Origin of the sequence: Acinetobacter sp. COS3, from assembly GCF_000475335.1 — a bacterium.
Lineage (GTDB): Bacteria > Pseudomonadota > Gammaproteobacteria > Pseudomonadales > Moraxellaceae > Acinetobacter > Acinetobacter venetianus.
Genome location: NZ_AXCD01000011.1, coordinates 57,672 through 115,342, shown reverse-complemented (window position 1 = coordinate 115,342; position 57,671 = coordinate 57,672). Strand labels below are relative to the sequence as shown.

Below are 57,671 nucleotides of genomic sequence, written 5' to 3'. Positions count from 1 at the left end.
GTTAGGTGGAAACTTTCCTAAATTTGCCGCTGTATTTGATGTGCCATGGATCAAAACTTTAGGGATTCATATCACATTAGCTATTGATGGTTTATCGCTTCTTATGGTCTTGTTGACTGCGCTATTAGGTATTTTGGCGGTTGGCTGTTCATGGGGTGAGATTCAAAAGAATGTTGGATTCTTCCACTTAAACCTCCTTTGGAGTTTAGGTGGGGTAATCGGTGTATTCTTGGCGATTGACTTATTCTTGTTCTTCTTCTTCTGGGAGATGATGCTTGTACCAATCTACTTCTTGATTGCGTTATGGGGTCATAAGGGTTCGAATGGTCGTTCACGTGTTTATGCTGCAACCAAATTCTTCTTATATACTCAAATTGCTGGTTTGATCATGTTGATTGGTATCCTAGGTCTTGTGATTTATGGATACTCTCAATTAGGTGAAATCAGTTTTAACTATTATTACTTGATTAGTGTTGCAAACCATTTGGAGCAAAATACTCCAGCATTGGCTTATGCATTCATGCTGTGTTTCTTCATTGGTTTTGCGGTGAAATTACCAGTATTCCCATTACACGGTTGGTTGCCTGATGCGCACGCGCAAGCACCAACAGCGGGTTCTGTGGATTTAGCAGGTATTTTGATTAAAACGGCTGCGTATGGTTTGCTTCGTTTCGTTATTCCATTCTTCCCAGCAACATCAGCACAATTTGCTGATATCGCAATTATTCTGGGCTTGATTGGTATTTTCTACGGTGCATTCTTAGCGTACCAACAAACAGATATGAAACGCTTACTTGCGTACACGTCTATTTCGCACATGGGTTTCATTTTACTTGCAATCTATGCAGGTAATATCCTGACTTTCCAAGGTTTAATGATCATGATGTTGGCACATGGCTTGTCATCTGCGGCACTGTTCATTATGTCGGGTCAAGTTTATGAGCGTTTACATACACGTGATTTACGCTTGATGGGCGGTTTACGTGGTCAGCTTCAATACTTACCATTCTTCTTGATGTTCTTTGTTGCAGCACTTGTTGGTGTACCAGGTCTAGGTAACTTTATCGGTGAATTCCTGATTCTTATGGGTTCATTCAAAGCTTACCCAGCTTTCACTATCATTGCAGCAGTGAGCTTGGTATTTGCGGGTCTTTATGGTCTGATTCTGATTCACAAAGCATTGTTTGGTGAGCCGAATCCAGAACAAAAGCAGCACTATACAAGTCCATTGAAAGATCTATCAGCGCGTGAAGTTGGTATTTTGATGATCTGTGTGATCGGTCTAGTTTGGTTAGGTATTTACCCACAAACATTCTTGGATATGTCTCATTCAAGCATGCAATGGTTAGTAAATAGTTATATGCCAGTACAAGAAGTTGTTGAAACTGTTCAACAGGCTGCAACTCAACTTGAACATGTGGAGATGCAATAAATCATGAACTTCACAATTTCTTTTTCTGAGCTAATGCCTCTTGCTCCAGTAATGATTGTGGCATTGACTGCAATTGTTGTGATGTTGTTGACTGCAATCAAACGTAATCACAATCTTATCGCGACAACTTCAGTCGTAGGTTTAAACCTCGCTGCAATTTATATCGCATACACTGCATATACAGGACATTTCGCACCTGTAAATGTTATGGGCATGTTTATGGTTGATCCATTTACCATGCTCTATCAATTCTTGATTTTGATTGCTGCATTAGCGTGCTGTACTTTGTCACACGCTTATATTGAGACCTATAAAGAAAACCGCGAAGAACTTTACATTTTACTACTGTCTTCAGTTGTAGGTGCAATGTTATTGGTTGCAAGCTCTCACTATGCAGCTTTCTTCATCAGCTTAGAGTTGATGTCGATTCCTGTATACGGCATGTTGGCGTACACGTATCAACGTAGTCAGTCTTTGGAAGCAGGGATTAAATACCTTGTACTTTCAGCAACGGCCTCTGCAATGTTGCTCATGGGTATGGCATATATCTATGCGTACACAGGTTCATTGTCATTCTATGATTCTGTTCAAGCGTTGATGACTGCGATTAAACAGCCAATGGTGTTATTAGGCTTAGGCTTAATCATCTTTGCAGTTGCATTTAAACTTTCACTTGCACCGTTCCATAAATGGACGCCAGATGTATATGCAGGTGCACCAGCGCCAATGGCGACATTCTTGGCAACGGCTGCAAAAGTTGCAACGATTGGTCTGTTTGTACGTTACTTATTAACTTCAGGTGCGATCTTAGTTGAATCGCTAGTTACTGTGTTAACCGTGATTGCAGTGTTATCGATCTTGGTGGGTAACTTACTTGCTGTGCGTCAAGTAAACTTAAAACGTATTTTAGGTTATTCATCAATTGCACACTTTGGTTATTTACTGATTGCATTACTCAGCATGACTTATGCAAGTTTAGGTAGTGTAACTGTTTATGTGATCACTTATGTATTAACGACAATTGGTGCATTCGGTGCAGTTGCTTTAATGTCGAGTCCATACAACAATGTTGATGAGGCTGAAAGCCTTGCAGACTACCGTGGTTTGTTCTGGCGCCGTCCGATTTTAACTGCAACGCTGACTGTGATGATGTTGTCTTTAGCGGGTATTCCACTAACAGCAGGCTTCATTGGTAAGTTCCTCGTCGTTATGGCTGCGGTGACAACACAACACTGGTTCTTAGCTGCAATGATCGTAGTGGGTAGTGGTATCGGTTTATACTACTATTTACGTGTAATGGTTGTGATGTACATGACACCACCAGACGTACCGCGTATTGATGCAGATGCGCATTGGGGTACTAAAGTAGGCGGTATCATGGTATTAGGTGCTGCGTTGCTTGTGTTATTCCTAGGTATCTATCCTGATCCAATGATTAACTTAGCATTGAAGGCAGATATTCTTTCTCCATTGCATTTTATATTGTCACAACAACAGTAATTATCTGATTTGTACAAAAAAGCCTCCAAAAATTGGGGGCTTTTTTATTGAAGAGTAAAAAAACACTTTATAATAGCCAAAGATTAATATTACCTAGGTACCCACTCGTGTCTATCCAAGAAATTCGCCATCCGCTTATTCGCCATAAACTTGGTCTATTACGTCGTTCAGACATTAGTACCAAGAACTTTCGTGAGTTAGCGCAAGAAGTCACGATGTTATTGACCTATGAAGCAACAAAGGATCTTCCTGTTGTTGATCATGAAATTGATGGATGGGCAGGGAAAGTTTCAACTCAACGTATCGCAGGAAAAAAAATCACCATTGTACCGATTCTTCGTGCTGGTATTGGCATGCTAGAAGGGGTGCTGAACTTGATCCCAAGTGCTAAAGTTAGTGTTTTGGGCTTAGAGCGTGACGAAGAAACTTTAGAAGTTCGTACCTACTATAAAAAATTAGTCCCTGATGTTGCGAATCGTATTGCCATGATTATTGATCCAATGTTGGCGACTGGTAACTCTCTAATCGCGGCGATTGATGTTTTAAAAGCAAGCGGTTGTAAGGATATTCGTGTGATGGTTCTTGTTGCTGCACCTGAAGGAATTGCAAAAGTAGAAGCCGCACATCCTGACGTACGCATTTATACAGCTTCAATCGATCAAGGCTTAAATGAAGATGGCTATATCGTGCCTGGTTTAGGTGATGCTGGCGATAAGATTTTTGGTAGCGTCCAAAAAGATTAATTTTTAAAAATAAATAAAAGAGACGTGATCCTGTCATAAATTTTATGAGAGATCTAAAGTCTCTTTTTTATTTTCTATATACTATGAATATCGGTTTTTAAAAGTAGGGTAAACGTCATGAAACAAGATTTTTATCAAGGCAAAGTAAAACAATATAATCCTGATAAGGGCTTTGGTTTTATCGGTACAACAGAGGGTGATGTCTTTTTTCATATTTCAGATTTCCCTACGGAAGAAGGTGAGCCTAAGCGCAATGAAAAAGTGAAATTTGCTGTAGTAGAAAATCAAGGTAAGTTTAAAGCGATTCAGATTGAGCGTGTTGATCCAAATCCAGCAAAAACCAAGAAAACTCAGATCTCAAATCATAATAAAGCGATTACTTCGGAATTATTATCAAATTTTAGACGTTGATTTTCATTGAAATATCATGGAAAAAGAGGCTTTTTAGCCTCTTTTTTATTAGAATAGTGTCAATATAAAAATAGAGTGTGAAAGATGTTTATTGAGGGAAAAATTAAAAAATACAATTCAGAAAGAGGTTTTGGCTTTATTGACGTTGATGGTGATCACGCTGATGTTTTCTTCCATATTAAAGATTTTCCTAAAACAGCAGGCGAACCTAAGATTGGTGAAAAGCTAAAGTTTCTGATTGTTGAGGATAATGGAAAATTTAAAGCGGCGAATATTGTACGCTTGGATTTGAAGACAGTCAGTACAAACTATCCAAATCATTCTGATAATGGGGCAAGTGATCCAAAGCTGATGTTAAAACCTACTCAGAGTAGTAAAAAGGGGCTGACATTTACCATCGTTGGTCTTATTATCATTGCGATTTTAATAGGGCTCGTTTTCCAAAAGTATCAAACTTTTCAACAAGCCAAAGCATTGAAAACGGCTCAATTAATTGAAGAGCAAAAAAGAATAGTTGAGCAACAACGAGAAGCAGTGGGTGAATTACCTGAAGTGAAACTTTCTGAAAAGACTGAACACGCTTTGAAAGCCCCACCAACACCGTCAGTACAAACGTTTAATGCATCTCCTGTAACTGCAACTCAAAAATTTAGTTGTGATGGACGACAGCACTGTTCACAAATGAGGTCGCTTGAGGAAGCTCGATGGTTTGTTAGAAACTGTCCGAATACTAAAATGGATGGTGATAATGACGGAGAACCGTGTGAAAATGATTCTCGTTGGAGATAAAAAAGATCAGGTTTAAACCTGATCTTCACAGAATTGTAGAAATGCTTTTAGGCCAGGACCTTGATATTTTTGACGATGTACCAGCATAAAGAGTGGGCGAGTAAGCTGCCAAAATGGTGTATCTAAAATAACAAGTTGTCCTTTTTCAGCTAAAGGTTCAATAGCGAGTCTTGATACACATGACATGCCTAAGCCACCTGCAACGATTTTTAAAATAGCTTCGTTATGACCAAGTGTTAAACGGATATTTGCATCAGGTAGGTCTTGCAAAATCGCGTTATCAAATACTTCTCGAGTACCTGAACCTTCTTCACGTAAAATCCATTCAACATCATGGAAATCAGTGGGTGTGATTGGGCGATTTAATTGTGCTAATGGATGTTCAGGTGCACAACACACAGCCAACTCGTCATCTCGCCAATGAATGCACTGTAATTGTGGTAAATGGCATGAACCTTCGATCAATGCTAAATCAAGTTGGAATTGATTAACCGCTTCAATCATTTGGCGGGTATTCCCGACTTGTAACTGTAGATGTGCTTGTGGATGGCGCTGTAAGAAATCAGCCATCAGATCAGGCATTAAATAATCACTGATGGTGAGTGTCGCACCAAGACGTAAATCAATGCTTTGCAATTCACCCTTAGCTGCTTGCTCGAATGATTCACAACGACCTAAAATTTCTAAAGCTTGCGGGAGTAAGAAACGTCCCAAATCATTGAGTTGTAATCGTTTGCCTAAGCGATCAAACAAAGGTGCACCAAGACCATCTTCTAAATCAGCTAAGGCCATACTTGCCGCACTTTGGGTGAGTCGGACAGCATCACTAGCTTTGGTTACGGTTCCTTCCTGAGCGACCGCCACAAAAACAGCCAATTGGCGTAAGGTCATGCGCATGTTAAATAGCCTTAATGTTTTGAGTATCCATCAATTATTCGATCATGCTAACATGAGCTTACTGTTTCGTGCCACGTTCAAATCATGTCAATTGAAAAATTTAGCGTAGAAAAAGTTTTATCTGTACACCGTTGGACTCACAATCTTTTTAGCTTCAGGATGACCCGCCCAGCACATTTTAAGTTTACTGCGGGGCAGTTTGCCCGTATTGGCTTGATGGTCGAGGGCGAACTAGTGGTGAGAGCTTATTCTGTTGTTTCTTCGCCCTTTGATGAAACCTTAGAGTTCTTCTCAATCGTTGTTCCTGATGGTGCTTTCACTTCGAATTTGCAACACCTCAGTGTTGGCGATGAACTTTATCTTGAAAAAATATCTTATGGCTATTTAACATTGGCGCGTTATCAGCAACCGTTACCGCAAGATTTATGGTTACTGGCCACAGGGACGGGTTTAGCGCCATTTCTATCTATGTTGCAAGATTTTGAGACGTGGACTAAATATCAGCATATCAATTTAGTCTATAGCGTGCGTACAGCCTCAGAGTTGGCTTACGTTGAGCGGATTCAGGAAATTGCTGAAATGTTTGGTGAAGGACATTCAGGATTCAAATTTATTCCGATCATTACGCGTGATCCAAATGCAGCACTACATGATCGCTTACCGATTCTGATTGCAAATGGTGAACTAGAAAAGTCTGTAGGCTTAGCACTCGATCCTGAAACTAGTCATGTGATGCTCTGTGGTAATCCTCAAATGGTGGAGGATACCAAAGAGGCGCTTAAACAACGCGGTTTAACCATGAATCGTCGTGGTGAAGGAAATATCGCAGTAGAGAATTATTGGTAATGAACTAGCGCTAAGGCTGCTATAGGTTAGGGATGATGGATATGTTTAATGAACAAACATATCCATAAATTCACGGATTTCTTGAATGGCGGTATCAACGTCAGTCGTGAGCCAAGTCGGTTCAAATAAACCAATATAATGTTCTAACCGTTCTTGTGGAACAACCAAACGCACAGGACAGTCTTCTTCAAGTAAACGCCAAGGAAGAATCGGCACTTCATTGTCTAAAAATGGCTGTACATTGCGAATATCAACGATCATCGCGTTGATACAATCAGGTAGTGGCATCACAGAAAACTCTTCTGTACGACGACGGAAATATTCTAGATCTCCCCACTTTAATATATAGCTCGGTTTATTAAACTCGATAATCCCAATCAAATGTTCATCACGGGTGTGATGCAAAAAACATTGATGTGTAACATCAGTGTCTAAATCAAGAGAAACACTTTCTCGGCTGTAGGACATAGAGCAAAACATTAAAGAAACGGCAATCGAACATTATAGCTTATTTTTACTGCATTCTAAAAGCGCCTATATTTTATACAATAATGTAAAAGAGAAAAAGTAGAGTTCTGCAACTGAAACAACGATAGTCCGAAGATTTTTCACACAATGCAACAAAGCCTATTGCTAAGATGATTACGTGAGAAATAAAAGATGAGGGGTTGCTATCATGCATGATTTTAGTAAGCCACATCCTCATGTGGCGAGCAAAGAGGAAATTGCGAAAAAACGGAAATTGCCAGTGTATATGTTAATCATTGTTGGAATATTTCTGATCGCTTTACTTGTTTATATGGTTGCTGACCATTCTGCAAATCCAACTGCACAAGTGATGATGTCACATTTGCAGTCGGCATTATTGAATGCTTAGCCAATCATACTTTCAGACCATTTAAATTGATTTGAAAGCTCATTGGTGTGAACTGGTGGGCTTTTTTGCTTATTTTTGAGTGCTTTTTGTTGTATTAGTGCTGCCATTTATTGATTGATAAATAGACAAAAACTAAGGTTTAGGCATCCATAATTCTTGTTATTCGTTCAAAGAATAATCGTGGGTAGCTGGGTTTTACTTTAAAACACGACATAAGGATAAAAACATATGAATGATTTTTTTGGTGGTCCATCTCAGAGAGGGGGATTTGATGCAATGTATTATTGGGATCAATTTCATCCGATTTTAGCGGCAGTTGTAATCTTACTATTAGGTTGGATTATTGCTTTAGTTGTCGCCGCTGGCGTGAAGAAGTTATTACAAAAACTTGATACCAATCATAAATTGTCGTCGGCTACAGGCCATCCTTCAAACATTGAAAATCTAATCTCAAAACTGGTGTTTTGGTTCGTTATGATTCTCGCTGTCGTTGGAGCATTAAACGTATTAAATATTAGTGGTGTAAGTGACCCATTCAGTAATATGGTCGGGCGAGTGCTTGCCTATATACCAAATCTATTGGCTGCTGTTGCTGTTGGTTTTATTGGTTGGATTATTGCTCGTCTCGTGAGAGTTGGATTGACCAATGTATTGGCTAAAACGGACTTGGATGAAAAACTAAGTAGTGAAGTTGGTGTCAGTTCGCTGAGTAGTAATATTGGCGAGATTTTCTATTGGTTAGTGTTGCTATTATTCTTGCCAATTGTGCTTTCTATTCTCGGTTTAACAGGTTTATTGATCCCTGTTCAAAACATGGTCAATGAGGCAATTGCTTTTGTTCCGAACTTATTCATCACAGGCGTAATTATTTTTGTCGGATATATTCTTGCAAAAATTGTACGCGGTATTGTTGAGGGCTTAACCAATAGTTTGGGTTTGCAAGCACAAGCTGAAAAAATTGGATTATTTAAAAGCTCAAGCGTATCTAAGTTCTTAGGTTCTTTTGTTTTCGCGATCATTATTATCACGACGTTAATCGTTGCATTTGAAGCATTGGGTATAGAAGCTATTTCTCAACCAGCAACTGCAATGTTGAATGAGATCATGCATGCGATACCACAAATTATTGCTGCTGGTTTGATTTTAATCGTAGCGTATGTGGTCTCCCGTTTTGTTGGACGCTTAGTGGCTGAGTTAATTTCGGGTGCAGGCGTTGATGAAATTCCAATGAAATTGGATTTACAACGTTTCCTTGGTCAAACACGCGTTTCGGATATTGTTGGCTATTTGATTGTTTTCTTCACAATGCTATTTGCTGTTTCAGAAGCTGCAAATCGTCTTGGACTTGAGCAGGTGAGTGTACTCATTGCAATGTTCATCCATTTCGGTGCAAATATCTTGCTTGGTGCTGTGATTTTAGTGATTGGTTTCTGGTTAGCAAACATTGTTGCAAACGTGGTTCAGCGTGGTGAATACAATAGTTCTCGTTGGTTGGGAAATCTAGTTCGTATCTTGATCATGGGCTTAGTGATTGCGATGGGTTTAAAAGCCATGGGCATTGCAGACTCTATCGTCAATTTAGCATTTGGTTTAACGTTGGGTTCAGTTGCAGTCGCGTTCGCACTGGCATTCGGTCTAGGTGGTCGTCAGCCTGCTGAGCGTTTGTTAGGTGATTTGTTGGACAAAGCGAAAGCTGAAGGAAAACAGCCTAATCCGCTGAAACAGAATGAAATGACATCGAGTGTAAACCCGACATCTACACCGCCATCGTCGCCATATTCTGATGAATAGTAAAAATAATCTTTGATTTTTTTAATCAATTCGACCACTCTAAGCAGGGTGGTCGTTTTGTTTGTATTCGCGCTATTGGTCACTATTGGGTATTGCGACAAGGCAGTTAAGTGACATTTTATTCAGATATAAAGCAATTTTTTTGAGTGTTAAAATGTCTAGAAAGAAAAACTTGACCTAAAATGCAATTCATTTATAGATAAAGTATCAATAGTCTCTAAATAAAAAGTCTATAGGAGAATTAAATGAAGAAGCCTAACCGCGTATTTGCGCCAATTATTATTGCTGGAATCACTGTTGGCTTTTTAGCTAGTGCTTATAAATTTGTGGTTGCTAAATCCAGTCCAAGCAAAGAGAAGACGGTTTCGAATGCACAGCAAGCACCTTCTTCAGAGGCAGCCAATTCCTCAGACCACCACAGTTAAATCCATCATAATCTGCCGAATCGACACTGGAATTAAACGAATTGAGCAGCAGCTTGTGCGGATGACCATGCCCATTGGAAGTTATATCCGCCTAAATGACCTGTCACATCCAGTACTTCGCCGACAAAATATAAGCCTTTCTGTTTTTTGCTTTCCATCGTTTTAGATGACACTTCGCTGGTATCGACACCACCTAGTGTGACTTCGGCTGTTCGATAGCCTTCAGTACCAGATGGTTTTACTGAAAATGCATGAAGTTGTGTTGCAATGTGTTCAAGCTGAGCATCGCTAATATTGCTGATCGCGGTTTCGCTTTGTTCTGCCCAAATCAGTTGCTGTAATTCTAAGACAATACTTTTCGCAGTGAATTCATTCAATAAAGTCCTGAGTAGAACTTTAGGTTGCGCTTTTTTCTTTTCTTTAAAAAATTCAGTTAAATCTTGGCTTGGGAAGAAGTCAATTTTAAAATTTTCACCGACATGCCAATAGTTAGACAGTTGCAATGAACTTGGTCCACTTAAACCACGATGTGTAAAGAGTAGGGCTTCGGTGAATTGATGACGGTCATTGATCAGCGTTGCATCTAAAGCATTACCACTCAAGCGAGTTGTTACTTCTTTAAACTGATCTGAAAAGGTAAATGGAACTAATCCCGCACGGGTTGGATAAACATGGTGTCCAAACTGTTGTGCAAGCTCATAGCCGAATCCAGAACCACCCAAAGTCGGAATAGATAAACCGCCAGTTGCGACAACGAGAGATTCACATTGATAAGTTCCCTGATTGGTATCAATCATAAAACCTGAATCAGCTTTGGGTTGAACATCCTGAACTTCACAATGCGTTTGAATATTCACGTACTTCGCTTTTTCACATTCTATGAGCAGCATTTCTAGGATTTCTTTTGCGCCTTTTAACGTAAAAAGCTGACCATGCTTACGTTCTTCATATTCGATGCCATACTCGCAGACCATTCCAATGAAGTCCCAATTGGTGTAGCGAGTCAATGCGGAAATTACGAAATGTGGATTTTCTGAAAGATAGTTGGATGGTTCGACATCAAGATTGGTAAAGTTACATTTACCACCACCAGACATCAAAATCTTTTTGCCTACTTTATTGGCTTTTTCGAGTACCACCACGGAGCGCCCACGTTTGGCTGCTTCAGCAGCCAGCATCAAGCCCGATGCACCAGCACCTAAAACGACAACATCCACTTGATGAACCATGAGCAATACTCAATCGAATATGAAAAGCGGGCAATTATAAAAGATTTAAAGCATTTTGAGTATGTTGATTGTTGGGTTAAAAAATATACTTTTAAAATTAAAGCATGTTATAAAGTTGGTCTCGATAGAGGGGATTAGAATAATGAATGACAAGACATTTTTAGAAGATACTTCGCCAAATAAACAAGATCAATTGAGACAATACACACTGATTGCCTATGGATTATACGCTGCCAGTATTTTTGTCGGTTTGACCAGTATTGCGGCTGTGATTATGAATTATATCAAGCGTGATGAGGTTAAAGGCACATGGCTTGAGAGTCATTTTGAATGGCAGATAAAAACATTTTGGATTACTTTAATCGCTGGACTGATTGGCTTTGTCCTGACATTTGTTTTGATTGGCATACCTGTTTTACTTGCAGCCTCGATTTGGTTTATTTATCGAATTGTCAAAGGCTTGGTCGTGTTTATGGATAACAAACCGATTGGAGATGGTTGGTTTTAAGTTTCATTTTAAAAAATCAGAGCTGCCTGCGGGCGGCTTTTTCATTTGACGCGTCCCTGTAACCCGCCTGTATGAATCACTAAAATTCTACTGTGAGTAGGAAAATGATTTTTTCCAATTAAATCAAATAAGCCCATCATCATTTTAGCGGTATAGACTTGCTCCAAAGGAATGGCATATTGCTGTTCAAATTGCAGCATAAATTGCAGCAGCTCAGGAGAGGTCTTTGCATAGCCACCACCGCAATATTGATCGGTGAGTGACCAGTTAAGTTTATCAGTCCATTGTTGAATATCGTGCCGTAGAAACTCACCCTTTAATGCAGAAAATCCCAAAACTTGTTGCCGATCTGAACTACTTTCAATGATTCCTGCAATCGTTCCGCCAGTACCTACTGGACAGCAAATGACATCATAATTTGTTTGATCTTCGGGTGATAAAATCTCTTGTGTCCCTTTGAGTGCAAATGTATTTGTTCCACCCTCAGGAATGATATACGCATCAGGATAGTGTTGTTTTAGTTGTAGCTGATAATCCGTGTCATGCCGTAGTCGATATTCAGCTCGACTGACAAAACGAAGTTGCATACCAAAATCATTTGCGCTTTGCAGGGTGGGGTTGAGTGATTGTGTGTGTAGCTCATCACCACGAATAATGCCGATGCTTTGAAAACCGAATAACTGTGCCGCATACGCCGTTGCTGCAATATGATTTGAATAAGCACCGCCAAAGGTAAGGATTTGCTTAAAACCTAGTTGCTTTGCTTCGAGTAGATTGTATTTGAGTTTAAAAAACTTATTTCCTGAGATTTGAGGATGAATGAGGTCAAGGCGCTTCACCGTAATCTGAACAGGATATGGGGTATCTAATGTTTGATAAGGGGTAGGAAAAGCAATGTGATCAAACATGTTTCAACATCAGAAATCGGTTTGATCACATTGTAAATGTATTTGATTGAGACTGTCAGTAGGCTTTAGGAATCTGTATTGACTGAGGTAATCACAGACATCCCTGGACGTAAGTTTTCGATACCTTTTTGATTTGGATCAATCGTGATACGTACTGAGATACGTTGAACGACTTTGGTAAAATTACCCGTCGCATTATCTGGTTTAAGCACACTAAACTCTGAACCCGCAGCAGGAGAAATTTGCTCAACGTGTCCTGTAAACTTTTGATGATTGAGTGCATCTACTGTGAAATAGGCTTTTTGTCCAATTTTCATATTGGCAATTTGGGTTTCTTTAAAGTTGGCAATCACCCAAGTTTGTTTAGGAATCAAATACAGTAGTTGTGTTCCAGCAGCCACATATTGTCCAACTCGAGGATTGACTTCACCTAGTTGACCATCAAGCGGCGCAGTAATTGTGCTGTAATCCTTGGTGGTATTGGCTTGATCTAATTGAGCTTGAGCACTATTGACCTGCGCTTTTAATCCGCTCTCGGCAACTTGAGCCGTTTTTAACGCTTCTTGAGCAACTAAAATATTGGCCTGAGCTTGTTTTAGTAAAGCCAAATTATTTTGTGCATCTGCCGCAGCTTTATCCTGTTCAGATTTTGAAGCAGCACCACTATTTCCAAGTTGTTGATAGCGTTTAAGCTGTGCAACAGACAAATCGTATTGTGCTTTCACTTGATCCAGTTTTGCTTGTGCCGAAACCACATCTGCTTGGCGTTGTGCAATCGCTTGAGTTTGATTAGCAAGGCTATTTTGTGCTTGTTCTACGCCAGAAACAGCCTGAGTCACTTTTTGGTCATAGGTTGTTGCATCGATATGCATTAGTACTTGACCTTGCTTAACGTGATCAAAATCTTTGACTAACACATCTTTGATATAACCATTGATTTGCGACGAGAGAATCGTTGTTTTTCCTTTTACATAGCTGTTATCTGTTTGTTCAACAGCTGTATGGAATGGCCCAATTCTCCAAGCCCATAAAATAATGGTAATCCCGACCAGCAATACCAATAACATCCACCACAAGGTTGAGCGTTTGGTTTTAATCAGTTTACTCGTTGGAGGAGGTGGCGGAGGAGGCAATTGATTTGGTGTTTCAGATGCTTTCGCTGTCTCCGTCTCCGCTTTGGCTTGCTCCACTTGGGTTGCCTGATTTTCGGGTTTCTCTTGATTTTCGTCTGACATAATTTTTTCTCAATCAAATACTATAAGGGTTAATTTGCTGCTTGCAGATTTCTTCGGGTGATGTACTTATTGCGTACATACTTAAACAAGCCCCATAGCAGTAAAATGACGGCAAAAATGCCATTCAGTACGATCACATCGTTATAGGCACGAACTTGTGCTTCACGAGTGACGACTTTATTTAAGTTCTGAGCCGCTTGATTACTTTGCAAAACAGGATCATTGGTTGTAACCATGGCACTATGCTGATAAGTCTGTAAACGTTGTGCGACAAGTGGGTTTGTTGGATCCAAGTTGCTGTTGATCTCAACTTTATAATTATTGGTTTGGTGTTGTTGGTAGGTATTAAAAAATGATGAGCCAACCAAACCACCAAAGTTCTGTGTTGCCGAGAACAACACGATAAAGGTCACGACATATTGTGGACCACGTTGTAATGTCCGCATGAAACCCATTAGTAGCAGTGGACCAATGAATACACCGCCTGCAAAACTCACTAAGAATTGACTACGATAAAAGTTTGCTGGACGGACATCACTGGTTAGGTGATAGTCCAATGCACAAGCTATTAAAATTAAAATTTCGGCGAGGAATAAATTTAAAATCAAACGCTCGCGATGAAAGGTAATCGCACTGAAAACTGAACCAGCAATCGTTCCACAGAAGATCACAACATAAAGTGGCACAAATTGGTCAGGTCCCATTCCCATAGTTTTTAAAAAGTTTACTGCGGCATAGCTTTGTTCCGACATTAACAAGCGTAGAGCAAAGGCACTCACGATAAAGCTTAATAACTCTCCTGCTGCAAGCCATCGAGTCATGATCAGTGGGTTACTACGATAGTGTTCGTAGGTTAGGCCAAGTACGATGAGGCAAAAACCCACGATCAAGGTATAGGCCAGCCATGGACTATTGAACCACCAAAGAATAGGGCCTTGAGTTAAAACAATACATAAACAAGCAAAACCAGGTGCGAGTAAAGCAAAGGTAAAGAAATCTTGTTTCTCGAAAACATCTAAACGTAAGCTTCGTGGTAGTTTGAGCGACACGACCATTGCAAAACAGCAAATTGCTAAGCCTAATTCAAAGGTGTAAATCACATCCCACTGATTCGCACTCAAAAGAAAAGGCGAAATAATCCAAGCCAATGGCAGCCCAAGTTGTTGGAAACCGAAAGCCAAATAAATCCCTTTCGGCATATCTGCACGGCTAAAGGCTTGCATGGTGTAATACATGCCTAAGGAACTAAGTGGGGCAGCAGCTAAACCTGCGATGAAACGCACGAAAAGTGCCATTTCATAGGTCTTAACAAAGATATGCAGAATCAAAACGCCGATAAAAACCAGCAAACCAATTTCTGAAAATAAGCGTAAACCATACTGCTGACGGGCTTTAAATAGAATCAAGTTGGAACTGACATTCGCCATCACATACACAGCAGGTAACCATGCTGCCTGTGATGGTGTTAAGCCATATTCACCCTGAAAAATGGGTAAGTTTGCAACAATAAAGCCGTTACTTAGACTAGCTGCAATCGCGATAAATAAACCAATAACAAAATAGGCCAAGCGCTTCGGTGTTGCATGGGCAATAGCCGCAGGTGATCCGGGCAAAGTTGGACGCTCATCCACAGACCAGTTTGGAGGGGTTTCAAGATAGCGAGGTGTTTTATCCATATTATCCTCGAACTAAATTTTAATGCCGTTTAATAATAATTCTATTGCACGTCTAGCGAGCCTAACTTGATCGGCAGCAGTATGTCCTTGAAATGAAGAACCTAAAATCGCCGTGATCATCGCAAAATCCTGCGAGGTTAAATCAGGGCGGCATAAATGATGTTGTATAGCTTGATCAATGAGTGGTTGTAATGCTTTATCTCGCCGTTCATAAATATTTAGCATGATTGGGTCTTGGCGATCAATAATGCGCCAGTAATCAATCAGTACAACGAGCTGAGGAAGTTGTTCCAAATTACTTTCAATCAAACGAATGAAACCATCGTCATAGGGCATCAAAGCCTGTGCTCTTTGCTCTAAACGTGTAATTGCACGTTCTAATAATGCTGCTATCAGTGCCTTACGATCGGCAAAGTTTCGATAAAAGGTTGCTCGGCCAACACCTGCATGATCAATAATCACCTGTAATGGCACATGAACGCCTTGTACTCTGAAGACTTCTTCAGCAGCATTCAGTAATTCATCACGATTGTGAGCTGCCAATTGTTGACGTTTGACCATGAGAGAAATTCGATTAGAAACTTAACGAATATTTAACGGACATTTTTGTCCGATGTAAATATGGAGCATTTCTTTATTTTGTTTAGTTTCAGTAAAAGAAAGCTTTTAACTCAATTATTCAGCGAGATTCAGTGCTAAAAATAGAAGAAATAATTTTAGTAAAAACATAATAGATAGGTCGATCATGCGAGCATTTGCATCTCGTTTCGCCAGAGGGGTGAAGCACCGCCCATATTTATCAGCAACTTTTTCATTGGGTTTGTTGATTTATGCAGTTTTGCATTTTTTTACTCAGTGGCATTGGGCAACATGCTTGCAACTGGGATGGAATATTGCGATTTGGCTGTATTTATTTTTGACGCTGAAAATGATGTGGCATTTAGACGCGGCACATATTCTTGAGCGAGCGAAACAGCAAGATGAAGGCAAATGGATGATCTTGGTCGCTGTATTAATCGCGATTGTCGTGTGTTTTATTTCAATTGTGGTGCAGTTGAGTCATGTTCCCAAAGATAATGCCGTCTTGAAAGGTATTCTAATTTTACTAACAATCGGGACAATCTTTTCTACATGGTTGTTATTACATACCTTATTTGCTATTCATTATGCGCATGATTATTACCTTGCAAAAAGTCATTCAGATGAGACTGGCTTGGAGTTTCCTAAAACAGAACAACCTGATTATCTCGATTTCATTTATTTTAGTTATATTATTGGTACCTCGGCGCAGACAGCTGATGTTTCGATTACCAGTTCTCAAGTCAGGCATCTTAATATTTTTCATTGTGTGCTGGCTTTTATTTTTAATACGGTGATTTTGGCGGTCGCAATCAATGTTGCAGCAAGTCTGATCGGGTTTTGATTGATAACTTATTTTTATTAATTTTATTAAAATTCATCATTTTTATTTTTGTAATGAGTTGGCTATTTTAAAAACACCACGATTGTTTCTGGAATAATAATGAACACCCAACATCATGTTAATCAGCAGCAATATCAAGACAAATCTCAAGCTTATTTAAATAGTTCAGTGCATGCACAGGGCATCGAGTTTGAGAAAATGCAGCAGTGTATTCAAGCACATCAATTAAAACGAGTTTTAGATTTAGGCTGTGGTGGTGGTCATGTTAGCTATCAAGTTGCACCACATGTAGAACAAGTAAAAGCCTATGATTTAACACCGTCGATGGTTGAATTGGTTGTGTCTCAAGCACAGCAAAAAGGATTGCAAAATGTTGTAGGGCAGCAAGGTGCAGCAGAATCTTTAGCTTTTGCCGATGGCAGTTTTGATTGTGTTATTAGCCGTTATTCAGCGCATCATTGGCAAAATGTCGCGCAGGCCATGAGTGAGGTGCACCGTGTATTAACAGCATCAGGTAAAGCCATTATTATTGATATTTTAGGCAATTCACATCCAGTTATTGATACATTTTTTCAGACGATAGAAACGATTCGTGATCCGAGTCATGTTCGAAATTATAGTTTGCAAGAATGGATGCGTTTTGCAGAATATGCAGGATTTAAAGTTGAAACGATTGAAAAACAATCCTTGAATTTAGAGTTTCAAAGTTGGACGGAGCGCATGCAAACGCCAGCTCATGCTGTGCAGACCATTCGATATTTACAAAGCAAAGCATCTGATCAAGCCCAACAATATTATCAAGTTCAGTCGGATGGTTCATTTACCAGTGACGTTGTTTATCTAGTTTTGTCTAAATAGAAACTAAGGAATAAGTCAGAGCTGACCTATTCCTTATCATTTGATTAGTGGAAGACCGCTTCTAAAGCTTTTAACCCAACTTTTGGATCAAGCAATCCATTATAAATATCAGGTACTTCTCGATCGACACCAAATAATTCATAGATGGCGAGCATCGCTCCACGAATTGAATATTCGACTGTGAACACTACATCATCTTCAAGTTCAACGAACTGACCTAAGAATGCAAAATTTGCTGCATTTTCAGGAATTAAAAGTGGACGATCGCCTTCTTTACGACATGCGAAAAGCGCTGAAGCATAAGGCATCATGACGGTTGTGATATCCGTGTGTGCAAGTACATGATCTAAAATATCGTCAAAACCAAGTTGAAGGATCAATTCAATTAAGATTTCCTGACCTGTCGCTTCACTCATTGGTTTTTTAATGTAGTCACCGATATGATCGATTTCAAAACCATAACCCCATAGCGTAAATTTGCCTTCAGGTAAGTCTGCAAAATGGGGTTGAGCAGGGACGACCACAGAAAGATGCCAACCAGACTCAAACCATGTCATTAATGCGCCAGTTCCGGGTTCATTGCCTGTATAAGCAATAATACGTTTCAGCAGCACATCATCATGCATTGTCAGCGTAAATGACTTCCATTTATGTTCATCGACATTGCCATAAAACGTCATAGGTCGACCGAAGTCAGGTGCTTTTTGCGCTAATGTCTCCCATAAACGCCATCCATGATCTTGCCGATCTCGAATTAGGTCAGGGACATCATGTTTATCGCCGTAACGTGAGTCTGCCGTAATAGAACCAAGCGTAAACAGTGCGACATCTTCAGCGTTAAGTTCAATCTGTTCTGTACCTTCTGGAACTTTTAAATAAAGTTTAGTTGCTTTACGTTCACCTGTTTGTGCATCTTCACTAAAATCTGCATCGGTGACATAGCTGCCAAAACGAACATCAACACCTTGTTCAACTAACCAGCGTTGCAGTGGTAAAATCATAGAATCATATTGATTGTATTTAGTCCGTTTAACTCCTGCTAAAGTGTGGATTCTTGGCAGTTCTTGGATAAATCTTAGGAAATAACGACGTAGTTCCACTGCACTATGCCACTTCTGGAATGCAAATGTGGTGCGCCACATCCGCCAGAAATTGGTTTGAAAAAATGCGTCATCAAAAAACTCATCAATACGACGACTACCGATACGATTTTCTTTTAGGGCAAGCAGTCTGAGCATTTGAGCACGATGCATGGTCGACAGCCCCAATTTCTCAGCATCTAAAATCGTGTGTTTTGAGTCAATCAAACGGGCTTGAGCATGGGTTTTGATTTGTTCATTAAACTGCGTGCATTCTTCTCTAACTGAGGTATTTGGATCTTCTAAAGACGGAATCGTCGAAAATAAGTCCCAAGTACATAAATAGGTTTCATCTGTGAGCATGCGTCCGCCACGAGTTACCCATGCATGATTAGGATTGAGCGGATTATGACCGCCATCCATTGAGCCACCAGAAACGTCTAGCTCTTCTAAAATATGAATATTTTGTGCTGGCACTTTTGCATCTCGAATTGCAAATGCAGCAGCAGCCATACCTGCAATACCGCCGCCAACAATCCAGATATGTGATTTTGAAGTATTTAATGCGTTGTGTTTTTTACTTTGCATCTGATGTGCCTCATTGTTTTTTTGATAAAATGGATAAAACCATATTTTTATTATGGGTTTTATGTGATGGAAAATAAATGAAATTTACAATTAAAAATATTATAAATTTTGATCGTAAAATTAGTTTTATGGAAAAAACGGATATTTTATAAACTCAGTATTAGACTGTGTTATGTTCTAACCATTCAAACATAAAAAATAATTGAGTTTTTGCTCTAAATTTAAGACTTTAAAAATATTAATAATCTATCAGTAAACGTTTTCAGAAAAATTAATGATCTTCGCTAAAAATTTTTCTATCTCTAAAAAGTAGTTTTAAAGTAAAATATTCACTGGAAAATTCTTCTAATCTTGAGGTTTATCTTGGAATCTTTATTGATTTTAGGTTCGATTGCGTTGGCACTTATGCTTGGTGCAATTAGCCCCGGTCCTACATTTATTTATGTGGCAAAAAACTCAATTGCGATTTCACGTAAACACGGGTTATTTACAGCACTTGGCACGGGTACAGGTGCGGCTTTATTTGGGTTTTTAGCGGTCATGGGGCTACAGGCGATTTTATTGGCTGTACCATCAGCGTACTTGATTTTAAAAGTGTGTGGTGGTCTCTACTTACTTTGGCTGGCCTATAAAATTATTAAACATGCCAAAGAGCCGATGGAAACAGCTGATAACTCAGTTCAAACAATGAGTTTTGCGCAAGCTTATCGATTAGGCTTGATCACACAGTTAAGTAATCCCAAAATTGCAATCGTATTGGCAAGTATTTTCACGGCATTATTGCCGAAAGAAATTCCGACCTATTTTTATGTGGTTTTACCAATGCTGTGCTTCTTTATTGATGCGGGATGGTATTCCTTAGTCGCTGTTGCACTATCTGCGGAAGGGCCACGAAAAGTCTATTTGAAATCGAAAGCGATTTTTGACCGTGTAGCGGGTGGGGTAATGACGCTGCTTGGTTTGAAGTTGATTTTTGGAATGAAGTAATAAAAAAGAGCGACCAACAAGGTCGCTTTTTTATAGGTTAAATTCTGCTTAATCCGCTTAATCTTTAAAATGGATCGGCATCCATTGATAGCTTTTTCCATCAGCTGAATAGATATGCCCAATACCCGGAAATGGTAAATGTGGTGCAGCAATGGTTTGACCATTTTTAGCAAAATTTGCAAATTGTTTTAAGCGAGTTTCAACGGCTTTTTTCGGGTCAATATCATACTCAATCGCAGTTTCAGGTCGATCAAACTGAACAGTGTGTGAATGAACAATATCCCCAATAAAAACGATGCTTTCACTTTTGGTTTTTAGCTCATAGCTAAAATGCCCCGGTGTATGTCCAGCCGTGCTAATGACTTTAAAACCTTGAATGTCATCACCGAGTTTATAGGTTTTAAAGCGTTGTTTGGCTTGGTAAGGCGCAATCGCTTGTTTAATTTTCTCAACTGTACCTAAGTAATTGGCTTGTTTTTCTTTCGGTAGTTTTGCTGCCTGTTTGGGATCTAACCAATAATCGGCTTCGTCACTAGAAACATATACGGTTGCATTTGGAAAGTTGGCTTTGCCATCTTTACTGATGCCGCAGACATGATCGGGGTGTAAATGTGTGAGTAGAATCGTATCAACTTGCTCTGGTTGATAGCCTGATGCTTTTAGATTGCTTAAAACTGAACCTAAATGTGCGCCAAAGCAACTGGCTGCACCACTATCCACTAATACCAGAGATTTACCTGTATTGACGAGGAAGGCATTGACTGAGGTTTGTACGCCTTTATCTTGATCTGCATAGTATTTCTTTAAAATCTCGTGAACTTGTTGTTGTGGAATGTCTTTAAACAAGCTTGGCGACATAAAGTTAGTGCCATCGAGCAGGGCAGTGATTTTTACGTCACCTACTTGGTATTGGTAGTAACCAGCAACTTGTTTTTGTTGTTCAATGATTGGGAGTGTTTTGCTTGTTTCAGCATGGCTCAGTAAAGGGAAGCTGCTTAAGAATGGAACGGAAAGTAGTAGGGCAATTTTTTTCATAGAATCATTACATTTATTAGAGAAAAACTTTTTTACCATGAATTCAAATAAAATTGGGTGTTTGAGCGCAGAAAAAAATCCGCTTTTGTAAGCGGATTTTATCGGATGTTCTCGTCTTAGCGTATGGCTTTACTGCTGAGGTATCTTGGAAAAATCCACCATTTCAAACTCTTCAAGATCACAATTTGCCAGTGCACATTTCTGCTCAGTATAGGCCGTCTCACCTAAATTCTGTTTGGCCTTATTTGCCCAAAACTCAGCTTTTTTGGCATCTTGCTGTTCAACTGGTAGCCGAAATCCATATTCATCTGCAAGTGTCATTTGTGCAGCAACAGAACCTTGTTGTCCTGCTTTTTCGAGCAAGGGGATGTATTGTTCAGTACTTGAATAGTATTGCGCCAGCAAATAACTTGCATAAGCATCCTTTTGATTGGAAAGCTTTTGAATTGGCTTAATATCGATTTGTTCTTTTAATGCTGAATCCTGTGAAAATAAAGCAAATTCTAAAAGTGCAACGGATGCACTTAGGTCTCCTTGTTTGATGTAGCGATTCATCTGCTCTAAAAATAAGTTTTGTTGCTGATCGATATATTCTTTTGCCTTTTCCTCATTGTTTTGTGAAAGTAGCTGTTTTAATGTGGGATCAACTTTTATATTTGGGTTTTCATCATCCGATTGGAATAACGTATTGAATGTCAGTTGAATTTGATCTTTGGCTTGCTGCACTTGAGGACTAAATTGAGATTGGGTTTCCTGAGCTAAGGCGATTTGAAAAGAAAAAATGCTGAAAAAGAAGACGGTGATTATTCTCTGGAACATGTTTTACCTAATGTATTTATCGTTCATTTAATATTTTGGTTGAATTATAGAAATAAAAAAAGGGCTTCCGAAGAAACCCTTACATAAGTTTTATATATTAAGACACTTTATCGCCTGGTTTCGCGCCAGATTCAGGTGAAATCACCCAAACCCCTTCGCCATTACCTGCTGCAAGTACCATACCGTTAGAAATACCAAAACGCATTTTACGAGGTGTAAGGTTAGCGACCATCACCACCAATTTGCCTTTTAAGTCTTCGGGCTGATAGAACTCACGAATACCACTAAACACATTACGTGGTTCAGCTTCACCGACATTTAAAGTGAGTTGAAGTAATTTATCAGAACCTTCGACAGTTGAAGCTTCTAAAACTTCAGCTACACGAAGATCAACTTTCATAAAGTCTTCAATACCAATAATTTCAGCTTCACCCACTTTAGGTTCAGGCTTTTTCTCGGCTTTCTTCTCTTTTTTCTTTTCCACTTTTGGTGCTTCTGCCGCAGCAGCTAATGAGTCTTTCGATGCATCAACCATCGCTGCAACTGCTTTAGGATCGACACGCTGCATAAGCGGTTGGAATTGAGCAATTTCATGTCCAACTAAGATTTGCTTGCGAGATTCAAAGTTAAAGCTTTCAAGTTGTAGGAATGCTTGAACTTGAGCCGCAAGTGTCGGAAGAACAGGAGCCAAGTAAATTGCAAGCTGACGGAATAAGTTAATACCGACTGAGCATACATCATGAACTTGTTGTTCTTGACCTTCCTGCTTAGCAAGAGCCCATGGCTTTTTCTCATCAATATATTGATTCGCTTTATCCGCAAGTGCCATGATTTCACGGATCGCCGCAGAAAATTCACGATCTTCATAGGCTTGAGCAATTGAATCGCCCGCATCAATAAAGCTTTGCACAAGTTCAGGTTCTGCACATGTGCTTGAAAGCGTATTGTTGAAATTGGTGTTAATGAATTTTGCACAACGGCTGGCAATATTCACCACTTTACCAACAAGGTCAGAATTCACTTTTTGAACGAAGTCATCTAAGTTCAAATCCGAATCTTCAACTTTGTCTGAAAGCTTAGAGGCAAAGTAATAACGTAAATATTCAGGATTCAAATGCTGTAAATACGTTTCAGCTTTAATGAATGTGCCGCGAGACTTCGACATCTTCTGACCATTTACAGTTAAGAAACCATTGACGAATAAACCTGATGGCGTGCGGTAGTTTGCACCCTCAAGCATTGCAGGCCAGAACAACGCATGGAAGTAAACGATGTCTTTACCGATGAAGTGATAAACTTCATTTTCAGAATCTTTTTTCCAGAAATCATCGAAGCTTAGATCAGGGCGTTTCGTTTTGATATAGTTTTCAAAACTCGACATATAACCAATCGGCGCATCGACCCAAACGTAGAAATATTTATTTGGTGCATCTGGAATTTCAAAACCAAAGTAAGGTGCATCACGAGAAATGTCCCAGTCCGCTAAGCCTGCATCAAACCATTCATCAAGTTTGTTGGCAATGGATAAAGGTAAGCGACCTTCGTCACGCGTCCACTTCTGTAAGTATTCTGCAAAGTTTGGTAGCTTAAAGAAATAATGGTCTGAAGACTTTTCAACAGGTGTTGCACCACTCAGCGTTGAACGAGGGTTCAGTAACTCAGTTGCATTGTAGGTTGTACCGCAGACTTCACATGAGTCACCGTATTGATCTTCCGCTTTACATTTCGGACAAGTGCCCTTGATGAAACGGTCAGATAGGAACATGCCTTTTTCAGGATCAAATAACTGGGTTACAGGACGAACTGCGATGTTGTCTGCTTCACGGTTTTTGATATAAATCTCAGAAGCGCGTGCTTTGTTTGCATCGCTATGCGTTGAATCATAATGATCAAAATGCACGCCAAAACCATCAAAATCACGAATATGCTCTTTCTGCACATTGGCAATTTGCGCTTCTGGGCTAATCCCATTCGCTTCAGCACGTAACATGATCGCAGTACCGTGAGCATCATCCGCACATACATAAGTCACATCATGGCCCATTGCACGCATCGCACGAACCCAAATATCTGCTTGGATATAACCGAGTAAGTGACCCATATGGATTGGACCATTGGCATAAGGTAGGGCATTGGTGACTAAAATTTTACGCACGGATATTGTTCTCTCATTCGTATTTGCAAGGCAGATGATTTTACATGACTTAGGACAGACTTGCACAAATGAATCAGGGAAATCTTTTAATCCTATTGTGGTCTCATCGTTTTAAGACTTCATGCAATCTTCACATTGGCTTCAATCAAAGCACATTTGTTTGATTGAGAATAATTACAATATCAAAGAATGGAAAATAAAAATGAGATCTTGGTCTTTAGTCTGTGCATCATTGGTTGCGAGTTTGGTGTCTGTTTTAAGTTTTGTTATTCCTTTCTGTGTATTTTTATATGTTCAGCAGGATCATGTGACACGCCTAGCGAGCCGAGGATTTGAAGTTATGGTCTATCTGACACCGATTTTATGGCTAATTGGCTTTATTGCTTACGCTATTGTATTGGCGGTATTGAAATTGCCGAAAAAGATTTTCGATCTTGTTCAAATTTTAAAATCGGGCTTGGTTCTTTTTATTGTGTGGATGCCATTCGTTTTAATGATTTTTTTAGAAGCTCAAGTTGATCAGAATGATTTCCCAGTATTATTTATTGGTTTGATGGTTTATTTTGCACTTTTGTTTTTAATGGTTTTGGGATGTATGAGTGCGAATGCTTGTTATTTTATGCTAGATAATAAAAGGAAAGAGATATTCTAATCTGTATTAAAACTCAAGCCTAAAACATGTGCCCCGAAGGATCACATGTTCTGCATTTGCTTAACCGTCACACTCTGCTTTGAATTTTTTCTTAAAGAGATGATTTTCCCTTTAGATAAGAAATGAATGTGATAGCTCTTTAAGCTATTGGTTTTAGGATCAACTGTAATTTCAGCAAATAAAGGCGTTTGCCAAAGTTCATCACTGCCCAGCGTCCCTAACCAAGCTTGCGCTTTGATTGCAGCGGTAAATTCATCTTTAATTTCTAAATTGCTGATGCTGAGTTCACTGCACCAATGAACAGTCTTTGGAAATTCAACTTTAGAAAATTTCCAACAAATCGAAAGCGCTAAACTACTTTCAATTCCAGCATAATCATTACTTTCATGGTGAATGACTGGAATCAGTTGTTCAGCCAAATCTCCTTCAAACGAAAGAATCATATTTTGGATTCTTCTTTTACTTGAAAGGATGTACTTCAAACGCTTTTCTTGAGCTTGCAGTTCATTTTGAATTTCTAAAAGTTCATTTTCGTTCATATATACAGTTCTATAGACAAGGACTATGATTTCGATACGAGCAAAAGTATATCTGATCTATCTCCTTATATTGTTAATAGTTTTTAATTCATATTTGATGGTTCTAAAAATGATCGAAACACCTAGACTGATTTTGCGCCAATGGTTGCCAGAGGATTATCCGTATTTTGCTCAGATGAGTAAGAATCCCAAAGTGATGCAGTATTTTCCGAAGTTACTGTCACGCTCTGAAAGTGATGCATTGATTGATAAATTCCACGACATCATTGATCATCAAGGTTGGGGATTTTGGGCGATAGAATTAAAAGCAACGCATCAATTCATTGGCTTTGTTGGTTTACATGAACAAGCAACACAGTTTTCATTTTCGCCATGTGTAGAAATCGGTTGGCGTTTAGATCATGCGTATTGGGGACAGGGCTATGCGACGGAAGCGGCTCAGGCTGCTTTAAAATTTGCCTTTGATCAATTGACATTAGAAAAAGTAGTTTCATTTACGACTTTCGAAAATACCAAGTCTCAATCAGTCATGCAAAAGCTCAATATGACATATGTGAAAGACTTCCAACATCCAGCTTTGGCAGTGGATCATCCTTTATCTTGGCATGTACTTTATCAAATAGAAAAAGATGATTTTTTGCTGAGTAAATGACAATTAGATCTTGTTTTGTAAAGCTTTAATGTGGAAGTGTAGTGATCGGAAAAGTATTTGAATCTTCCTGTATTTGCTTTGTTTCAATTTGCAGCGAATAGCGAAAACATCCTTTAAACGCGTTATAAATGAGTCTGATCCAAACAATATGTTTTTTTAGCTATAGTGAGGAATGAACATGACAAACGAAAAAATTGATGAATTAAAAACTCAAGCAAATGAATTAGGTAATGATCTGAAATACAAAGCGAAAGAAGCTCAGTTGCAAGGCGAGAAAGCCGTTGATGATTTAAAGCATTCAGCTGAGGAATTAAAGTTGAAAGGCGAAAAAGCTTTAGATGACTTGAAGAAAGATGTATCTGAGCAAAACGAGGAAGGCAAACAAGCATTCTCAAGTAAAGTAGATGAAATCAAAGCCAAACTTGAAGATACACAACACAATGTTCAAGATAAGTTTGATCATTTGAAAGAAGAAGCAGGTCATAAGTTTGATGATGCAAAAGCAAAAGCTGCTGAATTGAAAGATGAAGCCTCTGCGAAATTTGATGATCTCAAAGCTCAAGCAGGTCATAAGCTAGATGATCTCAAAAAAGCGGCATCAGACACATTGAATAAATTTAAAGGCTAACCTTAATTTATTTTTATTAATGTTTTCTCAAGCTCATATTCTGAAAAGAAATAGGCTCTAAAAAATGAGCAATTATCTTTTAGATATGAGCTTCAACTTTCTAATACTGCTACACTAGCCACACTCAGTGATACGTTGATCTGTTTTTGGAGTAAACAAAATGTCGTGGCTTTCTTCCTTAAAATCTGTTTTTTCACCAGCGCAAGAAGTAAAGGAAGATGATATTCAAACTGTTCTCCAAAATTATGTTCTACCTAACTCTAGCAACGCTTTAAAAGATCGCATTAGCCAAGTGAATGTAGAAGGTCGAGTGTTACAACTAACGATCAATACCTATCCTGAAGAAAAAGATTATTTACAACAGATCCATGATGATCTCGCTGATGCGTTAGAGAAATGCGGCATTCAAGAGTTGAATCTACACATTATTCAACAGAAACATGCAGCTCATGGTGAAGCAGGGCATAGTTGTTCATCTAAACCCAAAGCTGAAAATAGCAATCTTCCACCTGTGATGGATGCATCTCCAAAAGCAGAAGTTGATCCAAACAATCCACCGATTCAAAAAGCAGCACCACAGCAACGTGATGTAGCGGCGCATCCTCGTATCCAAAATGTGATTTTGGTGTCATCAGGCAAAGGTGGGGTAGGTAAATCTACAACAACTGTAAATCTTGCACTTGCATTACAAAAGTTAGGTTTAAAAGTTGGTGTTTTAGATGCTGATATCTATGGGCCGAGTATTCCAACAATGTTGGGTAATGCAGGTAGGACACCTCTCATCGAAAATGAAAATTTTGTTCCTATTGATGCCTATGGCATGGCGGTTTTGTCGATTGGACATTTAATTGGTGCACATAACACACCTGTCGCTTGGCGTGGTCCAAAAGCAACAGGGGCATTAATGCAATTGTTTAATCAAACTCTTTGGCCTGATTTGGATGTGCTTGTAATTGATATGCCACCTGGTACAGGTGATATTCAACTTACACTGGCGCAACGTATTCCAGTGACAGGGGCTGTGATTGTAACAACTCCACAAAACGTTGCACTTATGGATGCAACAAAAGGCATTGAGCTATTTAATAAAGTTAACATTCCTGTGTTAGGTGTGATTGAGAATATGTCTACGCATATTTGTTCTAACTGTGGTCACGAAGAGCAAATTTTTGGTACGGGTGGTGGTGATCAGCTTTCTGAACAATACGAGATTCCATTGCTTGGACGTTTACCTTTGAACGTTCAAATTCGTGAAAATGCTGATAACGGTAAACCAAGCGTTGTTGCCCAAGATGAGGCAGCAGATAGTTATATGAACATAGCGCAAGCCGTTATGGTGCAAATGGATAAATTACCCAAGCGCCAACGTGATGATAAACGCATATTTTAAATGACCGAATAAAGCCCAGCGAATAAAGCTGGGTTTTTACTATTTGATTAAAAAAGTTATTTATTTAATTGTTTTAAAATAATTTATAAATCTAAAAATTGGTATACAGATTGCTTGTAAGCTATTTTAACAAGTCTATAGGCAAATCATGTTGTTTAAGCGAATCATGGCCATCACAAGCGTTTGTAGTGCATTATTCCTTGGAGGATGTAATGATGATAACAATCAATCATCAAACTCTTCATCTCCCCAACCACAGCAACTACAGCCAATCATTATACAAGGTGCATTGCCTGTAGAGTCTGAAAGCATGGCTGCTAAACTAGAGAATGTAAGTGTTGAAACCATTGGTGGTTGGAAGTTTTGGAAAGGAACATACAAGAGCTATCCAGTCATTATTTCTAAAACTCGAATGGGCATGAGTAATTCGGCTGCTGCGACCGCAATTGCAATTCAGCGCTATCAACCAATTGCTATCATTAATCAAGGAACGTCTGGTGGTCATGATCCAGCATTGCATGTATTCGATATTGTCTTAGGCAAATACACAACCAATATCGGGGCATTTAGAACGCCTAAACAACCTGTTGGTGGAGGTTCAGACTCACTGACGTGGAATGAAGCATTTGATGTGTTACCCGATGATGAATCAGATCCTGAGCCAATTGCGATCAGAAAATTTGAAGGGGATAATGACTTACTGCTTGCCGCTTATAAAGCCAAAGTGAGCTACACAAAAGGTCAAGTTGTTGAAGGTACGATTGGCTCCGCAGATGTGTGGAATAATGAGCTTGATCGAATTAATTTTTTCCATACCCGATATGGAACTTCTGTTGAGGAAATGGAAGCTGCTTCGGTTGCACAGATTGCTCAACAATTTAATGTTCCATTTCTAGGTATTCGTATTTTATCCAATAACATTACCAATAACGGAGCATATGACCCTGCAACTGGAGAGGCGTGTCAGGATTATGTTCTCGATGTGGTAGAACAATATATGAAAGCGAAAAGTCAAGCGAATTGATTGTTAATAGAACAATAAGGAGGGATTGTTAAGCGGTCTCTTCTTTTTGATATTTAGTTCTTTTTTTCCAGCTTCTAATGACAAGAAAACGCCAAATAACATGGGTGAGGACATAGAAAATAATTGCAAATAATATGGCTTCAATCACTAAACCAGACACTAAAATTTTCGCTAAACTAAAATCAATATGACCATGGCCAAAGTTTTTAATCCAATTTACGATTTGGTGAAGTACACCGAGTAGCATTTCTTTATTGATCATGTTGACATGGTAGATCTTAGTACCAAACCAAAAGCCTAGATAAAGAATGGGAACCACTGTAAAAGGATTGGTTAACCAAGCCATGCAAAGACCGATTGGTAAATTTACCTCAAACCAAAGAACAGTCAATATAATAAATAAACTGTGAAATGGAACAGGAAGAATCCCCCAAAATGTTCCAATGAACATTGCTTTTGCAATCGAGTGACGATTCACATACCAAAGTAAAGGATTTAAGGTACTTTGCCCAAAAATGCGCATAAACTTGAGTTGAGCAACTTTCTCTGATGAAGGAAGCCACTTATGAAAAAATTGCTTAGGCATAAAATATTGGCGAGTAGAAGAATGGAAATAGTGTGATCAACTGATTATAAAATAGCACTTTTTGCTTAGGCCTAGCTTAAATTTCATGCTAAATCTTAATCTAATCAGTAAAATGTTATTCAAAAATTCACGGTAATCGTACTTTAAATATACACAGATATCTAGGTGACTGTTCAGTAGCGAGCTACTTGAAATTTATAAAGATGAAATAAAATAAATAGTTAAATAATTGTAGTGAAATTAACGTTATAAGTGCTTACAGTTATTTTTTTGCTATAAAATTGTAATTGAATTAATCTCAGAGAATCCTTTAGTGAGGTCATTCAATGATTTCATGGTTTTTCATTGGTTTAGTTATAACCATATTATTTACTCCTGGCCCAACCAACACATTATTGGCATCATCTGGTGTTCAGGTTGGTGTACGCAAATCACTTTTACTTATTCCAGCTGAAGCATTGGGTTATATCGTTGCTATAACAGCTTGGGGTATGTTGATTGGCAAAGTATCAACAGCTTTACCATTACTTCCCACCTTTTTAAAATTAATGAGCGCTGGCTATATTTTGTATTTGGCGATTAAGCTTTGGCGTACAGCGAATCAACAAGTGGCATTAAATCAACCAACTATTCGCCCACGTGAATTATTGTTTGCTACGCTTTTAAATCCTAAAGCTTTGTTGTTTGCCTCTGCAATTTTTCCAGCAGTTGCATGGAAGAGCCAAGACATTTACTTAGTACATATGAGTGTTTTTGTTGGTTTGATTTTGCCGATTGCTCTGTTTTGGATATCTGTTGGAGCAATGTTGGCGACCAATAAGGTTAAATGGCTTTCACAATCAAAATTACAACGCACAGCATCTGTCGTGCTCATTAGTTTTTCAATCCCGATCAGCTATTCTGCATTAATCAATTTATAAAGTATCTCTGCTATTCTGCCTATCAGGATAGCAGTCTTATTTTCATTAATGATGATTTACGTTAAAGTACCTGCCAATCATTAATTTAGATTTTGGAAAAAAGTCATGGCAATAAAATCTGATCGTTGGATTCGTGAAATGAGCGAAAAACACGGCATGATTGAACCTTATGCAGAGAATCAAGTTCGTTATGGTGAAAATGGCGAAAAGTTGATTTCTTATGGGGTGTCGAGCTATGGCTATGATGTTCGATGCGCACGTGAATTCAAAGTATTTACCAATGTTCATTCAGCGATTGTTGATCCTAAAAACTTTGACGATAAAAGTTTTATTGATATTGAATCAGACGTTTGTATCATCCCACCAAACTCATTTGCCTTAGCGCGTACCATCGAATATTTCCGTATTCCTCGAAATGTACTTACTGTTTGTTTGGGTAAGTCGACTTATGCACGTTGCGGTATTATTGTAAATGTGACGCCGTTAGAGCCTGAGTGGGAAGGTCACGTTACTTTAGAATTTTCCAATACTACAAACTTACCTGCGCGTATCTATGCGGGTGAGGGTGTCGCACAAATGCTTTTCTTTGAAAGCGATGAAGTATGTGAAACATCATATAAAGATCGTGGTGGCAAATACCAAGGTCAGACAGGCGTGACTTTACCGAAGACCTAAATTAAAAAACCCATCATTTGTAAATGATGGGTTTTTTAATTTGATGATTTTTAAAAATTCTTCATTCATCATAAGAATTGTTCAGACGAATGAAGCTAGCAATTAATAAAAAATAAGATACAATCATTATAATTTGATTTGTTTTTGTACAGGATCACGGAAATTACTACTGCTATATAAGTGAGTATTCGATCAAACAGAAACAAGTAATAAAAGAACATATGGAAGTTTTAACACGGAGGTCGTTATGCGACGGTTTAAGTCTCTACATTTTGCTATGTTGGCGTTGGGTAGTGTATGCCTGAATTTTGCCTATGCGTCCTCCGAAGGTTTGCAGAGTCTGAGTGATAGTGAGATGTCTGCTACAACAGGACAGGCATTGATGAGTTTGTCATATATATCTCCAACAGATAGTGCAAATTTAATGAGGAATATTAGTGGCTCCAATAATATAGGATTCTATAAATTAGGGCTTGAAGCTGAATTAGAGTTGAATGCTAACATAAAGAATTTACAGCTAGGTTGTGGCGGGCAGAATGGTGTTGGAGGCTGTGATATTGATATTAAAAATCTAGCATTGAGTGGGCTTCCAAATGGTGGGAACTATGACATTAATGGGAATGCTGTTCCGAATGGTGGTTATGATATAGATGGTAATCCAGCCTATTCGGGGGATGGACGTGCTGCTACAAGTGCTAAAATTAGTAATCCTTTCTTGGAGTTTGCTATTAAAAACCCAAATAGCGCTTCAACCCGTGAGGTCGTTGGTTTTAGAGCTAGTGCTGAAAAAATAAATGCTTTGTTAACCGCTGGTTTAACTAATAATGCATCGCCATCTACTACTGATGGAATTCAGTCGTTAAGTGGCTTTATGAGATTTAGTCCAACAACAGGGGAAGTGACAACAACACCGGGATTGTTTGGTAAAACTAACGACCAACGTATAAGTGGAAAACTAAATGCTTTAGGTTTTAATCGAGACTGGGTTTCAGATCCTGCTAGTAGTGATACATTGGGAATTTCGATTCCATCCGTGACGGCAGGATTTTTAACACCAGCCTTTCAGGTTAATGGTAAGCGTCAAACAGCTGCACGTATTGATAATGTAACGGCGAGTGTTGATATTCCGTTGGACCAAGGACCTAATAACCAGCTCAAAGTGGATTTTGACTGTATCTTAGTTATAGCATGTAAGGCGAAAGTTAAATTGAAAGAGGGGTCAAGAATTGAAGGACTACCTTTAAATGTTAGTTTTGAGCAATCTTTAAGTATGATTCATAATATACCTTTGACAGGTACAGGCGGCTATTTATCCTTACAATTACAAGATTTATTATGGCCAGGCAATTATATTGATGGAGCTGATGTTGGAAAGACCTCTTTATCTAATTTTACTCAAGCTAGTGATATTGCTAGAGCTGGGTGGTGGATGTCATTTGCTGATCCTGTAAATTTAGGTTTGTTAAAAGGTCAAAATCCAGTGGATGTATCTGCTGTTTATCCTCAAGTTGCGACGAAAGCTTCTGCTTTTTTGAATCAAGAATCTCAACGCATTTATGTTCCAGCTCTTGATTCTATTGGTACTTTATTTGGAATTACATTGACTACTCCGGACCCCATTATAATTGATTTAAGTGATGCTACACCTGCCACACTTTCTTTATCTAATGTACAGCTAAAAAATCAAGTGCCAAAATCAAACTGTTATGGAACATTAAAATTCTGTTAATTTGCTTACATTTTAAAAAAGCAGCCGAGGCTGCTTTTATTATTTCAAATTGGGAAAAGAAGAATGATAAATCTACGAGGAATGAATAGGGTTGTAGTTGTTGGTGGTGGGACGGCAGGTTGGTTTGCTGCATTGCAACTTAGACAATTGTTTAGTCCATCTGTTGAAGTGATGGTAATTTCAGCACCAGAGATACCAATCGTTGGTGTTGGTGAAGGTGGAGTTTTGAACTTGCTTTCGGTATTACATGATTTGAATATCGATTTAAAAGATTTTATAGAACAAACGGGATCTACGCTTAAATTGGGGTTTCGTTATGAGCGTTGGAGAACAGGCAAACAAGAAGACTATTATTATCATCTTTTCCCACTGCCAACGCCTGATTTTGCTTGGAATGAGTTTGGATTTAACCCTTATTTATCTGGATTATTTAATCATGGCATAGATATAAGTCGCTATATGGCCTCTTATCAATTTAGTGAAGATCGTAAACCTTTTCATGAGGTTCTACAGATTTTATTAGATGGAAAGAATAATTTTGGCGCATCTCTACATTTTGATACTTTTCGGGTGGGTCAATATCTAAAAGAAATAGCATTATCAAGAGGTATTATTCATGTTGAACAAAGGGTTCATGATTTTGAATTAAATCCTCAAACAGAATATGTCACAGCTATTCAGCTCTTGGATCAAAAAATTCAGTGTGATTTTGTGGTAGATGCTTCGGGTTTTTCTCGGTTATTAATTGGGAAAAAGTATCAAAGTGGTTGGCATTCATTTGCTGATACTTTACCTATGAATCGAGCATTACCTTTTCATTTGCAACATCAAGATAAAATTGAGCTAGTGACACGTGCAACGGCTATGAGTTCAGGATGGGTATGGCAAATTCCGTTGCAGGAAAGGATTGGAGCAGGCTATGTATATCACGATCAATTTATTACAGATGAACAAGCGCAGCAGGAAGTAGAACAGTGGTTAGGAGTGAAGATTAGTCCAGCTCAGCCAATTGCATTTGAGGCTGGCTTTTATGAAAAAGTATGGATGAAAAATGTAGTGGCTATTGGTTTAGCCTCTGGATTTATTGAGCCTTTGGAGGCTACCTCAATTGGGCAAATGCTTAGTCAGTTACAATTAATGATTTCATTTATTCAAGAAAATCATGGGGTGATTTCCCAGCAAAATATAGATTTTTATAATCGACAAAATAGCCAATATTGGAAAGGTATCTGTGATTTTATTCGTATGCATTATGACACTGGACGCAAAGATACCCCTTTTTGGCAATATATGTTGACAGTCCCTCAATCGCAAAGTTATCAAGAGCTAAAAAAATGCTGGGAACATCGAACTCCGCGAGATATTGACTTTGTGGAGCATAGTATGGGCGGAATGTCGATGTTTAGTGCTGCTAGTTGGTTTGCTGTGGGTGCTGGGGTTGGGGTGATCAAACCTGAGGCAACTTCAGCAGAGCTCTATGCATTGTCAACAGAAAAAAAGCAAAAATTAGCTAAATATTTGCAACAAATAAAACAGCAATTATTTTTATGAAAATAAGACAAAGAATTTTCAATGTTATTGATAATTATAGTTTTCAGTGATTTTATCGATGTTGTTGTATTTTCATCTATCGGAAAAATGTAACATTCGACTGGTTTATTTTGCTTTTGTGTAATTCTTAGGCATAATTAAAAATGAGATTACCTAGGCGAAATTTGCCTTTTATCTCGAGTGATGCTCGGAGGCACTCTTTTTTATAAAGGGGATAAATCACTCAGAGGGATTGAGAAAAATAACGATGATGCGGAGCATCGTGTAATAGGAAGGTCAAGATGACTACACTTCATACGGTATCATTCAAACGAACTGTTTTGGCAACGTTAATTAGTTTGTGCATAAGCAGATATGCTTTTGCGTTGCAAGAAATTTCCGATGATGCTTTAAGCCAAGCGACTGGTGAAGGCGTTGCAATCTTACCTACAGATTTTTCATTTGTACTCCGCGGTGATAAAACGGGTAACGAAATTTCTCTAGCAGATCGTAGTAAAGATACAGGGTATATTCATTACATTCCAGTTGGTGGTTTGACATCCCTTAGTCAAGATACAAACAAAGATGGTTTAGTCACAAGTGCAGATCACTCCGTTGGTAAAGCAGATTTATATCTGTATGGTTTAGCTTTGTCTAAAAATGATAATAATATAAATAATCGTTTTGGCTCCAAAATTTCAAGCTGGGGAACTGCAAATAATCCTTGGATTTTTAAAGCAGCTACAGCAAGCAATGTACCTGATTTTGCAGGCAGTAACGGTACAATTACATATTTAAACTTTGAAGCGCCATTATATGAGACTGGTACAAAAACAGGTTTAGATGCCTATAATTTAAAATTAGCGTTGTGGGCAGATGCTTTTGTTCGTGACCAAAGTAAAGCTGAAGGAGATGTGGATCAATTTAATCTTGGTGAAAATTTTAGCACGACAGCTACTGGGCGCGCTAACCGCTTACGCTTACAAGCGATAGCGAATGGTTTTAGTATGAATGGAAGTAATTTACAAGTTTTCCAAACATTAGGTGGTTCAAATAATAATAATGGTATGAGTGCTTTTTATAATAATACATTAGGCATAGCTGGAGTTCTACGGTTTAACAGTGGTGATGCTCAAGATCTAAAAGCAACTTTTACGGATACAGAATTAGGTAGCGTTGGCACACCATCTGCATGGACAACTATTCACAATGGGCAAGACTCAGTACTAGGTACGTCGAAAACAGCATCAACTGGTAATTGTGGTAACGCAGGAACAGGAGCGTTTAATAGTACATCTCCAGGTTGTTTGTTTATCGTGCAAAAACAGACACGTACTGATACGCGTCAAATCAAACGAGTGTGGAGTGTTCCAACTAATAGTGTCTTAAGGTTAAGTACGCGAGAAACAACGGATACAGCAGGTTTGAGTACACCAGCGCTAAATGGTACTGGTGCACCGACTTTTGATGCAAATGAAGGTGTATTTATCTATAATCCGAACATTAATCTTGTGTTAGGAAATTTATTTCAACCTGTTATTTTGGGATCTGATGGGAAGAATTTTAGTTTAGAGATTGCTCGTATTCCAAACAAACCAGAAATCTATAAGAAAATTTACACTGACTATTCTGGTACAGATGCGACTTATTTAGGTTCAACTTGTAATGTTTACCAGTGTGGTACGAGTGAGATCAGTGGCTATCAAGGAGGGTCTCCACGTACCAATTATTCTACAACTGCTCTCTCGAATAAGAAATTAGCAACGCATAGTAGTATTAGTATTGGTTCTGTTTATAGTTCAGATGGAGGTAAGACGCTCACAGCTTATAAAGGTACTGCTGGCGTGGATGATGCGGTTGGGATATCTTTTGGTAATTTGCAAAATCCAAATGGTTTTATTAGTAATATCACTACAAATACAGCATCGCAAATACGTTATGCACAACGTGAGATGAATACTTCAACATGGATCACTAATAGTAGATGCACTAGTACATCATGGGGAAGTTGTAATGGTGTAACTAATACCACGGGTTCTTTATATCAGTGGCAGTATTATAATGGTTCAGGATCTCTAATAAATTCAGTTAATGGTTGGACCAATACACCAACCAGTGCAACATTATGTACGAATGGTGGTTCAACAACATGTAATAACAGTGCAGCAGTAACCACAACACCTTTATATGGAACCGTTGCTAACCGTACATGGTCAGATACGGCACTCAATGGAGCAGGTTGGCGGACTGCTGCTAATGCAAACCTAAATAATTTTATTGGTTCATCTAATGGAACAACTGGTTATGTGATTCCAGCAACAAATACAGCCCCAGCTCCAATAGTACCTAATAATAATATGGGTTCTGCTGTAATCGATGGTTTGTTGATTCAACATATGAAAATAACGACTACTGGTCTGTAAAGGGGGCTTAGTAATGAAAAAAATGATCGCTTTGCTCTTATTCTGTACTGCAAATTCATCTTATGCTGAATTACAAGCTTTGGATAACCAAACCTTGCAATCGATACAAGGTCAAGGTGGGGCTGATTTATCTCTTAAGCTATCTATGAATCATAATATTTTAAGTGACGCTGATTTACTTGCAGGGGTTGCTCCTACATTTAATTGTGATCCTGCTCGCTTGGAGTATTGTCGATTAGCGATTTCTGTGAATAAGCGGTTTGTACAACAAGGCACAGCAGGTGCAAATGATCCAGTTTGGTCGATGGCTGCTAGTGATCCCGATATAAATAACAAAGGTCGTAAGCTTTGGGTTGTTTTTAAAGGTTTACAGGGAACAATTAATATTCAAAAAATTGGTTTAGATGCCATAGACCTACAATATACTGCAAAAACTGGTGGTAGTACTGTCACTAAACCTGTAATGCAGTTTTCGTTTGATGGTACAAAACCAATTCAAATTCGTAATTTTGGTTTTAATGCTTTATCTATCGAGCAGGATACTGGTACGGTTCTATCCTATTATGATACAAGTGGAAAATTGATTGAGGGAACAACGACAAATCCCCAAGATTACGGTTTCTTAAAAACAGGAACTTATAGTGCTGTTCCACAAAGTACAGGTGCTAATGGTACAACAGCCAATAATTATGATGTAGGACGAGAAAAGGGTTTCCTTGGTTTACAAATGAATGGCAACCTTGCAATAGATGGAAAAGTCCAGATTTTTGCATGTAGTAATCATGCTCGTTGTTAAATTTTATTAGTTTCAAAGGATTGAGCAATGAAAAAGAATAACCAAAAGCTACATAAAAAGTACTTCGTACTCACTACTTTAGCTGCAAGTGTTTTGTTGGTTAGTCATCCTTGTTATGCTTTGGAGGCGTTGGATGATTCATCGATGCGCAGTGTAAATGCACAAGATGGCTTGCATATAAATTTAGATTTTAAAGAATTGAATGTAGGTAAGTTCTTTTGGGAAGATAATGCGGGTCGAGGTAGTGCTGGAAAATCTGCAGATACAACTTTACGAGCAGAAGCTGAAAATTTTAAAATCCAATCTAACAGTTCAACACCTAGTGTAAGACCTAATATAGATCTTCAAATGAATACAGGCAGCGAAGCAAATAAAACGGGTTTAGACTTCGATTTAAACGTTGCGCCTATCTTGATCAGCATGAATAAGTTTAAAGTATGTGACGCGGCATCATGTGGTACTCCTGTAGGTGATATTGCAGTACAAACTAACTCAGATACCAGTATTAGTTTTAAAACACGTGATGGTCTTTTTAGTAAGGATGGTCAGAGTGAACTAACATTTGCTTCAAAAAATGCCAGTATATATCTAGGACAGACGACAGGATTAGCTCCAAGTCAAACTCTAAATCAATTAATTCTAAAAAACTTTAACTTTAACTTTTTTGCGAAAGGCGTGATGTATGTAGATGGTACAGAAGGCTTTATTGTTAGAACAAATGGTGCTAGTGCTTCTGATGCAGTTATTAACTACAATGCTGATGGCTCAGTAAATGTAGCTGCAAGTACTACACCGAGTTTAACACATGGTTATGTTGATTTTACTCGTGTAACAGATCCTGCTAATTCTGGAACTATATCTGGCAACACTTATTCTTCGCCAGCAACTAATTCTGGTTTAAACCTAGAATTTATGTTGAATCGTAATGTAAACCCAAATAATAGATATTCAGTAGACACAACTAAGACGCCAATAAATGGTCAAACTACATCAGAAACAGCCAAGGGTCTAATTCGCTTAGGTGCAAGTGGGCGCATGGTTAATGGTTCAATACAAGTTAGAGGGACAAATACGAACAGTAATGATGGATTTACTCGAACTGATCCTATTTATAATGTGGCATCTAATCAATTTGGTAGTCCTGACAATACTAATATTTTAGGTAAAGCAAATAATGCTGTTACGGCAGCAGGAACGCAGAACATTATTGGTAATACCGGTATTGCTTTTCGTATGAAAGCAGACTTTACCAAAAAAAATGATCCAATGTTGGGTGGGGATAATAGCAAAGCAACAACTTTAGAGATAGGCGGTGCTGGATTTAATACTTATGGTTTTGAGTTTGGGGAACTAACTGGGTTGAATCTCAGAAATCGTGGTTCATTTGATACAGGTAATGTTTATCTCAATCTTGTAGATACAAAAACAGTTTTTTTACCAGCCAATAAAGCATTACAAACTAGCCGTTATTGGAATGGTTCTTCATCTACGACATTAACCACTGATGCGGATTATATTCAGACTATTCATAATGGAACTACAGATCAAAATCCGTATGCCATGCTTACAGCGATCAGAGGTGCAGAGTTCCAAGCTTTTTCACGGAGTGGCCGCTTTACAAATAGTGCAAGAACAACGGGAACAATAATTCCAAAAATTAATGATACAGCTGGTAATACATGGGGTCTAGCTTTACCGTTTTATGATTTAAATGCAAATTTAGCAATGTATGGGACTACTGCACCAGCAGATGCATATTATTATGATTTAAATGGAACTCGATACACTGTTCTGGCAGGTTCAGAACGTCTAGGTTTTTCACTTGCCATGAGTACTACAGGTATGAATGGAAGTACTGATACTACGAAGCAAAAAACGACATCAATTTTATTACTTGACAACGCAGATACAAACTCAGTGCGTTATATTGGTCTGCGTAATATAGATATGCTCCTTAAAGGAACGGGTACGATTGGACTTGAAAATGGTAGTTTCAATGCGAGTTTAAAAGATATCTTAATTATCTTATCTGCACAAATTGCAGGGGGATATTTACCAGGTGCTGTATATAAAGGAACATCTACAGCAGCATCGGCATCTTCAGCTGATTTCTCTAATAATAATGACGTTTTACTTTCTACTAAGCTCCGTTTAGATGGTAAAAAATTAGACTTATCTCTTATCCCAAATAGTGAGTATACCAGTACAGATGGGAGTCGTTTAAGTGTTGTTGGTGAGTTAGATCTTAAAGCTGTAAAAGATGGTGGAAAAAGCTCGATTCAGTTAAGTGACCCTCTGGATGGTTCTACAGTAGGTTTTGATAATATTGATGGTAAAGTTGCTTTCAATAATGCAATTATTATTTCACCAGATACAAGACAAGCGTGCCCAGCTGCAGGTTGTGATGGGATGGTTTCATTCAAAGCAGGTTTAACATTTAATCCCGCAGGGACAACAGGGGTTGGTGCAACTGGTGCAGCTACTAACGCTGAAAAAATTGCTGGAGTATTACGAGTTCGGGATTTGAATCTATACCCACCAACAACAGGTGCACAGCCACAACGCTTAGGTGAAATGGTATTGACAGGCGGTCGTATCACTGGGCAATTAGGTATTATTCCTAGAAACTAAGGATAGAGTGTGATGAATAAAAATAAGATTATAAGTTACTTATGTTTGTTGCTCAGTCCAGCAGTTATGGCTATGCAACCGATGGATGATCAAAGCTTATCTGTTGCGACAGGACAAGATGGCTTAAACATTAATTTAAGTACTCCGAAAATTGAATTTAAGCAATTAGCGGTTATTGATCCTGATGGTTGGGATACTAAAAGTGTGGCTGCTGCTGAGTATCGAAGCCGAGGTGCTTTAGTCCTTGCACAAAGCCCTAATTCGACACTCTCTAATCCTAGTATTACCGCGAAATCTAGTGGTGCCGTTACAAACTTAAATGTGAATGCGGTAATTGATGTTGATAAGGGAACTGGCACAAATGGTGCTTTCGCCAATATTGGATTATCTTTTGGCAATTTAGATGAGTTGGATGTTTCAAAATTTTCTGTTTATACAGCTGGTTCAAATGCCGTATCAGATTTTGGTATAACTTCAGCGGGTGTTTATACTCAGAGATCAATTTTTGGTGCTAGTACTGCAACCTTAACTACAGGGGTTAAAGAGCTGCTTAGATTGAGTGATGGTTTAAACATCAAATTTTTAGCAAGCAATAAGCCAAAGATGAACATTCAGCTTGGAGCTGCACCACAAAGCTATATGGTGCGTTTGGGGGGGGCAATAGATTCAATATGTGGAACTGGAACAGGTTGTAACATGATGCTTGTATCTAGTTATGCAACTGAAAGTGATCCAACAACCGCTCCTGTGGGAGCAAACTTTAAATTTCAAATGAAAGCATCAAATTCTAGTACAGGATTTCGCTTAGACAATTTTCATGCTGGAATTGAATCAGATGGTCTGGTGTTTGGGAATTATGTGGATAGTTGTTCAACTACGCCAGCTACATGTATTACGTCAGATTCGGTTGATTTACGTCTCAACGAGATCAAGTTTGGGAATGATATGACGACTATACCTGCTGTTGGCAGTAGCAATTATCGCTTTAATGGTTTGCAAAATAGTCCGATTGGAAATATAGGTTTTACTAATGCTTCGGTCACAGATTTGAAAATGAAGGTAAGTGGTCTATAAATATTGAGCTAATGAGTCCTTATATTTCTTTAACACCTAGAATATGAGGACTCTATTATTGCAACTTAAGAATTATAATGTTCTGCTAAGAATAAATATAATATGGAGCGTATCAAGTTTTTAAATAATCAAGAATTTGATCAAGCTGCTTCTCTTTTTTTACTTTTCCCCATAGCTCTTGTGCTTCTGGATAAGCTTTAGTCATCATCCCCAACCATTGTTTATAACGGCCAATCATTCCGATTTCTGTTTTATATTGACCACTCAAGAAACGTTGCTGTAATTCGACTAAATCAGACCATGAAAGAATTGCTTGGTCTTTATTTTGGCGGATACACAAAGTTAAATCTGGTGTGGTCACTACACCACGACCAATCATCAAGTCATGACAAGTAGACTGTTCTAAACAGGCTTTGGCGTCTGCATTATTCCAAATTTCACCATTCGCGATGACATTAATTTTTAATGCTTCGGTAATAGGTTGGATTTTTTCCCAATAAGCAGGAGGTGTATAACCATCTGCTTTGGTTCTAGCATGTACAGTAAGCCAGCTGGCACCAGCATCTTCAATGGCATGTGCATTGTCTAGGGTATGATCTTCATCTAAATAGCCTAAACGCATTTTTGCAGAAACGGGGATGTGTTTTGGGACAGCATCACGTACAGCTTTGACGAGTAAATGGACGGTTTCTGGTTCATCAAGCAGAACTGATCCACCACGGTGTCGATTCACTGTTTTAGCAGGGCATCCAAAGTTTAAATCAATTGCAGGAGCACCTAGCTCAACGACTTTTGCTGCATTAGCAGCAAGCATGTCTGGATTGTTGCCAAGAAATTGTACATGTACAGGCGTGCCAGCTGCGGTTTTACCGCCATTTTTCAGTTCTGGGCAAAAGCTATAGTAGATGTGATCTGGCTGAATGCTATCAGTAATACGTATAAACTCGGTCACGCACCAATCAAAACTGCCAACATAGGTGAGCACATCACGCATGATTGGATCAGTAAGACCTTCCATCGGGGCGAGTACAAGTTTCACGATTTTTACCTAGATAAGCGAAAACAGCGTTATACGCATTTTTTGGTAAGATGTCTATAAAATGATATGGTGTTCTACACAGGCTGATGTTGAGGGTTTACTGAGAAGTTAATCCATAAGTTTTCATCATCAAAGTTTTGCACATACAGTTTAATTTTTTGTTGAGGATAAATATTGTCTGTTCCTAAAATGGATTCGCAGTCTTTGTAGTTCACTAAACCCAAAAAAATTTCTCCATATTTAACAATAACACCTTGTGGATAGAAACAAACAATCTCTGTATCAATATTTTGATTGATGTGAAGTTTGCTTTTTAAGCTACCCCATGCATCTACATGTTGCGATATAGATTTATTCCAAAAACTTAAAAATTCTTCCTTTGTAATAAGAGATAATTCTTCTAAATGTTCTTCGAAGCTTCCTTCAGGTAGAAAAAAATTAGATTGTTCATTTATAAAAGCTGTATTCAAGATTATTGATGATGTGCTACAGATTGCTCTTAAACAGTAATGTTCCTGATCTAGTTCATACAGGATTATTGTCTTATCTATATCTGTATATTTATAGTAAGAATACATTATGATTCCATTTTAGAACGTTTCTATTAACGTCCTAATATCATTTCTAAAACAAATTTACTGCCGATAAATCCAATCGCGAGCAAGATAAAACCCGTTACGGTAAAGCGAATTGCCTTGCGCCCACGCCAACCGAATTTGTAGTGACCAATCAATAGAGCACCATATAAGAACCACGAAATAATACTGAATGCAGTTTTATGCGCGAGGTGTTGGGCGAAGAAATTATCTATGGTGAAGAAGCCAAATAGCAAGGCAACAGTTAATAGTCCAAAGCCTGTGATAATTAGATCGAATAGCAGGGATTCCATCACTTGAAATGGAGGGAGTAAATTGACCCAAATTCTTCTTTTTTGTTTTTTCTTGAGTTCACGATCTTGAAACCATAGTAAGACAGCTTGAATCGTCGCCATTAATAAAACGGCATAAGCAGAAAGTGATAAAATAATATGAAAATCAAGACCAATGCTATGCTGCTCAATCACTTGGTTGGCTTGGCTAAAAGCATAACCTAAAATTAAACCAATTGCGGCTACAGGTGTACCAATTAAATTTAACGGTAGAATCGGACGAATCAAACTTAGAACTAAACTTAACGCAAGCATTAAGCCAGACGTGAAAGAAATTAGATTAAACACATCATAATTGACGCCAATAGGGGTCACCATATCTTGGTAAAGAACTACTCCGTGAAGAGCAAGCCCCAAGACGACGATAACACCATAGCACCAAATATTTGGAGTACGTTTTGACATTAAATGGATAAACAGATACCAAAAAGAACTGGTATATGAGACCAGTGCCAAAATTGTGTAAACCAAGGGGAGACTGATCATGTCAAACCTTTTTTAGGAGGATGAATAATATTCACCATATAAGATATAAATTCGCTTCGAACTACAGTATCCTATAGCATTCTATGCATAAATTTTCTATTTTAAGAAAGATTTTTTTGCAACTAGCCATTTTAAGCGGATTTCGCAATGTTTGATACCTTAACAGAACGACTCACACAGAGTTTAAGAAATGTTACTGGCTCAGGGCAGCTGACCGAAGACAATATTAAAGATACCTTACGTGAAGTACGTATGGCACTTCTTGAAGCCGATGTGGCGTTACCTGTAACTCGTGAATTTATCGCGAAGGTTAAGGAAGAAGCACTCGGTCAGGAAGTTATGACTCAGCTCTCTCCTGGTCAGGCATTTGTAAAAATTGTCTATGATGAACTCACCAAGATGATGGGTGAGGCAAATGAGACCTTAGATTTAAGTGCAAAACCTCCTGTTGTTGTATTACTTGCTGGTTTACAGGGTGCTGGTAAGACGACAACTGCCGCAAAATTAGCGCGTTTCTTAAAAGAACGTCAAAAGAAAAAAGTGATGACCGTTTCTGCTGACGTGTATCGTCCAGCGGCAATTAAGCAGTTAGAAACAGTTTCAAATGATGTTGGTGTTGGTTTTATCCCATCTGAGGCTTCTGAGAAGCCGATTGATATTGTGAATCGTGCCATTGAGCAAGCGAAAATTCAGTTTGCTGATGTCTTGATTGTCGATACAGCAGGTCGTTTACATGTCGATGAAGACATGATGGACGAAATCAAAGAGTTACATGCAGCGGTTAAACCAACTGAAACATTGTTTGTTGTCGATGCGATGACAGGTCAGGATGCTGCCAATACTGCAAAAGCTTTTAATGATGCTTTGGCTTTAACTGGTGTGATTCTCACTAAAACTGATGGTGATGCCCGTGGTGGTGCAGCACTTTCTGTTCGTGCAATCACAGGCAAGCCAATCAAATTCTTAGGTATTGGTGAAAAACTTGATGCATTAGAGCCATTCCATCCTGATCGCGTAGCGCAACGTATTTTGGGTATGGGTGACGTCCTTTCTTTAGTCGAAGAAGTTGAACGTAAGATCGACAAAGAAAAAGCCGAAAAAATGGCGAAAAAATTGCAAAAAGGCGGTACCTTCAACTTTGAAGATATGCTGATGCAATTTGAGCAAATGAGCAAAATGGGCGGCATGATGGGCTTCTTGGACAAGTTGCCTGGTATGAGTAATGCGGGTATTCAGGACGCGATTGAAAAAGCAAATCCTGAAAAACAAGTTAAGCGTATGGAAGCGATTATTCAATCCATGACGGTTAAAGAGCGCCGTAACCCAGATTTAATGAATCCAAGTCGTAAAAAGCGTATTGCTGCGGGTTGTGGTATGGATGTTGCTGAAGTCAATAAGCTGATCAAGCAACAAGCACAAATGGCGAAAATGATGAAGAAGTTTGCGAATCCATCTGGTATGAGCAAGATGTTGAAATCATTAGGTAACATGCAAAAACAATTTGGTGGCGGAAATATGGGACCTCTATTTGGTAATAATGACCAAAAGAAATAATCTCTCTTCCATTAAAAAGGTGCTTTAAGCACCTTTTTTATTTGAAAAATAAAGTGTGTTTGTATGAAATTAATACAAAATATCTACATTAAAATAGAATAAAAAGAATGAAATTAAATTTAAATATATGTTTTATATTAATAAATAGTGTTGAGTATGTCACATAATTTAAGCGGTAAAGTATTTATTATGCATTCTGAGAATGCTGACCCCGAACAGCACTGGTATCTATGGTTGGATCATCAGTTAAAACGCTTAGGTGTTGATGTAGAACGTATTTTTTTGGCAGATGCAAATCATCCTGATGCTGAGGTTTGGCAGACTTGTCTTGAAGCACAATGCAATAATTTAAATGATCAGAGTATTGTGATTGCACATGGCCTTTCATGTCTCGCAACAGTGCGGTTTCTAGCAAAAAAGTTGCAACAGACAAATATAAAAGCAGGCTTATTTTTAGCAGGATTTAACGAGCGAGTACCTCAACATCCCGAATTTGATGCATTTGTTCAAGCGTCTAGTTTTGAGAGTGGAATATTAAGAGCCAACATCTTGCGACGTATTGTATTCTTTTCGAGTAATGACCCAGTTGTTCCAGTGCCATTAACTTTTAAATTTTCACATATGTTAAATGCCCAGTTGATTGAGGTTGCTCAAGCAGGGCATTTCCGTGCTGAGGATGGCTATGCTGAATTTCCTCAATTATTGGATATTCTTCAGACCTTACTCAAAGCTGAATTAAATTGAACATAGTGCTTCAGTCCTTTAAGTAATAGATCTGACTCTACTTGAGGTTGATAATGACTCAGGAATTTGGCAAATAAATGAGCATCACCACCTGTGAGAATAAGATGCTTAGGTGATTGCTGCATAATTTGATCAATCGTACTAATCAAACCCAATAAAATTCCATGATGAACGGCATCAACCGTATTATGGCCAGGATCTAAATTATCGAAGGCAGAATCTGGAATTTTAATTCCTTTAGTATTCTGAATCAGGGAGTCTCGTTGTAAGTATAAATTTGGCAGAATATAACCACCTAAATGCTGAAAGCCTTCAACTAAATCAATTGTTAAAGCCGTACCGCACCCGATAATACAAAAGTTTTGATCAACTTTCGCCATCGCGAGTACTTGTAACCAGCGGTCAATCCCCAATTGGCTCGGCACATCATAGCCACATTTCAGACCTGCATATTCAGCATGTACTTTGGCAAAGATCACAGGGATATTTAGAATATCCAAGATCAATTGAATACGTTGATTATTTTCAGGATCTAAAACAGAGGAAATACCCACGCGACTGAGATTTTGATGTCGGAAGTGTTGTATGAGTCCAAGCAATAAGTCAGCTGGAGACTGTAGATGTAACTCAGCAGCATGCTCAATTACATGATCTTGTTCAGTGATCCAGTATTTTAAGCGTGTATTTCCAATATCGAGCCATAAGCTTTTCATAACGGACTGCTTTCCTTATAGTGAAGCCAAGCGTAGACGGCCTTGATAAAATTGCTGTGCCTGATCAGTGTGGATAATCACAGCACCGTCATTGGATATTCCTTGAAAAATTCCCTGAACTTTACCTTTGGCATGTTCAAATTCGACTTCTTGATTTAACCAAATTGCATGATGATTAAAGCGTTCTGCCAAATTATAGCTGCCGTGCTGAAACCATTGTGCTGCTTGTTGAATAGCCGTGTAAAGTTCAGCAATCAATGTTAAACGATCAATTTGATGTAAACCTAACATTTCTAGAGAGGTGATCGGTTGATCTGCATTTTCAACTGGTGGGGTATTGAGATTTAAGCCAACTCCGATGATTGCCTGATGAGCAGAGAGTGGTTCGACGAGAATCCCGCCCCATTTCCCTTGTGGGCTATATAAATCGTTTGGCCATTTAACCTGCAACGTTAAACCGTGTAAGCTAGGCATCTGTAAAATATTCAGTGCAATTTCAAGTGCAAGGCGACCGTCGAGTGCTGTTTTAGTTTGAATCAGTGTGCTGAAATAAATATTCCCTTCAGGAGATGACCATTGACGATGGTGTTGACCACGTCCTTGCGTTTGTTGTGCACTGCACACCAGTCCTGTCGTAATGCCTTTTTGTGTAATTTCACGCATATCATCATTGGTCGATGTGGTGGTGGTTTTAAGTAACACCACTTCTGGAAATTGATTTTTTGCGTTTAATAATTGCTGTAACTGGCGAGTTGCGAAATCATCCATCATTTTTTACGAGTAGCGTGGTCATGAGTTTATGGAGTTAATCATATATTTGCTGATTGGTGCAATTGCTGGATTTACAGCAGGGCTATTTGGTGTCGGTGGCGGGCTTATTATTGTTCCAATTTTATATGTCGTTTTTTCTCAAATGAATTATGACCCGAATGTGATTATGCATATTGCAGTTGGAACATCACTAGCAACTATCATTGTAACGTCTATTAGCTCTGTGATGGCTCATCATAAAAAAGGGGCTGTGTTATGGCATGTTTTTCGTAATTTAGCACCTGGTTTAGTGATAGGTTCATTTCTGGGTGCGGGCGTGGCTGATTTAATGTCAGGTCAACACTTACAACTCTTGATCGGTGTGTTCGTTGTAGCAATGGCATTTAAAATGTTTAGAGGCGCGCATGCTGTAGTTGATCCCAATCGACATTTACCATCTGCACCTTGGCAGTTTGCCGCTGGTGGAGGAATAGGTGTTGCTTCTGCAATTTTCGGGATTGGCGGTGGGAGCTTAACCGTACCTTATCTGAATCGTCATGGCGTGGTGATGCAGAAAGCCGTTGCAACCTCTGCGGCGTGCGGATTGCCTATTGCTGCTGCTGGTGCTATTGGTTTCATGTGGTTTGGGGCTCAAGAAAAAATCGATGTGCCAAACACGATTGGTTATGTGCATGTTTATGCCTTTTTAGGTATTAGTGCGATGAGTTTTATCACTGCCAAATTAGGTGCGAAGGTTGCACATCGTTTATCACCCGCAATGTTGAAAAAATGTTTTGCAGGTTTATTAGTTTTTGTGGGCAGTTATTTTATTTATAAAGGGTTATTTTAAGCCCTTTAATTGATCAAACCATAGTGTACTTCGATTGTTGCAATTAATGTTTCGACCAATAGTAGAACATCATCCTGTTGGCGAGCGTCAATAAAAAACAATGGATAATTCAATGCTTTTTCACGCAGCCATTCTCTATACATAGAGAGGGTACGCTCTGGCTTTCGATCTATATGGCTAATGGCAATCACGATATTATTGCCGAAAGGTTGGAATGCTTGGATAAACTGATCTAAATCAAAGAGTGGATTTTCCGCAGCATGGTCAATCATTACAATCGTTCCAATCGCACCTTTGCAAATGACTGACCAAATAAAATCAAAACGATCTTGTCCTGGTGTCCCATATAGACCAACTTTTACACCATCATCTAAAGTGATTTCTCCGTAATCAATTCCTACAGTGGTAAGTAGCTTCTCATGTGATTCAATATCTGTATTCAGTGCTTCAGTACCGAGCACTTCGATTTCTGATAGAGCTTTAATCGCCGTGGACTTACCTGAACCCATCGTTCCACCAAAGACAATTTTATATTGATGTAAAATCATAATGTTGTCCTAAATTAAAAACCCAAACGATGACGTAAGCGACCAAATAGCTTCTTCATAAAGTGTTGCTCAGTCTCGTTATGTTGTTTTTTTGGTTGATAAGTCGTTTGATGGTCTTTAATGACTTTACCGTAGTTGGTTGCTAAACATGCGCCAATAAAAAGTCTAACGTATTGTTCTGACAGATTGAGTTGAGTAGCAACCGTTGTAATTTGTGCGCCTTGTGCGAAACAAGCAGACATTCTTAAAATATTTTGGCGATCAATTTTATTTTTTGGTTGTGGCCAAATTTCGAGATAAAAACTTGAGGTGGATGCAGGGCACAACTCAATAAAATCAGGTGATGACCAGATTAAATTCCATAGCCATTGTTTTAAATCTTGTTGTTGTGAATCCGTGATCCAAGATAAGTTATTTTGCGTCGCATAGGTGTAGTTAAGGCTTAGATCGGTCGATTTGGACTGATAATCTGGACTTTGCCATAACCACTCATTGCGAGGATCAGCAATTGCAAGCAAACCATCATTATTAAAGATCTGTATTTTACCGTTCTTAGGATTCTGAATTTCGTCTAATACATCTTTGATGTGTTTGTGTTGAATAGGCTTAGCGTTTTCAATAGCATCGAATTGCGGTTGATCTTTAAGCATAGGTGCACCAGAGAGCTTCTCATTGAGCCAATGATGCAGTGAATGAATGTGATTAATGGGTAAATAGAGGATATCATTTTCTATCAAACTGCTTTTTTCTATATTATTGATGAGTCTCAATACTTTGATATTACTATTTTTAATCAGGTTTTGAATATTGGGTGAATCCACAAAGATATGGTTAATCATCAGAATATCGAGTTGTGGTTCAGCAATATTGCTCCAATTTACTTGGATATGATTGGGAACTGCACTGATAACGCGTTCTTTCAACTCGTTCAATACTCTGAGACTCATCCCAAAAATTGCAATATTAACAGCTTGCTGAACACCCATGATGAGACTCATATTGAAGAACTGAATAATTCAGTAAAGATAAAATGTGTTTATTTTAATAAAAATATTATTTTATGTGATTTATATCAATAAAATTTTGGTGAGTGGTTCTATCTTTCAGATATTCGGTTAATCAGACTTTACAGACTTAACTTTTTGATCTTATTCGTAGAAAAATAAAGCTTCTGTTCAACTTTTTTAGAAAAAGCATGCTTTTTCATCGCGATTGGCTTAAAAAGCAATAAAATTGTCAGACAATGATATAGAATTTATGAGGCGAGATCAGTTAAAACAAAAAAGCGCAAACAGCATTGGACAATGCGTATAACAAAGATAGCGAGGGGATCATGAATCTCGATGAGGCTGATAGTCTTTCTGAACAGATTGCAAAATATATAAGTGAACAGATCATTAGTGGAGAATTGGTCGAAGGAGAGCGTATTCAAGAATTACGCATCGCTAAAGAGTTAGATGTAAGCCGTGGCTCAGTCCGAGAAGCATTGTTGATTTTGGAACGAACTTATTTGATTGAGATTTTTCCACGTCGTGGTGCAATTGTCTCTGAAATGTCAGCGCAACAAGTCAAAGCATTATTTGATACCAATGTCATGGTGTTGGGTCATATCGTGCAGAGAATTAGTGAGACTTGGCGAGTCAACGAAGCAGAGCAATTGCAGGTTCTTCTTGATCAGTTGGTGGAGTTTGTCAGAGCTGGGGATATTGAAAAGTTCTACGATGCGATTTTTAAATATTTAGCTGAACAACATGAAATGGTGGCAAACCCATATCTCATGAAGTTCTATAAAGAACTGTTGCCATCGTTACGCCGTAGCTATTTTTTAACGTTAAATACTTCTCGTCGAGAACTTCAAGAATCATTTACCCTGTTTAAGCTTGTGATTGATGCTATTTTAATCCGAAAATCACAACAAGCTGCTTTATTTATGGAAGATTTTTGTCGACACTTGCGTAACCTTGTGTTGGAATCTCTGACACGTATGAAACAGATTGAATTGGCTTGGGCTAGACGCTCACGCCGCTAGTTAGGGCAGTATGCGTTTAAGCAGTTTAAAACTTTCAGGCTTTAAATCTTTTGCCGATAGTACAACATTACATTTTAAGGCAAACCGTACTGCGGTTGTTGGGCCAAACGGTTGCGGTAAATCGAATGTTATTGATGCGATTCGCTGGGTTATGGGCGAGTCTAATGCACGCCAGCTGCGTGGCGGCAGTATGCAGGATGTCATTTTTACGGGGACAGCCAAGCGTAAACCTGTTGGTGTAGCAAGTGTAGAGCTTCGCTTTGATAATACTTATGGCAAGTTAGGTGGTGCTTATAACGCCTATAATGAGCTTGCCGTTCGCCGGCAAGTGACTCGTGAAGGCAAGTCAGAATACTTCTTAAATGGTACGCGTTGTCGTCGTCGTGATATTACCGATATTTTCTTGGGGACGGGGTTAGGCCCACGTTCTTATGCAGTAATTGAGCAGGGCATGATTAACCGTCTTGTCGATGCTAAACCAGAAGAAATGCGAGTGTTTATTGAGGAGGCGGCTGGCGTTTCTCGTTATCAAGCACGTCGCCGTGAAACGCTACAACACTTAGAACACACTGAACAAAATCTCGCACGGCTAGACGATATTGCAGCAGAGCTAAAATCCCAACTGAGAACACTCAAGCGTCAGTCGGAAGCAGCGATTCAATACAAAACTTTAGAAGGTCAAATCAGAACGCTAAAAGTTGAGATTCTTTCTTTTCAGGCAAATCAGAGTCAGAAGCTACAACAAGAATATACTGTGGAAATGACGGAACTTGGCGAGCGTTTTAAGCTTGTTCGTTCTGAGTCCAGTACGATTGAACATGACTTAGAGGCGACCAGTGCTTTATTTCAACGTTTAATTCAGCAGTCATCACCTTTACAACTAGAATGGCAACAAGCAGAGAAAAAGTTAGCTGAATTGAAAATGACGCTGGAGCAGAAGCAAAGCTTATTTCAGCAAAATAGTAGTAGTTTGGTACAGCTAGAACAGCAAAAAGTACAAACCAAAGAACGTTTACAGTTATCTGAACTACAAGTTGAAACCTTAACCACTCAATTTGATGAGCAAAATGAGCAATTACTTGAGTTGGAACAACAGACTCAATCTGCTGAACAAAATGTCAGTGATGTTCAGGCACAGCAAAAGCAAGCCCAACAACAATTTGAACAACTGAAAGCACAAGTCGATCAGCAACAACAAAAAAAGTTGCAGATGGCAGCGCAAATAGAACAGTTAGGCAAAAATGTGCTGCGGATTGAACAGCAAAAGCAAACTGTGCAGACTCAAGCGAGTCAAATTCGTGCGCAAGTTCAAAATGATGAGCAGGAACAGCTTGAGCAATTACAACAACAACTTCAACAAGAAATTATTGTATTAGAATCTGCAATTGAGCAGTTACAGCAGGATGTTCAGAAACAGCAAGATCAACAACAGATTTATAAGACCGATGTACAGAACCTAAAAACAGAGATTCAGGTTTTATTGGCAGAACAAAAGAACTTAAATCAATTGGTCGCAAAGCAAAGTCCCAAGCATGATCAAAATGTGGTTCGACTGATGCAAAGCTTGCGTTTAACTGCGCAAGGTAAAATGTATGCTGCCATTATTGAAAAGTTCTTGGCCAAATGGTTACAAGCGCAAGTATTGGATGATGAGCAGTCATTTCAGGAAGGGGTGGCGCGTCAGTTAAAGAATCCCTCTTGCGGAACTACAACCGTTCCTCATCCCTTTGATAAAGGGAGGAGTTCCAGAGGGGATAGGGGAGATTTAAAATACCTATCAGACTACATTGAAGCACCACAGTCTTCACTTTGGGCAAATGTAACCGTTGCAGATGATTTAGCGATAGCATTAGATCATCAAGTCGAACTCCATCAATCACAATCGATTGTAACGCTAGATGGTTATCATGTCGGTGCAGATTGGGTGATTGGTTTACACTACGACGAAGACAGCCAAAGTGCGCAGGGGATGTTGAGTCATCAAGTCCGTTTAGAGGAGATTCAACAGCAACTCGAAGAAAAGCAGCCGCAGTTAATTGATTTAGAAAATCAATTTGCACAATATCAGCAAGATTTACAGCGACAGCAACAAAATCTGCAACAGCAGCAGCTCACATTAAAACAAAAGCAAAAAGAGCTGCAACAGTTAGATGTACAGGTTGCTAAATTACAAAGCACAGCTCAGGCTTTTGTTCTACAACAGCAACAATTGGCAGATCAACTTAAACAGCTCGATGTACAGCTTGAGGAAGATGCCATGCAGCGTGATGATCTTGAGATTGATCTACATGCTCTGGCATTGAAATTAGAAGCCGTATTGCCGAATTATAAGACCTTACAATTTCAAGTCGAAAATTTGAATGAACAATTGGATGAGCAACAGCAACAACTCACGCAACAGCAACAACAACGTGAAGCATTGCGCCGTCAGACGTCTCAAGCCAATCAGCAAATTGAGTTATTAGAGAAAGATATTTCATTTCTAAAAACTCAATATCGACAAATTATTGAACAAATTGAACAGGCGAAGAAATTTGTAGATCCAATTCAACTCGAGTTACCAAATTTAGAGTCTCAATTCCAAGAGCAGTTCCTGCAAACTGAAAAGTTGCAAAAAAATTGGAATGAATGGCAGCTCGAATTGAATCAGGTACAAGAGAAGCAACAACAATTAACGGAACAGCGTCATCTGGCACAACAGAAAGATGAGCAAGTACGTGAATTGCTTGAGCAAAAACGTTTGGCATGGCAAGCAGCAAAATCAGATCGAGAACACTATTTAGAGCAGTTGAAAGAATTAAATACTGAAGCTTTAAATGATGTTTCGATTGAAATTAAAGAACATCAGCAAAAACTCGAAAAAGCTCAACAGCAATTTGAAAAAATTGGTGCTGTAAATTTAGCTGCCTCACAAGAGTATGAGGAGGTTTCGCAGCGTTTTGATGAGCTTAGTCACCAAATGCAAGATTTGGAAAATACCGTCGAGCAGCTTAAAGGTGCGATGAAGAGTATTGACCAAGAAACGCGTAAGTTGTTTATGACCACTTTTGATCAAGTCAATCAAGAGTTACAACTGCTATTTCCAAAAGTGTTTGGTGGTGGTGAAGCGACTTTAAGCCTTGAAGATGATTGGCAATCTGGCGTGAAGTTGATGGCACGTCCACCCGGCAAGCGGAATAGTTCTTTAGCATTGCTTTCAGGTGGTGAAAAGACCTTAACGGCTTTGGCTTTGGTCTTTGCGATCTTTAGATTAAACCCAGCGCCATTCTGTGTTTTGGATGAAGTTGATGCACCACTTGATGATGCCAACGTACAGCGGTATTGTAATTTGGTAAAAGAGCTTTCTGAACAAGTGCAATTCATTTACATTACACATAATAAATTGGCAATGACAATGGCAACTGATTTACTGGGAGTGACCATGCCAGAGCCAGGCACATCAAAATTAGTGACTGTCGATTTAGAACAGGCAAAAGAATACGGGTTAGTTGCGGAGTCTTAGTATGGAAATGAATACAATAATAGGCATTGTTATCGCCGTTGTGATTATGCTCGTTGGTTTAGTGATGATTTTAAGAAAACCAAAACCAGTTGAGCCGTCACTAGAAGCTGATTTACATATTAATCCAGAAAGTCAGCAGCCAGTGATCCCGCGCCATGTTCGTGATCAACTTCAAACTGAGGCAGTCACCGCTGCAACTGCACGAGTAGAACCAAGTTTTAAAGTGGAGTCAGCAGAAGCACAAGTAGAAACTCCTGAGCCTGTCGTAATTGTTGAAGAAAAAGTAGATGTTGTTGCTGAACAAGAAGATACAAAAACAACAACTGAACCTGTAGCTGAACAGGTTGAAGAAAAACAAATCAATGCTGAGGTCGAAATTGAGGCTGAAGCGGTTGATAAAGTTGCAACTTTAGAGACGTCAGAAAAGTCAGACGAAGAAAAATCAGAAGCTGAGCTTAGTTTAAATCCAAATATTGAAACTGTTGCTATTGAAGAGTTTGATGGTGAAAGCAATATCTTGGATGTACATTTACATGAACAACAACGTTATGATGATGAAAGTGCTTTAGCAACCGCTGAACAGATTATTGCCTTGAATGTATATCCGAATCCACGCCGTGCATTGTCAGGTGATAAAGCCTTAAAAGTACTGTTGAAATATGGCTTACGTTTCGGTGAAATGTCATGCTTCCATCGCTATGAAAATACTGATGAACCAAGTGCTTTGATGTTCTCTGTATTACGCATGACGGATAATGGTCCAGCAGGTTTCGATTTAGAAACTTTATCGGGTGAGCAGGTACAAGGCTTAGCCTTCTTCCTTGCATTACCAAATAGCAAAGCGGTTACAGGTTATGACATGATGACCAGTATTGCAGGTTTAATTGCGCGTGAGGTAGATGGTAAGGTCTACGACGAAAACAATTTAGAGTTTACACCGCAATTGAAAGAACATTGGCGTCATCATGTGATTGATTATCGTCCAAATCAAGCAACAGCTTAATGAATCTTTTATAATAAATTCAGTGAAAAGTTATAGGGCGGTTTTTCCGCCCTTTTATATGGTGAAATTTAAATGGAACACAACTCAGTTATTGAGCAAATGCGTCAGTTGATTCAACTGATTGCAAAACATAATCATGCTTACTATGTGATGGATCAACCTTCCATTTCAGATAGTGAATATGACCATTTATTTCATCAGCTTAAAGCCTTAGAACAACAATATCCAGAATGTATTCAGGCTGATACACCAACCAATAAGGTGGGTGGTCAAGCACTATCAAAATTTGAAAGCGTGACCCATGCAGTCCCAATGTTGTCGTTGGGTAATGTCTTTAATCAGGAAGACTTATTTGCTTTTGCTCGACGTATTGATGAGCGTCTACCGAATCAAAAAGTTCAATACGATGTTGAACTTAAACTCGATGGTTTAGCGATTTCACTGTGGTATGAAAATGGTGTGTTGGTTCGTGGTGTAACTCGTGGTGATGGTGAAACAGGTGAAGACATTACTCAGAATGTAAAAACCATTCGGAATCTACCTAAAGTATTATCAAGTCAGCATCAAGCCATTCCAGATTTCTTGGAAGTTCGTGGTGAAGTCCTAATGCCTAAATCGGGTTTTGAAAAGCTCAATGCTGACCAAGAGGCGAAAGGAGAGAAAACCTTTGCCAATCCGCGTAATGCTGCGGCAGGGAGTCTAAGACAGCTTGATCCAAATGTTGCTGCTTCGCGTCCATTGGCGTTCTATGCGTATGGCATCGCGCAGTGTGTCCCAAATCATGGTTTGGCTACGATGCACGATAGTTTGCATTGGCTAACCAAATTTGGTTTTGAAATTGCCGAACGTCAATTCCTGTGTGCTTCGATTGAGGAAGTGCAACAGCGTTATGAACAAATTCAACAAGAGCGCCCGAATCTTAAAGTCGAAATTGATGGCATGGTGATTAAGGTGGACAGCCTTAAGCAACAACAACAACTCGGCTTCCTGAGTCGTGAACCGCGTTGGGCAACGGCATATAAATTCCCAGCACAAGCCGCTTTAACCAAAGTTGAGAATATTGACTGGCAAGTAGGCAGAACAGGAACTTTAACGCCGGTTGCGCGTTTAGCACCTGTTTTCGTAGGTGGTGTGACGGTATCGAATGTGACCTTGCATAACATTGGTGAAATCCACCGCTTAGATGTGCGTGTAGGTGATACTGTGAGTGTCTACCGTACGGGTGATGTGATTCCAAAAGTGGAAAAAGTTTGGGCTGAGTTTCGACCTGCCGATGCTGAAATTGTGCATCTTCCTAGCAATTGTCCAGTCTGTGATTCACCTGTAGTCATGCCAGAGGGGGAGGCGTTGGCACGTTGTTCGGGTGGTTTATACTGTGCAGCGCAACGTATTGAAGCGATTCGTCACTTTGTATCCCGTAAAGCGATGGATATTGAGGGCTTGGGGGATCGTTGGGTAGAATCACTATTACATCTCGACTTACTCAAAGATGTGGCTGATATTTATCATTTGCATGAGCATCGAGACACACTTTTAACCATTGAAAAAATGGGTGAGAAGTCTGTTCAAAACTTGATTGATGCAATTGAAGCCAGCAAGAAAACGACTTTGGCTCGTTTCATTTATGGTCTAGGCATTCGCGGGGTTGGTGAGACAACAGCGCGTATGTTGGCGAATACTTTCCAGACATTTGAAGCATTGAAAGCAGCTGATATCGAAGCACTCAAGAAAACTCCTGATGTCGGTGATATTACTGCGGAATGGATTGCAGACTTTTTCCAAGCTCCACATAACATTGAGGTGTTAGATCGATTGCTTGCAGCAGGAATTCATTGGGATGCGCCGACTGCACCAACACGCCAGCCTTTAAATGGCGAGAGTTGGGTGGTGACTGGAACCTTAGAAAGTATGGGACGTGATGAAGCAACACAGAAATTGCAGGCATTAGGTGCTCGCGTGAGTGGCAGTGTTTCGAGTAAAACAAAATGTGTGGTTGCGGGTGAAAAAGCGGGAAGTAAGCTAGACAAGGCGCAGAAGTTAGAAATTCGAGTAATGAATGAACAAG

At 38.9% G+C, this 57,671-nt stretch carries 53 protein-coding genes (2 of these 53 cut by a window edge); 33 read left to right on the top strand and 20 right to left on the bottom strand.

Annotated elements, in window-relative coordinates; genetic code table 11:
* The 5 genes from nuoM to IO68_RS22995 all read left to right on the top strand — a co-directional run.
* On the top strand, window positions 1-1,432 hold the 3' portion of the coding sequence (gene nuoM / locus IO68_RS23015) for an NADH-quinone oxidoreductase subunit M (RefSeq protein ID WP_023013075.1). Its footprint begins 176 nt before the window's first position; 1,432 of the gene's 1,608 nt are visible here — the last part of the coding sequence; its start codon lies off the left edge, out of view; the stop codon is at window positions 1,430-1,432.
* Window positions 1,433-1,435: 3 nt separating this feature from the next.
* Window positions 1,436-2,932 carry an NADH-quinone oxidoreductase subunit NuoN gene (gene nuoN / locus IO68_RS23010; protein WP_023013074.1) on the top strand — a complete coding sequence of 499 codons (1,497 nt, stop codon included), beginning with the start codon at window positions 1,436-1,438 and terminating at the stop codon, window positions 2,930-2,932.
* 107 nt (window positions 2,933-3,039) lie between these two features.
* Window positions 3,040-3,675, top strand: coding sequence for a uracil phosphoribosyltransferase (upp, locus tag IO68_RS23005; RefSeq protein ID WP_004881312.1), 636 nt, complete (start codon window positions 3,040-3,042; stop codon window positions 3,673-3,675).
* A gap of 117 nt (window positions 3,676-3,792) precedes the next feature.
* Window positions 3,793-4,086, top strand: coding sequence for a cold shock domain-containing protein (locus IO68_RS23000; protein WP_023013073.1), 294 nt, complete (start codon window positions 3,793-3,795; stop codon window positions 4,084-4,086).
* Between the two features lie 84 nt (window positions 4,087-4,170).
* Window positions 4,171-4,875, top strand: coding sequence for a cold shock domain-containing protein (locus tag IO68_RS22995; protein ID WP_023013072.1), 705 nt, complete (start codon window positions 4,171-4,173; stop codon window positions 4,873-4,875).
* A 12-nt stretch (window positions 4,876-4,887) separates the two neighbouring features.
* Here the strand turns inward: IO68_RS22995 and gigC are convergent, their stop codons facing one another.
* A complete protein-coding gene (gene gigC / locus IO68_RS22990) occupies window positions 4,888-5,772 on the bottom strand; it encodes a LysR family transcriptional regulator GigC (RefSeq protein ID WP_004881307.1) in 885 nt (294 codons plus the stop codon).
* An 84-nt stretch (window positions 5,773-5,856) separates the two neighbouring features.
* On the opposite strand from gigC, the gene IO68_RS22985 reads away from it, so the two are divergent.
* The gene (locus IO68_RS22985; protein ID WP_023013071.1) at window positions 5,857-6,618 is read left to right on the top strand and encodes a ferredoxin--NADP reductase; all 762 of its coding nucleotides are present in this window, start codon (window positions 5,857-5,859) and stop codon (window positions 6,616-6,618) included.
* 45 nt (window positions 6,619-6,663) lie between these two features.
* Here IO68_RS22985 and IO68_RS22980 read toward each other — a convergent pair whose 3' ends face one another.
* Window positions 6,664-7,086, bottom strand: coding sequence for a hypothetical protein (locus IO68_RS22980; protein ID WP_017196615.1), 423 nt, complete (start codon window positions 7,084-7,086; stop codon window positions 6,664-6,666).
* A gap of 208 nt (window positions 7,087-7,294) precedes the next feature.
* On the opposite strand from IO68_RS22980, the gene IO68_RS22975 reads away from it, so the two are divergent.
* The 3 genes from IO68_RS22975 (at window position 7,295) to IO68_RS22965 (ending at window position 9,711) form a co-directional block, all read left to right on the top strand.
* Window positions 7,295-7,495: a hypothetical protein gene (locus tag IO68_RS22975; RefSeq protein WP_004881301.1), complete on the top strand. Its 201-nt coding sequence runs from the start codon at window positions 7,295-7,297 to the stop codon at window positions 7,493-7,495.
* 228 nt (window positions 7,496-7,723) lie between these two features.
* The gene (locus IO68_RS22970) at window positions 7,724-9,286 is read left to right on the top strand and encodes a mechanosensitive ion channel (RefSeq protein WP_007480974.1); all 1,563 of its coding nucleotides are present in this window, start codon (window positions 7,724-7,726) and stop codon (window positions 9,284-9,286) included.
* Window positions 9,287-9,531: 245 nt separating this feature from the next.
* Entirely contained in the window at window positions 9,532-9,711 is a 180-nt protein-coding gene (locus tag IO68_RS22965; protein WP_004881297.1) for a hypothetical protein, read from the top strand.
* A gap of 32 nt (window positions 9,712-9,743) precedes the next feature.
* On the opposite strand, the gene IO68_RS22960 is transcribed toward IO68_RS22965, so the two are convergent.
* Window positions 9,744-10,940, bottom strand: coding sequence for an NAD(P)/FAD-dependent oxidoreductase (locus IO68_RS22960; protein ID WP_023013070.1), 1,197 nt, complete (start codon window positions 10,938-10,940; stop codon window positions 9,744-9,746).
* A gap of 142 nt (window positions 10,941-11,082) precedes the next feature.
* Between IO68_RS22960 and IO68_RS22955 the strand changes: the two genes are divergently transcribed.
* On the top strand, window positions 11,083-11,448 hold the full coding sequence (locus tag IO68_RS22955; protein WP_007480977.1) for a DUF4870 family protein: 366 nt from the start codon (window positions 11,083-11,085) through the stop codon (window positions 11,446-11,448).
* Window positions 11,449-11,489: 41 nt separating this feature from the next.
* Here the strand turns inward: IO68_RS22955 and IO68_RS22950 are convergent, their stop codons facing one another.
* The 4 genes from IO68_RS22950 to IO68_RS22935 form a co-directional block, all read right to left on the bottom strand.
* Window positions 11,490-12,356: a 1-aminocyclopropane-1-carboxylate deaminase/D-cysteine desulfhydrase gene (locus tag IO68_RS22950; RefSeq protein ID WP_023013069.1), complete on the bottom strand. Its 867-nt coding sequence runs from the start codon at window positions 12,354-12,356 to the stop codon at window positions 11,490-11,492.
* Window positions 12,357-12,421: 65 nt separating this feature from the next.
* Window positions 12,422-13,591, bottom strand: coding sequence for an HlyD family secretion protein (locus tag IO68_RS22945; protein ID WP_023013068.1), 1,170 nt, complete (start codon window positions 13,589-13,591; stop codon window positions 12,422-12,424).
* Window positions 13,592-13,620: 29 nt separating this feature from the next.
* Window positions 13,621-15,267, bottom strand: coding sequence for an MFS transporter (locus IO68_RS22940; RefSeq protein ID WP_023013067.1), 1,647 nt, complete (start codon window positions 15,265-15,267; stop codon window positions 13,621-13,623).
* Window positions 15,268-15,279: 12 nt separating this feature from the next.
* The gene (locus IO68_RS22935) at window positions 15,280-15,828 is read right to left on the bottom strand and encodes a TetR/AcrR family transcriptional regulator (protein WP_023013066.1); all 549 of its coding nucleotides are present in this window, start codon (window positions 15,826-15,828) and stop codon (window positions 15,280-15,282) included.
* A 184-nt stretch (window positions 15,829-16,012) separates the two neighbouring features.
* Here IO68_RS22935 and IO68_RS22930 point away from each other — a divergent pair, with 184 nt between their 5' ends.
* A complete protein-coding gene (locus IO68_RS22930) occupies window positions 16,013-16,690 on the top strand; it encodes a DUF1345 domain-containing protein (protein ID WP_023013065.1) in 678 nt (225 codons plus the stop codon).
* Window positions 16,691-16,789: 99 nt separating this feature from the next.
* Window positions 16,790-17,548, top strand: a complete 759-nt coding sequence (locus tag IO68_RS22925; protein WP_023013064.1) for a class I SAM-dependent methyltransferase — start codon at window positions 16,790-16,792, stop codon at window positions 17,546-17,548.
* Between the two features lie 44 nt (window positions 17,549-17,592).
* Here the strand turns inward: IO68_RS22925 and IO68_RS22920 are convergent, their stop codons facing one another.
* On the bottom strand, window positions 17,593-19,260 hold the full coding sequence (locus IO68_RS22920; RefSeq protein ID WP_227502881.1) for an oleate hydratase: 1,668 nt from the start codon (window positions 19,258-19,260) through the stop codon (window positions 17,593-17,595).
* 315 nt (window positions 19,261-19,575) lie between these two features.
* Between IO68_RS22920 and IO68_RS22915 the strand changes: the two genes are divergently transcribed.
* Window positions 19,576-20,202, top strand: a complete 627-nt coding sequence (locus tag IO68_RS22915) for a LysE family translocator (RefSeq protein WP_372595739.1) — start codon at window positions 19,576-19,578, stop codon at window positions 20,200-20,202.
* 57 nt (window positions 20,203-20,259) lie between these two features.
* Here the strand turns inward: IO68_RS22915 and IO68_RS22910 are convergent, their stop codons facing one another.
* The 3 genes from IO68_RS22910 to metG form a co-directional block, all read right to left on the bottom strand.
* Window positions 20,260-21,237 (bottom strand): MBL fold metallo-hydrolase, encoded by a 978-nt coding sequence (locus IO68_RS22910; protein ID WP_023013062.1) that lies wholly within the window; start codon window positions 21,235-21,237, stop codon window positions 20,260-20,262.
* Between the two features lie 129 nt (window positions 21,238-21,366).
* A complete protein-coding gene (locus tag IO68_RS22905) occupies window positions 21,367-22,056 on the bottom strand; it encodes a sel1 repeat family protein (RefSeq protein ID WP_023013061.1) in 690 nt (229 codons plus the stop codon).
* A 97-nt stretch (window positions 22,057-22,153) separates the two neighbouring features.
* Window positions 22,154-24,211 carry a methionine--tRNA ligase gene (metG, locus tag IO68_RS22900; RefSeq protein ID WP_023013060.1) on the bottom strand — a complete coding sequence of 686 codons (2,058 nt, stop codon included), beginning with the start codon at window positions 24,209-24,211 and terminating at the stop codon, window positions 22,154-22,156.
* A gap of 202 nt (window positions 24,212-24,413) precedes the next feature.
* Between metG and IO68_RS22895 the strand changes: the two genes are divergently transcribed.
* Window positions 24,414-24,863: a hypothetical protein gene (locus tag IO68_RS22895; RefSeq protein ID WP_023013059.1), complete on the top strand. Its 450-nt coding sequence runs from the start codon at window positions 24,414-24,416 to the stop codon at window positions 24,861-24,863.
* A gap of 41 nt (window positions 24,864-24,904) precedes the next feature.
* Here the strand turns inward: IO68_RS22895 and IO68_RS22890 are convergent, their stop codons facing one another.
* A complete protein-coding gene (locus tag IO68_RS22890) occupies window positions 24,905-25,402 on the bottom strand; it encodes a hypothetical protein (protein ID WP_007481024.1) in 498 nt (165 codons plus the stop codon).
* A gap of 109 nt (window positions 25,403-25,511) precedes the next feature.
* On the opposite strand from IO68_RS22890, the gene IO68_RS22885 reads away from it, so the two are divergent.
* From IO68_RS22885 to IO68_RS22870, 4 genes are all read left to right on the top strand, one after another.
* Complete coding sequence (locus tag IO68_RS22885; protein ID WP_023013058.1) at window positions 25,512-26,054, top strand: GNAT family N-acetyltransferase; 543 nt, start codon at window positions 25,512-25,514, stop codon at window positions 26,052-26,054.
* Between the two features lie 178 nt (window positions 26,055-26,232).
* Complete coding sequence (locus IO68_RS22880) at window positions 26,233-26,682, top strand: hypothetical protein (RefSeq protein WP_004881255.1); 450 nt, start codon at window positions 26,233-26,235, stop codon at window positions 26,680-26,682.
* Window positions 26,683-26,842: 160 nt separating this feature from the next.
* Complete coding sequence (gene apbC, locus IO68_RS22875; RefSeq protein WP_019385095.1) at window positions 26,843-28,072, top strand: iron-sulfur cluster carrier protein ApbC; 1,230 nt, start codon at window positions 26,843-26,845, stop codon at window positions 28,070-28,072.
* A gap of 148 nt (window positions 28,073-28,220) precedes the next feature.
* Entirely contained in the window at window positions 28,221-29,096 is an 876-nt protein-coding gene (locus IO68_RS22870) for a 5'-methylthioadenosine/S-adenosylhomocysteine nucleosidase (RefSeq protein ID WP_023013057.1), read from the top strand.
* A gap of 28 nt (window positions 29,097-29,124) precedes the next feature.
* Here IO68_RS22870 and IO68_RS22865 read toward each other — a convergent pair whose 3' ends face one another.
* Window positions 29,125-29,682, bottom strand: coding sequence for a DUF2062 domain-containing protein (locus IO68_RS22865; protein WP_023013056.1), 558 nt, complete (start codon window positions 29,680-29,682; stop codon window positions 29,125-29,127).
* 326 nt (window positions 29,683-30,008) lie between these two features.
* On the opposite strand from IO68_RS22865, the gene IO68_RS22860 reads away from it, so the two are divergent.
* From IO68_RS22860 to IO68_RS22825, 8 genes are all read left to right on the top strand, one after another.
* Complete coding sequence (locus IO68_RS22860) at window positions 30,009-30,602, top strand: LysE family translocator (protein WP_023013055.1); 594 nt, start codon at window positions 30,009-30,011, stop codon at window positions 30,600-30,602.
* Window positions 30,603-30,707: 105 nt separating this feature from the next.
* Window positions 30,708-31,277, top strand: coding sequence for a dCTP deaminase (gene dcd / locus IO68_RS22855; RefSeq protein ID WP_004914176.1), 570 nt, complete (start codon window positions 30,708-30,710; stop codon window positions 31,275-31,277).
* Window positions 31,278-31,524: 247 nt separating this feature from the next.
* A complete protein-coding gene (locus IO68_RS22850; protein WP_031234766.1) occupies window positions 31,525-33,006 on the top strand; it encodes a hypothetical protein in 1,482 nt (493 codons plus the stop codon).
* A 63-nt stretch (window positions 33,007-33,069) separates the two neighbouring features.
* Complete coding sequence (locus IO68_RS22845) at window positions 33,070-34,557, top strand: tryptophan 7-halogenase (RefSeq protein WP_031234764.1); 1,488 nt, start codon at window positions 33,070-33,072, stop codon at window positions 34,555-34,557.
* A 281-nt stretch (window positions 34,558-34,838) separates the two neighbouring features.
* Window positions 34,839-36,959, top strand: a complete 2,121-nt coding sequence (locus tag IO68_RS22840) for a hypothetical protein (protein ID WP_023013051.1) — start codon at window positions 34,839-34,841, stop codon at window positions 36,957-36,959.
* A 13-nt stretch (window positions 36,960-36,972) separates the two neighbouring features.
* Window positions 36,973-37,755, top strand: a complete 783-nt coding sequence (locus IO68_RS22835; protein WP_023013050.1) for a hypothetical protein — start codon at window positions 36,973-36,975, stop codon at window positions 37,753-37,755.
* A gap of 27 nt (window positions 37,756-37,782) precedes the next feature.
* The gene (locus IO68_RS22830) at window positions 37,783-40,386 is read left to right on the top strand and encodes a DUF6160 family protein (RefSeq protein ID WP_023013049.1); all 2,604 of its coding nucleotides are present in this window, start codon (window positions 37,783-37,785) and stop codon (window positions 40,384-40,386) included.
* A gap of 12 nt (window positions 40,387-40,398) precedes the next feature.
* Complete coding sequence (locus IO68_RS22825; protein ID WP_023013048.1) at window positions 40,399-41,460, top strand: DUF6160 family protein; 1,062 nt, start codon at window positions 40,399-40,401, stop codon at window positions 41,458-41,460.
* 112 nt (window positions 41,461-41,572) lie between these two features.
* On the opposite strand, the gene IO68_RS22820 is transcribed toward IO68_RS22825, so the two are convergent.
* From IO68_RS22820 to IO68_RS22815, 3 genes are all read right to left on the bottom strand, one after another.
* On the bottom strand, window positions 41,573-42,499 hold the full coding sequence (locus tag IO68_RS22820) for a tRNA dihydrouridine synthase (RefSeq protein ID WP_031234763.1): 927 nt from the start codon (window positions 42,497-42,499) through the stop codon (window positions 41,573-41,575).
* Window positions 42,500-42,573: 74 nt separating this feature from the next.
* Window positions 42,574-43,077: a hypothetical protein gene (locus tag IO68_RS0116870; RefSeq protein WP_031234762.1), complete on the bottom strand. Its 504-nt coding sequence runs from the start codon at window positions 43,075-43,077 to the stop codon at window positions 42,574-42,576.
* 26 nt (window positions 43,078-43,103) lie between these two features.
* Window positions 43,104-43,913 (bottom strand): inner membrane protein YpjD, encoded by an 810-nt coding sequence (locus tag IO68_RS22815; RefSeq protein WP_031234761.1) that lies wholly within the window; start codon window positions 43,911-43,913, stop codon window positions 43,104-43,106.
* Between the two features lie 147 nt (window positions 43,914-44,060).
* On the opposite strand from IO68_RS22815, the gene ffh reads away from it, so the two are divergent.
* Window positions 44,061-45,467 carry a signal recognition particle protein gene (ffh, locus tag IO68_RS22810; protein WP_004881228.1) on the top strand — a complete coding sequence of 469 codons (1,407 nt, stop codon included), beginning with the start codon at window positions 44,061-44,063 and terminating at the stop codon, window positions 45,465-45,467.
* Between the two features lie 156 nt (window positions 45,468-45,623).
* Window positions 45,624-46,211, top strand: coding sequence for an RBBP9/YdeN family alpha/beta hydrolase (locus tag IO68_RS22805; protein ID WP_023013044.1), 588 nt, complete (start codon window positions 45,624-45,626; stop codon window positions 46,209-46,211).
* Here the strand turns inward: IO68_RS22805 and IO68_RS22800 are convergent.
* Both IO68_RS22800 and IO68_RS22795 read right to left on the bottom strand, forming a co-directional pair.
* Window positions 46,181-46,924, bottom strand: coding sequence for a pantothenate kinase (locus IO68_RS22800; protein WP_023013043.1), 744 nt, complete (start codon window positions 46,922-46,924; stop codon window positions 46,181-46,183). The genes IO68_RS22805 and IO68_RS22800 overlap by 31 nt on opposite strands.
* A 15-nt stretch (window positions 46,925-46,939) precedes the next feature.
* Complete coding sequence (locus IO68_RS22795) at window positions 46,940-47,692, bottom strand: biotin--[acetyl-CoA-carboxylase] ligase (protein WP_023013042.1); 753 nt, start codon at window positions 47,690-47,692, stop codon at window positions 46,940-46,942.
* Between the two features lie 31 nt (window positions 47,693-47,723).
* On the opposite strand from IO68_RS22795, the gene IO68_RS22790 reads away from it, so the two are divergent.
* A complete protein-coding gene (locus IO68_RS22790; RefSeq protein WP_023013041.1) occupies window positions 47,724-48,524 on the top strand; it encodes a sulfite exporter TauE/SafE family protein in 801 nt (266 codons plus the stop codon).
* A gap of 5 nt (window positions 48,525-48,529) precedes the next feature.
* On the opposite strand, the gene IO68_RS22785 is transcribed toward IO68_RS22790, so the two are convergent.
* Window positions 48,530-49,072 (bottom strand): GTP-binding protein, encoded by a 543-nt coding sequence (locus tag IO68_RS22785; protein WP_023013040.1) that lies wholly within the window; start codon window positions 49,070-49,072, stop codon window positions 48,530-48,532.
* Between the two features lie 14 nt (window positions 49,073-49,086).
* On the bottom strand, window positions 49,087-50,058 hold the full coding sequence (locus IO68_RS22780) for a hypothetical protein (protein WP_023013039.1): 972 nt from the start codon (window positions 50,056-50,058) through the stop codon (window positions 49,087-49,089).
* Window positions 50,059-50,405: 347 nt separating this feature from the next.
* On the opposite strand from IO68_RS22780, the gene IO68_RS22775 reads away from it, so the two are divergent.
* The 4 genes from IO68_RS22775 to ligA all read left to right on the top strand — a co-directional run.
* Window positions 50,406-51,101: a GntR family transcriptional regulator gene (locus tag IO68_RS22775; RefSeq protein WP_004881216.1), complete on the top strand. Its 696-nt coding sequence runs from the start codon at window positions 50,406-50,408 to the stop codon at window positions 51,099-51,101.
* 10 nt (window positions 51,102-51,111) lie between these two features.
* Window positions 51,112-54,603: a chromosome segregation protein SMC gene (smc, locus tag IO68_RS22770; RefSeq protein WP_023013038.1), complete on the top strand. Its 3,492-nt coding sequence runs from the start codon at window positions 51,112-51,114 to the stop codon at window positions 54,601-54,603.
* Between the two features lies 1 nt (window position 54,604).
* Window positions 54,605-55,606 carry a cell division protein ZipA C-terminal FtsZ-binding domain-containing protein gene (locus tag IO68_RS22765; RefSeq protein WP_019385073.1) on the top strand — a complete coding sequence of 334 codons (1,002 nt, stop codon included), beginning with the start codon at window positions 54,605-54,607 and terminating at the stop codon, window positions 55,604-55,606.
* Between the two features lie 72 nt (window positions 55,607-55,678).
* On the top strand, window positions 55,679-57,671 hold the 5' portion of the coding sequence (ligA, locus tag IO68_RS22760; RefSeq protein WP_023013037.1) for an NAD-dependent DNA ligase LigA. The gene runs 35 nt beyond the window's last position; the window shows 1,993 of its 2,028 coding nt (coding positions 1-1,993); the start codon lies at window positions 55,679-55,681; the stop codon falls past the right edge of the window.

What these genes read in the sequence shown, in the direction of transcription:
- IO68_RS22865 (WP_023013056.1), bottom strand. Translation starts at nt 29,682, where the DNA reads ATGCCTAAGCAATTTTTTCATAAGTGGCTTCCTTCATCAGAGAAAGTT.
- IO68_RS22890 (WP_007481024.1), bottom strand. Translation starts at nt 25,402, where the DNA reads ATGAACGAAAATGAACTTTTAGAAATTCAAAATGAACTGCAAGCTCAA.
- IO68_RS22905 (WP_023013061.1), bottom strand. Translation starts at nt 22,056, where the DNA reads ATGTTCCAGAGAATAATCACCGTCTTCTTTTTCAGCATTTTTTCTTTT.
- IO68_RS22805 (WP_023013044.1), top strand. Translation starts at nt 45,624, where the DNA reads ATGTCACATAATTTAAGCGGTAAAGTATTTATTATGCATTCTGAGAAT.
- IO68_RS22935 (WP_023013066.1), bottom strand. Translation starts at nt 15,828, where the DNA reads ATGGTCAAACGTCAACAATTGGCAGCTCACAATCGTGATGAATTACTG.
- IO68_RS22765 (WP_019385073.1), top strand. Translation starts at nt 54,605, where the DNA reads ATGGAAATGAATACAATAATAGGCATTGTTATCGCCGTTGTGATTATG.
- IO68_RS22780 (WP_023013039.1), bottom strand. Translation starts at nt 50,058, where the DNA reads ATGGGTGTTCAGCAAGCTGTTAATATTGCAATTTTTGGGATGAGTCTC.
- gigC (WP_004881307.1), bottom strand. Translation starts at nt 5,772, where the DNA reads ATGCGCATGACCTTACGCCAATTGGCTGTTTTTGTGGCGGTCGCTCAG.
- IO68_RS22880 (WP_004881255.1), top strand. Translation starts at nt 26,233, where the DNA reads ATGACAAACGAAAAAATTGATGAATTAAAAACTCAAGCAAATGAATTA.
- nuoN (WP_023013074.1), top strand. Translation starts at nt 1,436, where the DNA reads ATGAACTTCACAATTTCTTTTTCTGAGCTAATGCCTCTTGCTCCAGTA.
- IO68_RS22960 (WP_023013070.1), bottom strand. Translation starts at nt 10,940, where the DNA reads ATGGTTCATCAAGTGGATGTTGTCGTTTTAGGTGCTGGTGCATCGGGC.
- IO68_RS22925 (WP_023013064.1), top strand. Translation starts at nt 16,790, where the DNA reads ATGAACACCCAACATCATGTTAATCAGCAGCAATATCAAGACAAATCT.
- IO68_RS23000 (WP_023013073.1), top strand. Translation starts at nt 3,793, where the DNA reads ATGAAACAAGATTTTTATCAAGGCAAAGTAAAACAATATAATCCTGAT.
- IO68_RS22885 (WP_023013058.1), top strand. Translation starts at nt 25,512, where the DNA reads ATGATCGAAACACCTAGACTGATTTTGCGCCAATGGTTGCCAGAGGAT.
- IO68_RS22980 (WP_017196615.1), bottom strand. Translation starts at nt 7,086, where the DNA reads ATGTCCTACAGCCGAGAAAGTGTTTCTCTTGATTTAGACACTGATGTT.
- IO68_RS22950 (WP_023013069.1), bottom strand. Translation starts at nt 12,356, where the DNA reads ATGTTTGATCACATTGCTTTTCCTACCCCTTATCAAACATTAGATACC.
- IO68_RS22910 (WP_023013062.1), bottom strand. Translation starts at nt 21,237, where the DNA reads ATGAAAAAAATTGCCCTACTACTTTCCGTTCCATTCTTAAGCAGCTTC.
- IO68_RS22870 (WP_023013057.1), top strand. Translation starts at nt 28,221, where the DNA reads ATGTTGTTTAAGCGAATCATGGCCATCACAAGCGTTTGTAGTGCATTA.
- IO68_RS22830 (WP_023013049.1), top strand. Translation starts at nt 37,783, where the DNA reads ATGAAAAAGAATAACCAAAAGCTACATAAAAAGTACTTCGTACTCACT.
- ffh (WP_004881228.1), top strand. Translation starts at nt 44,061, where the DNA reads ATGTTTGATACCTTAACAGAACGACTCACACAGAGTTTAAGAAATGTT.
- IO68_RS22965 (WP_004881297.1), top strand. Translation starts at nt 9,532, where the DNA reads ATGAAGAAGCCTAACCGCGTATTTGCGCCAATTATTATTGCTGGAATC.
- IO68_RS22795 (WP_023013042.1), bottom strand. Translation starts at nt 47,692, where the DNA reads ATGGATGATTTCGCAACTCGCCAGTTACAGCAATTATTAAACGCAAAA.
- dcd (WP_004914176.1), top strand. Translation starts at nt 30,708, where the DNA reads ATGGCAATAAAATCTGATCGTTGGATTCGTGAAATGAGCGAAAAACAC.
- IO68_RS22860 (WP_023013055.1), top strand. Translation starts at nt 30,009, where the DNA reads ATGATTTCATGGTTTTTCATTGGTTTAGTTATAACCATATTATTTACT.
- IO68_RS22840 (WP_023013051.1), top strand. Translation starts at nt 34,839, where the DNA reads ATGACTACACTTCATACGGTATCATTCAAACGAACTGTTTTGGCAACG.
- IO68_RS22955 (WP_007480977.1), top strand. Translation starts at nt 11,083, where the DNA reads ATGAATGACAAGACATTTTTAGAAGATACTTCGCCAAATAAACAAGAT.
- IO68_RS22835 (WP_023013050.1), top strand. Translation starts at nt 36,973, where the DNA reads ATGAAAAAAATGATCGCTTTGCTCTTATTCTGTACTGCAAATTCATCT.
- IO68_RS22800 (WP_023013043.1), bottom strand. Translation starts at nt 46,924, where the DNA reads ATGAAAAGCTTATGGCTCGATATTGGAAATACACGCTTAAAATACTGG.
- IO68_RS22825 (WP_023013048.1), top strand. Translation starts at nt 40,399, where the DNA reads ATGAATAAAAATAAGATTATAAGTTACTTATGTTTGTTGCTCAGTCCA.
- IO68_RS0116870 (WP_031234762.1), bottom strand. Translation starts at nt 43,077, where the DNA reads ATGTATTCTTACTATAAATATACAGATATAGATAAGACAATAATCCTG.
- IO68_RS22995 (WP_023013072.1), top strand. Translation starts at nt 4,171, where the DNA reads ATGTTTATTGAGGGAAAAATTAAAAAATACAATTCAGAAAGAGGTTTT.
- IO68_RS22895 (WP_023013059.1), top strand. Translation starts at nt 24,414, where the DNA reads ATGAGATCTTGGTCTTTAGTCTGTGCATCATTGGTTGCGAGTTTGGTG.
- IO68_RS22975 (WP_004881301.1), top strand. Translation starts at nt 7,295, where the DNA reads ATGCATGATTTTAGTAAGCCACATCCTCATGTGGCGAGCAAAGAGGAA.
- IO68_RS22930 (WP_023013065.1), top strand. Translation starts at nt 16,013, where the DNA reads ATGCGAGCATTTGCATCTCGTTTCGCCAGAGGGGTGAAGCACCGCCCA.
- IO68_RS22945 (WP_023013068.1), bottom strand. Translation starts at nt 13,591, where the DNA reads ATGTCAGACGAAAATCAAGAGAAACCCGAAAATCAGGCAACCCAAGTG.
- IO68_RS22785 (WP_023013040.1), bottom strand. Translation starts at nt 49,072, where the DNA reads ATGATTTTACATCAATATAAAATTGTCTTTGGTGGAACGATGGGTTCA.
- smc (WP_023013038.1), top strand. Translation starts at nt 51,112, where the DNA reads ATGCGTTTAAGCAGTTTAAAACTTTCAGGCTTTAAATCTTTTGCCGAT.
- IO68_RS22970 (WP_007480974.1), top strand. Translation starts at nt 7,724, where the DNA reads ATGAATGATTTTTTTGGTGGTCCATCTCAGAGAGGGGGATTTGATGCA.
- IO68_RS22775 (WP_004881216.1), top strand. Translation starts at nt 50,406, where the DNA reads ATGAATCTCGATGAGGCTGATAGTCTTTCTGAACAGATTGCAAAATAT.
- IO68_RS22790 (WP_023013041.1), top strand. Translation starts at nt 47,724, where the DNA reads ATGGAGTTAATCATATATTTGCTGATTGGTGCAATTGCTGGATTTACA.
- IO68_RS22850 (WP_031234766.1), top strand. Translation starts at nt 31,525, where the DNA reads ATGCGACGGTTTAAGTCTCTACATTTTGCTATGTTGGCGTTGGGTAGT.
- apbC (WP_019385095.1), top strand. Translation starts at nt 26,843, where the DNA reads ATGTCGTGGCTTTCTTCCTTAAAATCTGTTTTTTCACCAGCGCAAGAA.
- IO68_RS22815 (WP_031234761.1), bottom strand. Translation starts at nt 43,913, where the DNA reads ATGATCAGTCTCCCCTTGGTTTACACAATTTTGGCACTGGTCTCATAT.
- IO68_RS22845 (WP_031234764.1), top strand. Translation starts at nt 33,070, where the DNA reads ATGATAAATCTACGAGGAATGAATAGGGTTGTAGTTGTTGGTGGTGGG.
- IO68_RS22940 (WP_023013067.1), bottom strand. Translation starts at nt 15,267, where the DNA reads ATGGATAAAACACCTCGCTATCTTGAAACCCCTCCAAACTGGTCTGTG.
- IO68_RS22985 (WP_023013071.1), top strand. Translation starts at nt 5,857, where the DNA reads ATGTCAATTGAAAAATTTAGCGTAGAAAAAGTTTTATCTGTACACCGT.